Source organism: Roseateles sp. T103, assembly GCF_057219915.1.
In genome coordinates, this window is record NZ_JBXVVS010000002.1 from 282,916 (window position 1) to 339,450 (window position 56,535).

The 56,535-nt window shown below is 68.0% G+C and carries 49 protein-coding genes (2 of these 49 cut by a window edge); 25 read left to right on the forward strand and 24 right to left on the reverse strand.

Translation table 11 applies throughout. From position 1 onward, the window contains the following. The 9 genes from AC2EBS_RS07750 to AC2EBS_RS07790 form a co-directional block, all read left to right on the forward strand. Positions 1-722: the end of an MFS transporter gene (locus AC2EBS_RS07750; RefSeq protein ID WP_484727814.1), read on the forward strand. 997 nt of this gene lie to the left of the window's left edge; the window shows 722 of its 1,719 coding nt (coding positions 998-1,719); its start codon lies beyond the left edge, outside the window; the stop codon is at positions 720-722. Between the two features lie 17 nt (positions 723-739). Beyond that, the gene (locus tag AC2EBS_RS07755) at positions 740-946 is read left to right on the forward strand and encodes a hypothetical protein (protein ID WP_484727815.1); all 207 of its coding nucleotides are present in this window, start codon (positions 740-742) and stop codon (positions 944-946) included. A gap of 33 nt (positions 947-979) precedes the next feature. After that, on the forward strand, positions 980-4,774 hold the full coding sequence (locus tag AC2EBS_RS07760; protein ID WP_484727816.1) for a nitrate reductase subunit alpha: 3,795 nt from the start codon (positions 980-982) through the stop codon (positions 4,772-4,774). Further along, positions 4,771-6,294 (forward strand): nitrate reductase subunit beta, encoded by a 1,524-nt coding sequence (narH, locus tag AC2EBS_RS07765; RefSeq protein ID WP_484727817.1) that lies wholly within the window; start codon positions 4,771-4,773, stop codon positions 6,292-6,294. The genes AC2EBS_RS07760 and narH overlap by 4 nt, the downstream gene beginning before the upstream one ends. A gap of 11 nt (positions 6,295-6,305) precedes the next feature. Continuing rightward, on the forward strand, positions 6,306-7,013 hold the full coding sequence (narJ, locus tag AC2EBS_RS07770) for a nitrate reductase molybdenum cofactor assembly chaperone (RefSeq protein ID WP_484727818.1): 708 nt from the start codon (positions 6,306-6,308) through the stop codon (positions 7,011-7,013). After that, on the forward strand, positions 7,010-7,735 hold the full coding sequence (narI, locus tag AC2EBS_RS07775; RefSeq protein ID WP_484727819.1) for a respiratory nitrate reductase subunit gamma: 726 nt from the start codon (positions 7,010-7,012) through the stop codon (positions 7,733-7,735). Before narJ ends, narI begins: the two co-directional genes overlap by 4 nt. Before the next feature lie 113 nt (positions 7,736-7,848). After that, positions 7,849-8,751, forward strand: coding sequence for a peptidylprolyl isomerase (locus tag AC2EBS_RS07780; RefSeq protein WP_484727820.1), 903 nt, complete (start codon positions 7,849-7,851; stop codon positions 8,749-8,751). Positions 8,752-8,775: 24 nt separating this feature from the next. Then, the gene (locus AC2EBS_RS07785; protein WP_484727821.1) at positions 8,776-9,717 is read left to right on the forward strand and encodes a sodium-dependent bicarbonate transport family permease; all 942 of its coding nucleotides are present in this window, start codon (positions 8,776-8,778) and stop codon (positions 9,715-9,717) included. Between the two features lie 14 nt (positions 9,718-9,731). Next, positions 9,732-10,049 carry a P-II family nitrogen regulator gene (locus AC2EBS_RS07790; RefSeq protein WP_484727822.1) on the forward strand — a complete coding sequence of 106 codons (318 nt, stop codon included), beginning with the start codon at positions 9,732-9,734 and terminating at the stop codon, positions 10,047-10,049. 5 nt (positions 10,050-10,054) lie between these two features. Here the strand turns inward: AC2EBS_RS07790 and AC2EBS_RS07795 are convergent, their stop codons facing one another. The 4 genes from AC2EBS_RS07795 to AC2EBS_RS07810 form a co-directional block, all read right to left on the reverse strand. Further along, the gene (locus AC2EBS_RS07795) at positions 10,055-12,013 is read right to left on the reverse strand and encodes a TonB C-terminal domain-containing protein (RefSeq protein WP_484727823.1); all 1,959 of its coding nucleotides are present in this window, start codon (positions 12,011-12,013) and stop codon (positions 10,055-10,057) included. Between the two features lie 271 nt (positions 12,014-12,284). After that, complete coding sequence (locus AC2EBS_RS07800; RefSeq protein ID WP_484727824.1) at positions 12,285-12,737, reverse strand: hypothetical protein; 453 nt, start codon at positions 12,735-12,737, stop codon at positions 12,285-12,287. A gap of 41 nt (positions 12,738-12,778) precedes the next feature. Then, on the reverse strand, positions 12,779-13,408 hold the full coding sequence (locus tag AC2EBS_RS07805) for a class I SAM-dependent methyltransferase (RefSeq protein WP_484727825.1): 630 nt from the start codon (positions 13,406-13,408) through the stop codon (positions 12,779-12,781). Between the two features lie 15 nt (positions 13,409-13,423). After that, complete coding sequence (locus AC2EBS_RS07810; RefSeq protein WP_484727826.1) at positions 13,424-15,418, reverse strand: SDR family oxidoreductase; 1,995 nt, start codon at positions 15,416-15,418, stop codon at positions 13,424-13,426. A gap of 222 nt (positions 15,419-15,640) precedes the next feature. Between AC2EBS_RS07810 and AC2EBS_RS07815 the strand changes: the two genes are divergently transcribed. Together AC2EBS_RS07815 and AC2EBS_RS07820 are read left to right on the forward strand one after the other, a co-directional pair. Beyond that, positions 15,641-16,282 (forward strand): phasin family protein, encoded by a 642-nt coding sequence (locus tag AC2EBS_RS07815; protein ID WP_484727827.1) that lies wholly within the window; start codon positions 15,641-15,643, stop codon positions 16,280-16,282. A gap of 47 nt (positions 16,283-16,329) precedes the next feature. Next, positions 16,330-17,607: a patatin-like phospholipase family protein gene (locus AC2EBS_RS07820; protein ID WP_484727828.1), complete on the forward strand. Its 1,278-nt coding sequence runs from the start codon at positions 16,330-16,332 to the stop codon at positions 17,605-17,607. A 9-nt stretch (positions 17,608-17,616) separates the two neighbouring features. Here the strand turns inward: AC2EBS_RS07820 and AC2EBS_RS07825 are convergent, their stop codons facing one another. Further along, on the reverse strand, positions 17,617-18,549 hold the full coding sequence (locus AC2EBS_RS07825; protein ID WP_484727829.1) for a class I SAM-dependent methyltransferase: 933 nt from the start codon (positions 18,547-18,549) through the stop codon (positions 17,617-17,619). A 195-nt stretch (positions 18,550-18,744) separates the two neighbouring features. On the opposite strand from AC2EBS_RS07825, the gene AC2EBS_RS07830 reads away from it, so the two are divergent. Continuing rightward, positions 18,745-19,383 carry a DUF642 domain-containing protein gene (locus AC2EBS_RS07830; protein WP_484727830.1) on the forward strand — a complete coding sequence of 213 codons (639 nt, stop codon included), beginning with the start codon at positions 18,745-18,747 and terminating at the stop codon, positions 19,381-19,383. Positions 19,384-19,399: 16 nt separating this feature from the next. Here AC2EBS_RS07830 and AC2EBS_RS07835 read toward each other — a convergent pair whose 3' ends face one another. The 5 genes from AC2EBS_RS07835 to AC2EBS_RS07855 all read right to left on the reverse strand — a co-directional run bounded on the left by AC2EBS_RS07835 (position 19,400) and on the right by AC2EBS_RS07855 (position 24,081). Then, positions 19,400-19,759, reverse strand: a complete 360-nt coding sequence (locus tag AC2EBS_RS07835; protein WP_484727831.1) for a nuclear transport factor 2 family protein — start codon at positions 19,757-19,759, stop codon at positions 19,400-19,402. Positions 19,760-19,790: 31 nt separating this feature from the next. Next, entirely contained in the window at positions 19,791-21,284 is a 1,494-nt protein-coding gene (locus AC2EBS_RS07840; protein ID WP_484727832.1) for a carboxypeptidase M32, read from the reverse strand. Between the two features lie 49 nt (positions 21,285-21,333). Continuing rightward, a complete protein-coding gene (locus AC2EBS_RS07845) occupies positions 21,334-21,927 on the reverse strand; it encodes a PEP-CTERM sorting domain-containing protein (RefSeq protein ID WP_484727833.1) in 594 nt (197 codons plus the stop codon). A 44-nt stretch (positions 21,928-21,971) separates the two neighbouring features. Further along, the gene (locus AC2EBS_RS07850) at positions 21,972-23,501 is read right to left on the reverse strand and encodes an alkaline phosphatase PhoX (RefSeq protein ID WP_484727834.1); all 1,530 of its coding nucleotides are present in this window, start codon (positions 23,499-23,501) and stop codon (positions 21,972-21,974) included. An 88-nt stretch (positions 23,502-23,589) separates the two neighbouring features. Beyond that, on the reverse strand, positions 23,590-24,081 hold the full coding sequence (locus AC2EBS_RS07855; protein WP_484727835.1) for a YqaA family protein: 492 nt from the start codon (positions 24,079-24,081) through the stop codon (positions 23,590-23,592). A 116-nt stretch (positions 24,082-24,197) separates the two neighbouring features. Here AC2EBS_RS07855 and dusB point away from each other — a divergent pair, with 116 nt between their 5' ends. From dusB to AC2EBS_RS07875, 4 genes are all read left to right on the forward strand, one after another. After that, positions 24,198-25,289, forward strand: coding sequence for a tRNA dihydrouridine synthase DusB (gene dusB / locus AC2EBS_RS07860; protein ID WP_484727836.1), 1,092 nt, complete (start codon positions 24,198-24,200; stop codon positions 25,287-25,289). After that, on the forward strand, positions 25,286-25,519 hold the full coding sequence (locus AC2EBS_RS07865; protein WP_484727837.1) for a Fis family transcriptional regulator: 234 nt from the start codon (positions 25,286-25,288) through the stop codon (positions 25,517-25,519). The genes dusB and AC2EBS_RS07865 overlap by 4 nt, the downstream gene beginning before the upstream one ends. Positions 25,520-25,553: 34 nt before the next feature. Next, positions 25,554-27,137, forward strand: coding sequence for a bifunctional phosphoribosylaminoimidazolecarboxamide formyltransferase/IMP cyclohydrolase (gene purH, locus AC2EBS_RS07870; protein ID WP_484727838.1), 1,584 nt, complete (start codon positions 25,554-25,556; stop codon positions 27,135-27,137). Between the two features lie 283 nt (positions 27,138-27,420). Then, the gene (locus AC2EBS_RS07875; RefSeq protein WP_484727839.1) at positions 27,421-28,185 is read left to right on the forward strand and encodes a hypothetical protein; all 765 of its coding nucleotides are present in this window, start codon (positions 27,421-27,423) and stop codon (positions 28,183-28,185) included. Positions 28,186-28,214: 29 nt separating this feature from the next. Here the strand turns inward: AC2EBS_RS07875 and AC2EBS_RS07880 are convergent, their stop codons facing one another. Then, positions 28,215-28,694, reverse strand: coding sequence for a DUF1810 domain-containing protein (locus tag AC2EBS_RS07880; RefSeq protein WP_484727840.1), 480 nt, complete (start codon positions 28,692-28,694; stop codon positions 28,215-28,217). 240 nt (positions 28,695-28,934) lie between these two features. Between AC2EBS_RS07880 and AC2EBS_RS07885 the strand changes: the two genes are divergently transcribed. From AC2EBS_RS07885 to ruvC, 4 genes are read left to right on the forward strand one after another with little or no spacing between them, the layout of a single operon-like run. After that, entirely contained in the window at positions 28,935-30,347 is a 1,413-nt protein-coding gene (locus AC2EBS_RS07885) for a coniferyl aldehyde dehydrogenase (RefSeq protein ID WP_484727841.1), read from the forward strand. Then, positions 30,344-30,865 carry a hypothetical protein gene (locus AC2EBS_RS07890; protein ID WP_484727842.1) on the forward strand — a complete coding sequence of 174 codons (522 nt, stop codon included), beginning with the start codon at positions 30,344-30,346 and terminating at the stop codon, positions 30,863-30,865. The genes AC2EBS_RS07885 and AC2EBS_RS07890 overlap by 4 nt, the downstream gene beginning before the upstream one ends. After that, positions 30,865-32,481 carry a GMC family oxidoreductase N-terminal domain-containing protein gene (locus AC2EBS_RS07895; RefSeq protein ID WP_484727843.1) on the forward strand — a complete coding sequence of 539 codons (1,617 nt, stop codon included), beginning with the start codon at positions 30,865-30,867 and terminating at the stop codon, positions 32,479-32,481. Before AC2EBS_RS07890 ends, AC2EBS_RS07895 begins: the two co-directional genes overlap by 1 nt. A gap of 33 nt (positions 32,482-32,514) precedes the next feature. Beyond that, positions 32,515-33,063 carry a crossover junction endodeoxyribonuclease RuvC gene (gene ruvC, locus AC2EBS_RS07900; RefSeq protein ID WP_484727844.1) on the forward strand — a complete coding sequence of 183 codons (549 nt, stop codon included), beginning with the start codon at positions 32,515-32,517 and terminating at the stop codon, positions 33,061-33,063. Here ruvC and AC2EBS_RS07905 read toward each other — a convergent pair. Both AC2EBS_RS07905 and AC2EBS_RS07910 read right to left on the reverse strand, forming a co-directional pair. Continuing rightward, the gene (locus AC2EBS_RS07905; protein ID WP_484727845.1) at positions 33,057-33,695 is read right to left on the reverse strand and encodes a phosphatase PAP2 family protein; all 639 of its coding nucleotides are present in this window, start codon (positions 33,693-33,695) and stop codon (positions 33,057-33,059) included. The genes ruvC and AC2EBS_RS07905 overlap by 7 nt on opposite strands. A 37-nt stretch (positions 33,696-33,732) precedes the next feature. Further along, on the reverse strand, positions 33,733-36,666 hold the full coding sequence (locus tag AC2EBS_RS07910) for a bifunctional diguanylate cyclase/phosphodiesterase (protein ID WP_484727846.1): 2,934 nt from the start codon (positions 36,664-36,666) through the stop codon (positions 33,733-33,735). Here AC2EBS_RS07910 and AC2EBS_RS07915 point away from each other — a divergent pair, their 5' ends adjacent. The 5 genes from AC2EBS_RS07915 to AC2EBS_RS07935 all read left to right on the forward strand — a co-directional run bounded on the left by AC2EBS_RS07915 (position 36,667) and on the right by AC2EBS_RS07935 (position 43,206). Next, on the forward strand, positions 36,667-37,281 hold the full coding sequence (locus AC2EBS_RS07915; protein WP_484727847.1) for a LysE family transporter: 615 nt from the start codon (positions 36,667-36,669) through the stop codon (positions 37,279-37,281). A 166-nt stretch (positions 37,282-37,447) separates the two neighbouring features. Beyond that, a complete protein-coding gene (locus AC2EBS_RS07920; protein ID WP_484727848.1) occupies positions 37,448-37,900 on the forward strand; it encodes a rhodanese-like domain-containing protein in 453 nt (150 codons plus the stop codon). Between the two features lie 104 nt (positions 37,901-38,004). After that, entirely contained in the window at positions 38,005-39,552 is a 1,548-nt protein-coding gene (locus AC2EBS_RS07925) for a methyl-accepting chemotaxis protein (protein WP_484727849.1), read from the forward strand. Positions 39,553-39,668: 116 nt separating this feature from the next. Then, positions 39,669-41,435 carry an ABC transporter transmembrane domain-containing protein gene (locus tag AC2EBS_RS07930; protein ID WP_484727850.1) on the forward strand — a complete coding sequence of 589 codons (1,767 nt, stop codon included), beginning with the start codon at positions 39,669-39,671 and terminating at the stop codon, positions 41,433-41,435. Beyond that, positions 41,425-43,206 (forward strand): ABC transporter ATP-binding protein, encoded by a 1,782-nt coding sequence (locus AC2EBS_RS07935; RefSeq protein WP_484727851.1) that lies wholly within the window; start codon positions 41,425-41,427, stop codon positions 43,204-43,206. The genes AC2EBS_RS07930 and AC2EBS_RS07935 overlap by 11 nt, the downstream gene beginning before the upstream one ends. Before the next feature lie 27 nt (positions 43,207-43,233). Here AC2EBS_RS07935 and AC2EBS_RS07940 read toward each other — a convergent pair whose 3' ends face one another. The 11 genes from AC2EBS_RS07940 to AC2EBS_RS07990 form a co-directional block, all read right to left on the reverse strand. Continuing rightward, positions 43,234-43,419 carry a hypothetical protein gene (locus tag AC2EBS_RS07940; protein WP_484727852.1) on the reverse strand — a complete coding sequence of 62 codons (186 nt, stop codon included), beginning with the start codon at positions 43,417-43,419 and terminating at the stop codon, positions 43,234-43,236. Between the two features lie 22 nt (positions 43,420-43,441). Further along, positions 43,442-44,377, reverse strand: coding sequence for a UDP-3-O-acyl-N-acetylglucosamine deacetylase (lpxC, locus tag AC2EBS_RS07945; RefSeq protein ID WP_484727853.1), 936 nt, complete (start codon positions 44,375-44,377; stop codon positions 43,442-43,444). A 72-nt stretch (positions 44,378-44,449) separates the two neighbouring features. Further along, positions 44,450-46,483 carry a sensor histidine kinase gene (locus AC2EBS_RS07950; protein ID WP_484727854.1) on the reverse strand — a complete coding sequence of 678 codons (2,034 nt, stop codon included), beginning with the start codon at positions 46,481-46,483 and terminating at the stop codon, positions 44,450-44,452. A 481-nt stretch (positions 46,484-46,964) separates the two neighbouring features. Then, positions 46,965-48,179 carry a cell division protein FtsZ gene (gene ftsZ, locus AC2EBS_RS07955; RefSeq protein ID WP_484727855.1) on the reverse strand — a complete coding sequence of 405 codons (1,215 nt, stop codon included), beginning with the start codon at positions 48,177-48,179 and terminating at the stop codon, positions 46,965-46,967. Between the two features lie 103 nt (positions 48,180-48,282). Further along, entirely contained in the window at positions 48,283-49,512 is a 1,230-nt protein-coding gene (gene ftsA, locus AC2EBS_RS07960; RefSeq protein WP_484727856.1) for a cell division protein FtsA, read from the reverse strand. A 6-nt stretch (positions 49,513-49,518) separates the two neighbouring features. Continuing rightward, the gene (locus AC2EBS_RS07965; protein ID WP_484727857.1) at positions 49,519-50,358 is read right to left on the reverse strand and encodes a cell division protein FtsQ/DivIB; all 840 of its coding nucleotides are present in this window, start codon (positions 50,356-50,358) and stop codon (positions 49,519-49,521) included. 26 nt (positions 50,359-50,384) lie between these two features. Next, a complete protein-coding gene (locus tag AC2EBS_RS07970) occupies positions 50,385-51,359 on the reverse strand; it encodes a D-alanine--D-alanine ligase (RefSeq protein WP_484727858.1) in 975 nt (324 codons plus the stop codon). A gap of 2 nt (positions 51,360-51,361) precedes the next feature. Then, positions 51,362-52,759, reverse strand: coding sequence for a UDP-N-acetylmuramate--L-alanine ligase (gene murC, locus AC2EBS_RS07975; RefSeq protein ID WP_484727859.1), 1,398 nt, complete (start codon positions 52,757-52,759; stop codon positions 51,362-51,364). Then, positions 52,756-53,841, reverse strand: a complete 1,086-nt coding sequence (murG, locus tag AC2EBS_RS07980) for an undecaprenyldiphospho-muramoylpentapeptide beta-N-acetylglucosaminyltransferase (RefSeq protein WP_484727860.1) — start codon at positions 53,839-53,841, stop codon at positions 52,756-52,758. Before murG ends, murC begins: the two co-directional genes overlap by 4 nt. Positions 53,842-53,989: 148 nt before the next feature. Continuing rightward, positions 53,990-55,255, reverse strand: a complete 1,266-nt coding sequence (gene ftsW, locus AC2EBS_RS07985; protein WP_484727861.1) for a putative lipid II flippase FtsW — start codon at positions 55,253-55,255, stop codon at positions 53,990-53,992. After that, on the reverse strand, positions 55,255-56,535 hold the 3' portion of the coding sequence (locus AC2EBS_RS07990) for a Mur ligase family protein (protein WP_484727862.1). Its footprint extends 558 nt past the window's final position; only the last 1,281 of its 1,839 coding nucleotides appear in the window; the start codon falls outside the window, past its right edge — the gene reads right to left on this strand; the stop codon is at positions 55,255-55,257. Before AC2EBS_RS07990 ends, ftsW begins: the two co-directional genes overlap by 1 nt.

The window sequence follows — 56,535 nt, forward strand, 5'->3', positions numbered from 1 at the left end:
AGTTCGAGATCCTCTCCAAGCGCAACCGCGCCCGCACCCATACCTGGAACTGCACGATGACCTACATCTGCTCCTTCGGGTCCTTCTCGGGCTTCTCGGCGGCCTTCCCGATGCTGATCAAGACGCTGTACGGCGGCTTCGACGGCGCGCCCGATCCGCTGGCCTATGCCTTCATCGGCCCGCTGCTCGGCGGCCTGGTGCGCGTGGCCACCGGCGGCTTCTTCGACAAGATCGGCGGCTCCAAGGGCATGCAGTGGACCACCATCGGCCAGATCGGCGGCGTGGTCTTCCTGGTCACCGGCGGCTATCTGACGCCGACCAGCGTCGAGCAGTTCAGCGGCTTCCTCTACGGCATGCTGTGGATCTTCCTGATGTCCGGCATCAACAATGCCGCGACCTTCCGCCAGTACCCGATCGTGTTCGCCTACTCGCCGGCCAAGGGCGCGCAGATGCTGGGCTGGACCGGCGCCTGGGCGGCCTTCGGTCCCTTCGTGTGGAACTCGCTGATCGCCACCTCGATCGACAAGACCGGCGCGGTCTCCGCCTTCTTCATCGGCTGCGCGGTGTTCTACGTGTACTCGCTGGCCATCAACTGGTGGTACTACACCCGCAAGGGCGCCGAGCGTTTCGACTACGGCAATGCCGGCGGCACCTGGTGGGACAAGCTGCCTGACGCCGAGAAGGAGCGCATGAAGCGCATCGACCTGGGCCAGGCGGCCTGAAACCCAAGGAGCTGCACATGGGCACCCCCAGCTTCATCCACATCGTCGCCATCGCCTACGGCCTGGTGCTGATCGCCGCGGTGTTCGTGCGCTCGCCGCTGACCGAGGCGATGCGCATCGACAGCCTCTTCCTGCCCGGCGCGGGCGAGAGCACGCGGCCGCTGAACGGACTGCTGGGCCTGCTGATCGGCGGCTATGCCGTCTGGTCGCTGCTCGGTGCCTGAGCACGAACACATTCCCCAAGAAGGACCTAGACCATGAGTCACTTCCTCGACCGACTGAGCTACTTCGCTCAACCCAAGGAGGACTTCGCCGACGGCCACGGCCGCACCACCGGCGAAGACCGCAGCTGGGAAGACGCCTACCGCAACCGCTGGGCGCACGACAAGATCGTGCGCTCCACCCACGGCACCAACTGCACCGGTTCCTGCTCGTGGAAGATCTACGTCAAGGGCGGCATCGTCACCTGGGAAACCCAGCAGACCGACTACCCGCGCACCCGCCCCGACCTGCCCAACCACGAGCCGCGCGGCTGCGCCCGCGGTGCGTCATACAGCTGGTACCTGTACAGCGCCAACCGCGTGAAGTATCCGATGGTGCGCGGCTCGCTGCTCAAGCACTGGCGTGCGGCCCGCGCCGTCGCGAAGACGCCGGTGGACGCCTGGGCCAACGTCGTCGAGAACACCGAAGCGCGCCGCGAATGGCAGAAGGACCGCGGTCTCGGCGGCTTCGTGCGCTCCAGCTGGGACGAGGTCAACGAGATCATCGCCAGCGCCAATATCTACACCGTCAAGAAGTACGGCCCGGATCGCGTGATCGGCTTCTCGCCCATCCCGGCGATGTCGATGATCTCCTACGCCGCCGGCAGTCGCTACCTGAGCCTGATGGGCGGCGTCTGCATGAGCTTCTACGACTGGTACTGCGACCTGCCGCCGGCCAGCCCGATGATCTGGGGCGAGCAGACCGACGTGCCCGAAAGTGCCGACTGGTACAACAGCAACTACATCATCGCCTGGGGCTCCAACGTGCCGCAGACGCGCACGCCGGACGCGCACTTCTTCACCGAGGTGCGCTACAAGGGTGCCAAGACGGTGGCGATCACGCCGGACTACGCCGAGATCTCCAAGCTGGCCGACATCTGGATGCACCCCAAGCAGGGCACCGATGCGGCGATCGCGATGGCCATGGGTCATGTGATCCTCAAGGAGTTCTACTTCGACAGGCGGTCCGAGTACTTCGACAACTACGCGCGTCGCTATACCGACCTGCCGATGCTGGTCAAGCTGAAGAAGCAGACCACCGCGGACGGCCGCGAGGTGCTGGTGCCCGACCACTATCTGCGCGCCAGCGACTTCGGCGGCAAGCTGGGCCAGGAGAACAACCCCGAGTGGAAGACGCTGGGCTTCGACGCCAGCGGCAAGGTGGTCGTGCCCAACGGCTCGATCGGGTTCCGCTGGGGCCCGAACGGCCGCGCCGACGAAGGCAAGTGGAACCTCGAGAACAAGGAAGCCGGCAAGGACGGCGAGGTCAAGCTCAAGCTCTCGGTGCTCGAGGACGAGGCCGGCGCGCAGGCGCATGAGCTGGTCGAGGTGGGCTACCCCTACTTCGGCGGCATCGACACGCCGCACTTCCAGAGCAACAAGCAGCAGGACGTGCTGCTGCGCAAGGTGCCAGCGGTGCGTCTGAAGCTCGGCAAGCACGCCGACGCCGAGGAAGTGCTGGTCGCCACCGTGTTCGACCTGCAAGTCGCGCAGTACGGCATCGCCCGCGGCTTCGGCGACGACTGCCCGAAGAGCTTCGACGACAACAAGCCCTACACGCCAGCCTGGGCCGAGCACATCACTGGCGTCAAGCGCGAGCAGATCATCACCGTCGCCCGCCAGTTCGCCGACACCGCCGACAAGACGCATGGCAAGGCCATGGTGATCATCGGCGCGGCGATGAACCACTGGTACCACGCCGACATGAACTACCGCGGCATCATCAACATGCTGATGATGTGCGGCTGCATCGGCCAGAGCGGCGGCGGCTGGGCGCACTACGTGGGTCAGGAAAAGCTGCGTCCGCAGACCGGCTGGACCGCACTGGCCTTCGCGCTGGACTGGATCCGTCCGCCGCGCCAGCAGAACTCGACCAGCTTCTTCTACGCCCACACCGACCAGTGGCGCTACGAGAAGCTGGACGTGGCCGAGGTGCTCTCGCCGCTGGCCGACAAAAGCAAATTCGGCGGCAGCCTGATCGACTACAACGTGCGCGCCGAGCGCATGGGCTGGCTGCCCAGCGCACCGCAGCTGCAGACCAACCCGATCTCGCTGGTCAAGCAGGCGCAGGCCGCAGGCATCGATGCCAAGGACTTCGCGGTCAAGTCGCTGAAGGACGGCTCGCTGCGCATGAGCTGCGAAGACCCGGACCATCCGAACAACTGGCCGCGCAACCTCTTCGTCTGGCGATCCAACATCCTGGGCTCCTCGGGCAAGGGCCACGAGTACTTCCTCAAGCACCTGCTGGGCACCACCAACGGCGTGCAGGGCAAGGACCTCGGTCCCAACGACGCCAAGCCGCAGGAAGTGGAGTGGCACGCGCAGGCCCCGGAAGGCAAGCTGGACCTGCTGGTCACGCTGGACTTCCGCATGAGCACGACCTGCCTGTACTCGGACATCGTGCTGCCCACCGCGACCTGGTACGAGAAGAATGACCTCAACACCAGCGACATGCACCCCTTCATCCACCCGCTGTCCACCGCGGTGGATCCGGCTTGGCAGGCGAAGAGCGACTGGGAGATCTACAAGGGCTTCGCGAAGAAGTTCTCCGAGCTCTGCGTCGGCCACCTGGGCGTCGAGAAGGAGGTCGTGCTGACCCCGCTGATGCACGACAGCCCGGCCGAGCTGGCCCAGCCCTTCGATGTGAAGGAGTGGAAGAAGGGCGAGTGCGATCTGATCCCCGGCAAGACCGCGCCGCAGATCACCGTGGTCGAACGCGACTATCCGAACCTCTACAAGCGCTTCACAGCCTTGGGCCCCTTGATGGGCAAGGTCGGCAACGGCGGCAAGGGCATCGCCTGGAACACGCAGGACGAGGTCCAGGCACTGGCCGAGCTCAACGGCAAGGTGCGCGACGAAGGCGCAACCCAGGGCATGCCGAAGATCGAGAGCGACATCGACGCCACCGAGGTGGTGCTGATGCTGGCGCCCGAGACCAACGGCCATGTCGCGGTGAAGGCCTGGGACGCGCTGTCCAAGCAGACCGGCCGCGAGCACGCGCACCTGGCGCTGCACCGCGAGGACGAGAAGATCCGCTTCCGCGACATCCAGGCGCAGCCACGCAAGATCATCAGCTCGCCGACCTGGTCGGGTCTGGAGAGCGAGAAGGTCTCCTACAACGCCGGCTACACCAACGTCCATGAGCTGATCCCATGGCGCACCCTCACCGGCCGCCAGCAGTTCTACCAGGACCACCCGTGGATGCAGGCCTTCGGCGAAGGCTTCAGCAGCTACCGCCCGCCGGTCGACTTGAAGACGCTGGCCGAGGTGCAGAACCTCAAGCCCAACGGCAACAAGGCGATCGCGCTGAACTTCATCACGCCGCACCAGAAGTGGGGCATCCACTCGACCTACAGCGACAACCTGATGATGCTGACGCTCAACCGCGGCGGCTCGGTGGTGTGGCTGTCCGAGGAGGACGCCAAGTCGGCCGGCATCGTCGACAACGACTGGGTGGAGCTCTACAACGCCAACGGCGCCATCGCGGCCCGTGCGGTGGTGAGTCAGCGCGTCAACCCGGGCATGACGCTGATGTATCACTCGCAGGAGAAGATCATCAACACGCCGGGATCGGAGATCACCGGCACGCGCGGCGGCATCCACAACTCGGTGACGCGCATCGTCACCAAGCCCACGCACATGATCGGCGGCTACGCGCAGCTGAGCTACGGCTTCAACTACTACGGCACCATCGGCACCAACCGCGACGAGTTCGTGCTGGTGCGCAAGATGGCCAAGGTCGATTGGCTGGATGAAGAAGGCAACGCTGCCACCGAAGGAGCACACGCATGAAGATCAGAGCACAAATCGGCATGGTGCTGAACCTGGACAAGTGCATCGGCTGCCACACCTGTTCGGTCACCTGCAAGAACGTCTGGACCAACCGTCCGGGCATGGAGTACGCCTGGTTCAACAACGTCGAGTCCAAGCCGGGCATCGGCTATCCCAAGGAGTGGGAGAACCAGGACAAGTGGCACGGCGGCTGGATCCGCAAGAGCGACGGCTCCATCGAGCCGCGCCAGGGCGGCAAGTGGAAGCTGCTGATGCGCATCTTCGCCAACCCCAACCTGCCCGAGATCGACGACTACTACGAGCCCTTCGACTTCGACTACGACCATCTGCAGTCAGCGCCCAAGAGCAAGGCCGCGCCCACCGCGCGTCCGCGCAGCCTGATCACCGGCCAGCGCATGGAGAAGATCCAGTGGGGCCCGAACTGGGAAGAGATCCTCGGCGGTGAATTCAGCAAGCGCTCGAAGGACAAGAACTTCGACGATGTGCAGAAGGACATCTACGGCCAGTTCGAGAACACCTTCATGATGTACCTGCCCAGGCTGTGCGAGCACTGCCTGAACCCGGCGTGCGTGGCGTCCTGCCCCTCGGGCTCGATCTACAAGCGCGAGGAAGACGGCATCGTGCTGATCGACCAGGACAAGTGCCGCGGCTGGCGCATGTGCGTGTCGGGCTGCCCATACAAGAAGATCTACTACAACTGGCAGAGCGGCAAGGCCGAGAAGTGCATCTTCTGCTATCCGCGCATCGAGTCGGGCCAGCCCACCGTGTGCTCGGAAACCTGCGTTGGCCGCATCCGCTACCTGGGCGTGCTGCTCTATGACGCCGACCGCATCGAGCAGGCCGCTTCGGTGAAGGACGACAAGGAGCTCTACCAGGCGCAGCTGGATGTCTTCCTCGACCCCAACGATCCCAAGGTGATCGCCCAGGCCCGTGCCGACGGCATCCCCGAGGCCTGGCTGGAAGCCGCGAAGAAGAGCCCCGTCTACAAGATGGCGGTGGAGTGGAAGGTGGCCCTGCCGCTGCACCCCGAGTACCGCACGCTGCCCATGGTCTGGTATGTGCCGCCGCTGTCGCCGATCAGCTCGGCCGCCAACGCCGGCCACATCGGCGCCAACGGCCAGATCCCCGACGTCAAGCAGCTGCGCATCCCGGTGCAGTACCTGGCGAACATGCTCACCGCTGGCGACGTCAAGCCGGTGGAGCGTGCGCTGGAACGCATGCTGGCCATGCGCGCCTACCAGCGCGGCAAGCATGTGGACGGCGTCGAGAACAAGGCGGTGCTGGATCAGGTGGGCCTGCTGAAGAACGAGGTCGAGGACATGTACCAGGTGATGGCCATCGCCAACTACGAAGACCGCTTCGTCATCCCGACCACGCACCGCGAGTACGCCGAAAACGCCTACGAGCTGCGCCAGGGCTGCGGCTTCAGTTTCGGCAACGGCTGCTCCGAGGGCCAGACCGAGACCAGCCTGTTCGGCGGCGCCAAGAAGCGCACCATCCCGATCAAGGCAACGGTGTGAGGACGGCAGCCATGAGCAAGAAGCAACCCTCCTCCATCAGCCTGAGCTGCCGCGTGCTGGCCCGCCTGCTGGACTATCCCAGCGACGAGATGCTCGCCGCGCTGCCCGAGCTGCTCGGCGCGCTGCACCAGGAGCGCGCGTTGAGCCTGGCGCGCCTGGCCGAGATCGAGGCACTGGCCGCCACGCTCTCGCGCGGTGAGCGTTTCGCGGTGCAGGGCCGCTATGTCGAAACCTTCGACCGCGGCCGCGCCACCAGCCTGCATATGTTCGAGCATGTGCATGGCGACTCGCGCGAACGCGGCCCGGCCCTGGTCGACCTGGCCAAGACCTACGAGCAGGCCGGCGTCTTCTTCGACGCCAAGGAATTACCGGACTACCTGCCCGTGGTGCTGGAGTTCGCCTCCACGCAGCCGCCGGCGCTGGCACGCGAGTTCCTGGCCGAGATGGCGCACATCCTCAACGCGATCCACACGGCGTTGATCAAGCGCGAGCACAACCCCTATGCGGCCGCGATCGGCGCGGTGCTGGAGCTGGCCGGCGAAAAGCCACAGGCTGTGCAGATCACCGTCGATGAACCGCTGGACGAGGCCTGGGTCGAGCCCGCCGCCTTCGACGGCTGCTCGACCAAGGGTCAGGGCCGGCCCGAGCAGCCGCAGCCCATCCACATCGTGCGCAAGAACACCGCAGTCAATCACGCTTCTCAAGGAGTGCGGCCATGAATGCCCCTTACCTCGACTTCGCCCTCTTCGGCATCTACCCCTATGTCTGCCTGGCGGTCTTCCTGCTCGGCAGCCTGCTGCGCTTCGACCGCGACCAGTACAGCTGGAAGAGCGACTCCTCGCAGCTGCTGCGCGCCGGCAGCCTGCGCTGGGGATCCAACCTCTTCCACGTCGGCATTCTGGTGCTCTTCTTCGGCCACACCGTGGGCATGCTGACGCCGCATTTCGTCTACGAGCCCTTCATGAGCGCCGGCGCCAAGCAGCTGATGGCGATGATCGTCGGCGGCGTCGCGGGTCTGCTCGGCTTTGCCGGCGTCAGCATCCTGCTGCATCGCCGTCTGTCGGACGAGCGCATCCGCCGCAACAGCAAGACCAGCGACATCCTGCTGCTGGTGCTGCTGTGGCTGCAGCTGGTGCTGGGGCTGGCCACCATCCCGCTGTCGGCCCAGCACCTGGACGGCGGCATGATGATGAAGCTGGCCGAATGGGCGCAGCGCATCGTCACCTTCCGCGGTGGTGCGGTGGAACTGCTGGCGGAAGCCGGCTGGATCTTCAAGCTGCACATGTTCCTGGGCATGAGCATCTTCCTGGTCTTTCCCTTCACCCGCCTGGTGCATGTGTGGAGCGGCTTCGGCACGCTGGCCTACATCGTGCGCCCCTACCAGCTGGTGCGCAGCCGTCGCATCAGCCTGCCGCCCGGCCACAACGCGCCGCAGCGTTAGACCCACCCCCTACGCGCTTCGCGCGCCCCCTCAAGGGGGCGGCACCGACCGCCCAGCAAAGCCGGTTCGGCGGTGCCCGCGCGATATGGCCCCAGTACTGCGAGGAGCAGAGCATGAACAACGCAAGATCACAGTCCGGATGCGGCAGCGGCAGCTGCGGCTGCGGTGGCGAGAGTCAGAGCAGCGCAACGGCGGCAGTAACGGCTGCTGCCACCGCCACGATCACCGGCCCCGGCGACGAGGACCGCATCGCGGTGGCGACGGTCAACGGCGTGCCGCTGCATGGCGCAGGCGAGTCGCCTGACCCCGAAACGCTGCGCCAGCGCGCCTACAGCGAGCTGCTGCGCCAGGCGGCGCAACGCCAGGGCCTGCTGCCGGTGGGCGATCTGCCGGCGCTGGACGGCGTACTCAGCGAAGCGGCCTCGCAGGCGATCGAGGGGCTGCTGGAGCGCGAGCTGGCCCTGCCGACGCCCGATGACGAAGCCTGCCGGCGCTACTTCGAGGCACATGCCTCGCGCTATCGCAGCGGCGAGCGCGTGCACGCGCGCCACATCCTCTTCGCGGTGACGCCGGGGGTCGATATTGCCGAGCTGCGCCGCCGTGCCGAGGGCCTGCTGATCGGCCTGCGCTGCGGCGATGCCGCGGCCTTCGCCGAGGCCGCCGCCGAGCAGTCCAACTGCCCCAGCGGCGCCGAGGGCGGCGATCTGGGCTGGCTGACGCGCGAGGACTGCGCACCGGAGTTCGGCGCAGCGCTGTTCGGCCGCGACGAGGCCGAGGCCCATGTCGGCGTGCTGCCGCGCCTGGTCAACACGCGCTTCGGCTTCCACATCATCCGCGTGGAAGCGCGCGAACCGGGCACGCTGCAGCCCTTCGAGGCGGTGCGCGGCGCGATCGCGCAGACGCTGACGCAGCAGGCCTACATCACCGCGCTGCGCCAGTACCTGAACCTGCTCGCCGGCGAGGCCGAGATCAGCGGACTGCAGCTCGAAGCCGCGGACTCGCCGCTGCTGCAGTGAACAAGAGCAGCGAGGGCCTTCGTCTTGAGCATCGATCCCGTCGTCGGCTTCTTCGTGCTGGGCATCGTGGCCGGGCTGCTGGGCTCGGACCTGAAGATCTCCGGCGGCCTCTACGACACACTGACCCTCTATCTGCTGATTGCCATCGGCCTCAAAGGCGGCTTCGAGCTGTCGCAGACCCAGGTGCTGCACCTGGTGCTGCCCATCATCGTCGTGGTGGTGATGAGTGCGGGCACACCGCTGCTGGGCTATCAGATCCTGCTGCGCCTGGGCAAGCTGCCGCACCCGGACGCCGCATCGATTTCGGCGCACTATGGCTCGGTGTCGGTCGTCACCTTTGCGGTCGGCGCCTCCTACCTGTCGCGCCAGGGTGTCGCCTATGACGGCTATCTCTCGGTCTTCCTGGTGTTCCTCGAGTTTCCGGCCATCATCATCGGCGTGCTGCTGGCCAAGGGCATCAGCAAGGACACCGAATGGAAGCACCTCGCCCGCGAGGTGCTCACCGGCAAGGCCATCCTGCTGCTGGTCGGCGCCCTGCTGATCGGCTGGATCTGGGGCAAGGAAGGCGGCGCCGCGCTGATCCCCTTCTTCCAGGACATGTTCAAGGGCTTTCTCGCGCTCTTCCTGCTGGGGATGGGTCTGGTGACCGCGTCCAAGCTCGACGATCTGCGCCGCGTCGGCAAGTTCCTCGTCGGCTTCGGCATCCTGATGCCCATCGTCTCTGCGCTGGGCGGCGTGCTGGTCGGCCATGCCCTGGGCCTCAGCGAAGGCAGCACCACGCTGCTGGCCGTGCTCTACGCGAGCGCGTCCTACATCGCGGCGCCGGCGGCGATGCGGATCGCCATCCCCGAGGCCAACCCGGCGCTGTCCATCGGTGCCGCGCTGGGCGTGACCTTCCCCTTCAATGTAGTGCTGGGCGTGCCGCTATATTTCCAGATGACCCGCTGGTACTACGCCGCCTTCTGAACGCCGCAAAGCCCATGCAAGCACCAGACATCGAACTCGGCACCATCCACTATGTCGTCGTGATCTGCGAGGAGGCAATCGAGGCGCTGATCGGCAAGGACATCATCGCCTGCGGTGCCAAGGGCTACACCGTCTCAGAGGTGCGGGGGCGAGGCAACCGCGGTGTTCGCGACGCACAGTGGCTGCTGTCGAGCAATATCCGCATCGAAGTGCTTTGCAGCGAGGCAGCCGCACACCAGATCATCAGGACGGTCGAGCACAAGTACTCGCAGAACTACGGCCTGGTCGCCTTCACTCACCCGGTGGTCGGGCCGCGCGCCGACAAGTACTGAGGCCTTCAGTACAGCCGGATCGCCATGTCGAAGTGCCAGCTGCGCCGGATCTCGATCACGTCGTACTCGCGCGCCAGCACCGGCGGGAACGGCGGATAGTTCGCGAGGTCCTGGACGATGCGCCGTATCGCCTCGTCGATCGCCGGCACACCGCTTGAGCGCACGAAGTTCACCGACTCCACCGAGCCGTCGCTGCGCATCGCCACCGTGACGATCGGATCGGTATAGGGCTGCCTGGCCGCTTCGCGAACCTTCTCGAAGCTCGGCATGCTGAGCTGGATCTTGCGCGCCCAGGCCTCGGCATAGGCGACCATTTCCGCGTTGGGATCGACGCGTCCGAACAGCCGGCCGCGCCGCAGGCTGCTGGCCGAATGCGGCCGGTTGTCCTGCTGCGCCTGACGCGCTGCGGCATCGCGACGCGCCGCCTCCTCGTCGAGCTGGCGGCCGATCGCGCGCAGCCGCGCCTCTCGCTGCTGCTCGGCCTCGGCCCGGGCGGCAGCGGCGGCCTGGCGAGCCGCTTGTTCCTGCCGTGCCACTTCCTGACGTGCAGCCTCCTGGCGAGCGGCTTCCTGGCGAGCGGCTTCCTGGCGAGCGGCTTCCTGGCGAGCGGCTTCCTGGCGAGCGGCTTCCTGGCGAGCCGCAGCTTGCCGCGCCGCTTCCTGCTGCAGTGCCTCTTGGCGAGCTGCCTCCTGCCTGGCCAGTTCCTGCCGCTCAGCTTCCTGCCTGCGCAGGGCCTCCTGCCGCACCGCTTCCTGTCGCGCGGCCTCTGCACGCGCGGCTTCTGCACGCGCTGCTTCTGCGCGTGCGGCTTCCTGCCGCAGCGCCTCCTGGCGTGCCGCCTCCAGCCGAGCCTGTTCCAGCCGTTGCGCTTCCTGCTTGTGCAGGGCTTCCTGCCTTGCCGCTTCCTGTCGTGCAGCCTCTGCCCGAGCGGCTTCCTGCCGCAAAGCCTCCTGGCGCGCAGCCTCCTGCCGAACGGTTTCCTGGCGTGCGGCCTCCTGCCGTTCAACTTCCGCTCGCGCTGCTTCCTGGCGAGCGGCTTCCTGACGGGCCAATTCCTGACGAACCGCCTCGGCCCGGGCGACTTCCTGGCGAAGCAGTTCCAGTCGCACCGCTTCGCGTCGAGCAGCCTCCTGCCGGGCAGCCTCATCGCGCGCGGCGGCCTCCTGTTGCTGCCTCGCCGCCTCTTGCCGGGCAGCCGCAGCCGACGCTGCCGCGGCCTGGGCTGCGGCAGCCTCTTGCACCTGACGCTGCACCTGCAGCAGTTGCTCCTTCATCTGCTGCGCCGCCTGCCGAAGGGCTTGCGCCTCGTCGGGCGTCGGGCTGGGCGCACTGGCGGCCGGCGCCACGGTCGCCAGCGGCATGCTTGGCAGCGCGGGTGCGGCAGCCACGGTCCATCGCTGGGTGTCGGGCTTGTCCAGTGCGATCACCGTCGTCGCCGGTGGCACGACTGGCGCGCTGGGCACAGCAGGCAGCTCGGCACCGAGCGGCGCGCTTCGCTCTGGTTCAGGCGCTGCGCCAGGCGGCCGTGCATAGGCAGCCACAGCAGCCTCCGGCAGCTCCGCCAGCGCCATGGCTGCAGGCCCGGCAGGCGGCTGCGCTTGCTCGGCTGGCAGCGGCGGCGGCGGCTCCGCCTGCTGCGGCTGGGTGAGCACGATCTGCAGCGGCGGCTCCGGCACCTCGGCACGCCGCTCCTGCCAGGGAAAGCTCAGACCCGGCAGGCCGAAGCCCTGGCCGCCGAAGCTCAGGCTGAGCAGCAGCGCATGAAAGCCCAGCGACAGCAGCAGCGCCAGCGGCAGCCGTCGCCGCCCTGCGCGTGGGCCCGCAGCAGGCCAGCGAGACGGTGCCGGGATGGGCGGCAGCCCGCCCGGCTTCGGCAGGGCCGCGCCTTCGGACTGCATGGCCTCGCCTTCGTTGGGATGGCTGGAACTCAAGCGCGCCCCGCCCTCGCGATGCAGTCTGGACAACGCGCAGGCCTGCTGCGCCCCGGCCCGGCTAAGGAACAGTCCGCGATGGAAGACAAGGCGCTCATGATCCGAGCATTGTCATCTCCAAATCGACCGCCACGGATGCAGACTCTCCCGGCGCTCACCCTTTGCCAGTCACGAGCGGAACTTCGTGACCTGGCCCGTCTGGCGCCGGCACTGCGCGGACCGGTCGGCGCCAGACGCCGCAGCGGCTGCCGCCCACTTGATCGCCCTGCTCAGGCCTGCGAGCGCGCAGCGAGACTGTGCCGCCTCAGCGCAGCACACCACGCGAGGCCAGCCGCTGCGCGTACAGCAGCAGGGCCAGGGCGATCGCCAGGATCACGGCGCTGAACAGCGCTGCACCGACGCCGCCCATGATCTCGGTGCCGCGCGTGAGCAGATGGTTGTGGACGAAGGTCGCCAAGGCCGCAAGCAGGGACAGCGCAAACACCGGCACCGCCAGGCGTCGCCTGAGCAGCAGCAGCAAGGACCCCAGCACGCCGCCCCAGACGCCAAGTGCCCAGCTCACGACAACCCAGGCCGGCAAACCGTAGAAGTAAGCCAGCTGCTCGGCGCTGAAGGAGCTCATATACGACGCGTTGCGCGTCTGGGTCATCACGAAGTCCAGACCGCCGATGCCGTTCCACAGCAGCGCCAGCCCGCCGACGATCCACAGATGGCGCGGCGTCGATCGAGTCGGAAGCAATGAAGCCTTGTTCTGCATGGTCGTTCCTTTCAGCGCGGTACGCGGGCTGCCCTTGGCGATCAGGCCACCCTGGCCTCGCCCCAGAAGTTGTAGGCCAGGGTGCGCGGCCAGGCGATGTAGCCCTTGCGCATCGCCGGTGCCAGAAAGCCGGCATCCAGCAGCAGGCGCGGCACGTCGCGGCTCAGATGACAGCCGCCGGCCAGGCGTGACCAGGCGGGCTCGAGCCGACGCTGCCAGCGCGCCACGTCCGCATCGGGCGCCAGCCCGTGCTCGGCGAAGAGCAAGCGTCCGCCCGGACGCAGCACGCGGCGCATCTCGGCCAAGGCGGCTGCCGGGTCAGGCACAGTGCACAGCGTGTAGGTGCAGACCACGCAGTCGAAGCTGTCCGCGTCGAAGGGCAGCTGCTCGGCCGACAGCGTGCGCAGATCTACCTCAACCCCATAGCGTCGGCTGCGCCGCTGCGCCAGCGCATGCAGCTGCTCGGCCGGGTCGATGCCGGTGAGCGAGATGATGCGTTTGCGGTCGTAATGGCGCAGATTCAGCCCGGTACCGATGCCGATCTCCAGCACACGCCCAGCCGCCAGCGGCACCACGGCCTCGCGGCGCTTGGCGATCGGCGACAAGCCGCAGGCGAAGTCGAGCAGCCACGGCAATACATGGCGCTCGTACCAGCTGGATTCGGCTGACATCGCGATGGCCAGCACTCAGAAATGCATGCCGCGCATCATCTGCTGCAGCGCCAGCGCTTCGGGCGAAAGCTGAGGCTTGGCGCCCTTCTCGCCCTTGGCCGCATCGCTGTCGGGGAACATGCGGAAGCTGGTATTCATGACGATCTGCGCCACGCGCGGCATCAAGGCGTGCAGCAGCTCGCCGAAGGCGCCCAGTCGGGTCGCGATGCGCACCGGCTTGGCGATGCAGGCCTGCGCCACCATGTCGGCCGCTTCCTCGGGGCTAAGCGTCGGCACGTTGTTGTAGATCTTGGTCGGCGCAATCATCGGCGTGCGCACCAGCGGCATGTTGATGGTGGTGAAGGTGATGCCCTGGTCCGCGTACTCGCTGGCGGCGCAGCGCGTCCACGCGTCCAGCGCCGCCTTGCTGGCCACATAGGCCGAGAAGCGCGGCGCGTTGGTCAGCACGCCGATGCTGGAGATGTTCACCACATGGCCCTTGCGCTTGGCCACCATGCCGGGCAGCAGGCCCATGGTCACGCGCAGGCAGCCGAAGTAGTTCAGCTCCATCGTGCGCTGGTAGTCGTGGAAGCGGTCGTAGCTGCTCTCGATGGCGCGGCGGATCGAACGGCCGGCGTTGTTGACGAGGAAGTCCACGCCGCCGAAGTTGTCGTTGATCCAGGCAATCAGCGCGGCGCAGCTGGCCTCGTCGGCGATGTCGGCCGAGAAGGCATGCACCTGCGCGTTCTTGCCGGCAGCGGCCTTGATCTCCTTGACCGCTTCATCGAGCTTGTCCTGATCGCGCGCGCAGATCAGCGTGATCGCGCCGGCTTCGGCGAACTTCTTCGCCGAGGCCAGGCCAATGCCCGAGGATCCGCCGGTGACCAGCACCACCTTGCCGGCGCAGGCGCCCTTGAGGCTGCGATCGATGAACAGCTCTGGGTCGAGGTGGCGTTCCCAGTAATCCCACAGCCTCCAGGCGTAGTCGTGCAGATTGGGGCAGGCGATGCCGCTGCCCTTGAGCGCCGCCTCGGTCTCGCGGCTGTCGAAGCGCGTCGGGTAGTTGATGAAGGTGAGGATGTCCTCGGGCAGACCCAGGTCCTTCATCACCGCATGACGGATGCGGCGCACCGGTGCCAGTGCCATCAGTCCCTTCTTGACGCTCTTGGGAATGAAGCCCAGCAGCGCGGCATTGACGAAGAGATTCATCTTCGGCGCATGCGCGGCCTTGGTGAAGATGTCCAGCACGTCGCCGACGCGGTAGCCCACCGGATCGACGAGGTGGAAGCAGCCGCCGCTCTTGCGGTGATGGTGGCTGATGTGGTCCAGCGCGGCGACCACATAGTCCACCGGCACGATGTTGACGCGTCCGCCCTCCAGGCCGATGGCCGGCATCCACGGCGGCAGGAACTGGCGCAGGCGCTGGATGGGCTTGAAGAAGTAGTAGGGCCCGTCGACCTTGTCCATCTCGCCGGTGTGCGAGTCGCCCACCACCATCGCGGGTCGGTAGACCGTCCAGGGCTTGCGGCACTCCTTGCGCACGATCTTCTCGCTCTCGTGCTTGGTCATGAAGTACGGATGCTCGAGGTTCTCGGCCTCGTCGAACATGTCCTCGCGGAACACGCCCTCGTACAGGCCCGCTGCGGCGATCGACGAGACGTGATGCACATGGCCGGCATCGATGGCCTGCGCGAACTCGACCATCGCGCGCGTGCCGTCGATATTGCTGCGCACCTGGCTCTCTTCATCCGCGGCGAGGTCGTAGACCGCAGCGAGGTGGTAGAGATGGTCGATCTGGCCCTTCAGCGACTTGATCTGCTCCGGCGCCACGCCCAGGCGCTTGGCCGTCAGATCGCCATAGACGGGAATCGCGCGGGTCTTGGGCACGCCCCAGTAGGCGAGCAGCTCGGGCAGCTTGGCGGCACTTTCCTCGCGAAGCAGGAAGTGGACGACGCTGCCGCGGCGCGACAGCAGTTTCTTGACAAGACGCTTACCGATGAAGCCGGTCGCTCCGGTGACGAAGTAGTGCATCGCTGATGTCTCCTGCTCTATGGGCGGGCCGTTGTTTGGCGCCGATTCTCATGCGGGTGCCCGCCCCGATTCTTGAGCAGACGCCGGGCCGTGACGCTGCGCACTTTCCCTGGGCCGCGCGCATAGAGCCGTCACACTAGGAAACGCTGTGCCAGCCGTAAGCGCCTCGGCCTATAGTGTTCGCACAAGCCCTCAACTCATTGCCAGAAAAGGATCGACGCCATGGTGAAGAAGCTGCAGAAGATGGCTGCCAAGCAAAAGGCCGCCTCCAGCACCGCACTGCCTGCGGGCCTGCTCGACAGCGCACTGGCGCAGAGCGTGCGCGAGTCGGCACAGCAGATCTGGGCCGCCGGCCTGGGCGCCTTCGCCAAGGCGCAGGGCGAGGGGGGCAAGGTCTTCGAAGCCCTGGTGCAGGAAGGCATGAAGCTGCAGAAGAAGACACAGTCGGCCGCCGAGGAACGCCTGGGCGTCGTGGCGCAGAAGATGAGCGGCATGGCCGAGGATGTCGGCAGCAAGGCAGGCAAGCACTGGGACAAGCTGGAGACCATCTTCGAGGAGCGAGTGGCCCGCGCGCTGGAGCGCCTGGGCGTGCCGACCTCGCGCGAGCTCAATGCGCTGATCGAGCGCATCGATGCGCTGAGTGCGGCCGTTGCGGGCAAGCCGGTCAAATCGGCTGCCGCGGCCAAGCCGGCCGCCAAGCCGGCCGCCAAGCCTGCTGCCAAGTCCGCCGGCAAGGCCAAGCCCGCTGCGGCGCCGCGCAAGCGCGCCGTCGCAGCCAAGCCTGCCGCAGTCACCAAGCCTGTGGCCGCGGCGAAGAAGACGCCCGGTCGCAAGACCGGTGCGGCGAAGAAGGCTGCCGCCTGAGACGCGTCGACAGCTCCAGCCGCGTCACCGCTTCAGCCCGCTAGCTCATGAGCACAAGCAGCAGCAATAGCAGCAGCAACGGTGGCAGCGCCGGCCGCCCGAGTTCCGCGCGCCGGGGCCGCGGCCGCCCGCGCATCGGGCTGGCCCTGGCTGGCGGCGGACCGCTGGGTGCGATCTACGAGATCGGCGCCTTGTGCGCGATCTCCGAGTCGATAGCCGGCCTGGACCTGAGCGATTGCGACAGCTACATCGGTGTCAGCGCCGGCGGCTTCATCGCCGCCGGGCTGGTCAATGGCATGACGCCGCGGCAGATCTGCGCGGCCTTCATCGAGAACACCGCGCCGCCGCCCGACAGCTTCGAGCCCAGCGTGCTGCTGCATCCGGCCTGGGGCGAGTACCTGCAGCGCCTGGGCAAGCTGCCAGGCTTGCTGGGCGATGCGATGTGGCAGAACCTGATCGAGGGCCGCTCGCTGCTCGGCGCTTTCGAACGCCTGGCTCGCGCACTGCCCACCGGCCTGCTGTCGGGCGAGGCGCTGGAAGCGCAGGTGCGCCGCCAGTTCAGCGAAGTGGCCGGACGCAGCGACGACTTCCGCCAGCTGCGCCATCGTCTGGTGCTGGTCGCCACCGATCTGGACAGCGGCGAGTCCGTGCCCTTCGGCATGCCGGGGCTGGACCATGTGCCGATCTCCCGCGCCGTGCATGCCAGCGCTGCGCTGCCGGGCCTGTTCCCGCCGGTGGAGATCGACGGCCGGCACTATGTGGACGGTGCGCTGAAGCGGACCATCCATGCCTCGGTGCTGCTGGACGAAGGGCTGGACCTGCTGATCTGCCTGAACCCGCTGGTGCCCTACCAGTCGCATGCGACGGATGCGACGCACGAGCCCGGCCGCTTCACGCCGCCGATTCCGCGCCTGGTCGATGGCGGCCTGCCCATCGTGCTGAGCCAGACGCTGCGCTCGCTGATCCACTCGCGCCTGGAGCTGGGCATGCGCGGCTATGCGCGCAGCCATCCGGAGACCGACATCGTGCTGTTCGAGCCCGACCCGCGCGACCCGGAGATGTTCCTCGCCAACACCTTCAGCTACTCGCAGCGTCGCCACCTGGCCGAGCATGCCTACCAGGCGACGCGCGCGCTGCTGCTCAAGCGCCACGTCAGGCTGCAGCATCAGCTCGAGCGGCACGGGCTGTCGCTGCGCATGGACCTGCTGCACGAGCCCTCGCGCCGCCTGCTGGCCGACCTGCCAGTCACCGGCTGCCGCATGCACCTGGCGCTGCAGAAGCTGGATCACAGCCTGCGCACGCTGGAGGCGCGCTACGCGAGCTGAGCGCGCCCATCACGCCGGGGCGCGGTAGACCAGCACCTTGAGCGCACGATCCGCCGAGACGTCGGCGAACTCGGGCGGATTCGGCAGGCGCTGCACGAACTCCATCTGCGGCGCGATCTCGGCCATCTGTTCCTGCAAGAAGGCCATGCCCAGCTTGGGCGTGGTCATGCACAGCAGCAGCTGGCCACCGGGCGCCAGCAGGTCGGGCAGGCGGCGCATCAGCCGCGCGTAGTCCTTGCCGGCGACGAAGCTGCCCTTCTGATAGCCGGGCGGGTCGATGATCACCAGGTCATAGGGACCGCCGCGGGTGATCTTGCCCCAGCTGCTGAACACATCGTGGGCGAGAAAGCTCGCGCCTGCCGCCACGCCGTTGAGCTGATGGTTGCGGCGACCGGTGCTCAGCGCGCCCGAGCTCATGTCCACATTGACGACCGAGGCCGCGCCGCCGCGCAGCGCCGCCACCGAGAAGGCGCAGGTGTAGGCGAAGAGGTTCAGCACCTTCTGCCCCGGCCTTGACGCCATCTGCGCGGCCACCCAGCGCCGCCCCTCGGACATGTCCAGGAAGAGTCCGTGGTTCTGGCCGCGCAGCACCTGCACCATGTAGCGCGCGCCTTGCGCCTCGACCAGATGCGGCTCCGGCACAGCACCGGCCATCAGCCGGGTCTCGGCGCGGGCCTCGGCCCGGTCGGGCCGGCTCTGGTAGACCCAGTTCAGCGCTTCGCCGGCCGGCGCGATCTCGGCCCAGCGCGCAGCCAGCGCAGCGCCAATCGCCGCGAGCTCGGCCTCGCTTGCCTCGCCATAGCAGGTCAGCACCCAGACCGGCGGATAGAAGTCCAGCACCCAGCGCTCGCTGCCGGGAAACAGTCCGCCACGGCCATGGAAGATGCGCCGCGCCTCGGCGGGCAGCGTCAGGGCGGCGATGGCATCAATCAGGGCTTGCATGGTGAACTGGGTTGGGCGCGCAGGCCGGCAGTGTATGCACTCGTCGCTTGCGACATTCGTCACACCTGTCTCAGGGGTTCCCCCGCGGCGAGGGGGGACCGCAGCGCGGGCCGCGCAGCAACAATTCGGCCGCACTCAAACACCAACAATGACATGCCCTGCCCTGCAGCAGGCCGAGATACACGGGAGTTCCTGATGCGCATTTCCTCCATCGCAGCCACCGCGCTGAGCTGCACGCTGTTGGCCTGGGCCGCACCGGCCAGCGCCGGCGCGCTGAACCTGGTCACCAACGGCAGTTTCGAGCAGACCACCAGCAGCCATGCGCACCAGGCCGCGAACAGCTGGAACATCTACAACAGCCTCGTCGGCTGGAGCGGCGGACCGAACATCGAAGTGCGCAACAACGCGGCGGGGAGCACGCCCTTCGGCAGCAGCTTCATCGAGCTCGACACCGACAGGCCCGGCAATGCCAACAGCTCGATCTGGCAGATGCTGAACACCATCGCGGGCCAAACCTACGAGCTGAGCTTTTCTTATGCGCAGCGCCCGGACCACAAGGGTCTGGCCAGCAACGGCCTGTGCTGGCAGCTCGGCAACGGTGCCTGCAATGCCTTCGGCCAGGACCTGAACCTCGGCTGGACCACGCTGACGGTGCAGTTCACCGCAAACAGCGACACGACGCAGCTGCGCTTCGCCGCGATCGGCACCGCCGACACCTTTGGCACCTCGCTGGACAATGTCAGCGTGACCGCGGTACCGGAACCGGCAACGCTGGCCCTGGTAGCGCTGGCCCTGGCGGGCTGCGCGGGCGCAGCCCGGCGACGCCCCCGCTGAGCAGGCCGACAGCCCCTCAGTCGCGTTCGGCGCCGACGAACCAGACCTTGGCGATACCCTGCGGCGTGACCTCGTAGATCGCGGCCACTTCCCTGGGCTCGCTACCGCTGGCGGTGACGTACTCGTGGTCGATGACCTTGTTGCCGAACACCATGCGGTTGACCAGCCGGGCGTGAAGCTGCGGCAGGCTGAAGCGCTTGTCGCGGTAGTGGGCGGCAAAGGCCGCCTTGCCCTGAAGCACCGGCTCTGCCGAGGGCAAACGGTAGACCGTCACATCGTCGGTGTACTCGCGAACGAATCGGTCCAGGTCGCGATCGTTGTAGGCCTCCAGCTGGCGCTGGGCAAAACCGGCCGGATCGAACGGGGGCTCATGCATCGCTGCTGACTCCTGACGCAAGGCTGGCTCATCAGCCGAGGTAGCGCGACTGCAGGTGCGCCTTGAAGTGCGCCGGGTTCAGCGCCTCGCCGCTGGCGCGCCACACCAGCTCCGGCGTGTCCCAGCGGCTGCCCTGGCTCCACACGTTCTCGTCCAGCCACGCAAAGATCGGTGCCAGCTCGCCGGCGGCGATCTTGTCGTCAAGCTGCGGGACGGTCTTGCGCATGGTCGCAAACCACTGCGCCGCATACATCGCGCCCAGCGTGTAGCAGGGGAAGTAGCCGTAGAGGCCGCAGCTCCAGTGCACGTCCTGCATGCAGCCGTTGCGGTAGTTGCCGCGCGTGTCCAGGCCCAGCAGCTCCATCATCTTGGCGTCCCACAGCGCCGGAATGTCCTCGCACTCGATCTCGCCCTCGATCAGCGGACGCTCGATCTCGTAGCGCAGGATCACATGCGCCGGGTAGGTCACCTCGTCGGCGTCCACGCGGATGAAGCCGCGCTCGACGCGCGTCATCAGCTTGTTGAGATTGGCGGGTGCGAAGGCCGGCTGCTCGCCCAGGTGCTTGACGATCAGCGGGCTCAACAACCTGGCAAAGCCCGGATGGCTGCCCAACTGCATCTCGAAGGACAGGCTCTGGCTCTCGTGGATGCCCATCGAGCGTGCGCGACCGATGGGCAGGCCCAGCCAGTGGCGCGGCAGCTTCTGCTCATAGCGCGCATGGCCGGTCTCGTGGATGGTGCCGGTCAGCGCGGGCAGGAAGCTGTCCTCTCGGTAGCGCGTGGTCAGGCGCACGTCCTCGGGCACACCGCCGCAGAAGGGATGCGCGCTTTCGTCCAGACGGCCGGCTTCGAAGTCGAAGCCCATCAGCGCCATCGCGTCATGGCCCAGCGCGCGCTGCGCGGCAGTCGCAAACGGGCCCTGCGGCTGCAGCACGGCGTCACCGGCCTGCCTGGCCTGCACCTGCTGGATCAGCCCCGGCAGCCACTGGCGCAGATCGCCGAAGACGCGGTCCACCTCGGCCGCGCGCATGCCCGGCTCGTACTGGTCGAGCAGCGCGTCGTACTTGCTCAGGCCGCTGTCCTCGGCCAGCAGGCGCGCTTCCTCGCGCGCCAGGCGCACCACCTCGCGCAGGTTCTCCAGGAAGCCGGGCCAGTCGTTGGCCGGGCGCTGCGTGCGCCAGGCATGCTCGCAGCGCGCATTGGCCAGCGCCTTGGCCTCGACCAGCGATTGCGGCAGCGCATTGGCGGCGCGCCAGGCGCGCTTCATCTCGCGCAGGTCGGCACGCTGCACCTCGTCGAGCGGCTCCTGCTCGGCACGGGCAAGCAGGTCCTTCAACAGCGGCTCGGTGGCCATCTGATGCAGCAGCCCGCCGATCTCGGCCAGCGCCAGCGAACGCGCTTCGTTGCCCTTGGGCGGCATCATCGCCGACTGGTCCCAGGAGGCGATGGACTGCAGATGGGAAAGCCTGTGCATGCGCTGGTGGCGCGCGCACAGCTCGGCATAGGCGGGGGTAGGTGTGCTCATGGCGGCGATTGTGCCGCGGCGCCATGAGCCTCGCTTGCCAGTGGGCGCTTCAGCGGCCCTGCAAGCGGCGGCGCTGCCAGCCAAGCAGCCCCAGGCCGAGCGCTGCCAGGCCGTAGCTGCCGGGCTCGGGCACGTTGGCGCTGATGCTGATCGTGATGCGATCGGCAGCCTGGGCGGACTCGTCGAGCGTCCAGTCGGCGGTACCGGGCGTGCTACCAAGCGCGTTGCCAAGTTCGAGGTCCAGGTACTCAGCCGGCGAGAACTCGAGTTGCACCACGCTGCTGCCCTCGCCGTAGACGCTGGTGCTACCACCGAAGCTGCGCGTCACACTGCCTACGCTGGAGAAGCTGCCATGACTCAACGTGAAGCGCAGCGACTCCAGACCCCGGCCGGTGTTGTTGAGGATGATGGCGCTGAAGGAAAGTGGCGCCAGCCGGTCGCCGGCGCCGATGCCGTAGCTCAGCGTCACCGGCGACAGGTTGCGAAGGTCCAGGTCAAAGGACAGCAGGCCCTCGTCGCTGTAGTCGGTGACCGTGGTGCCGGCTTGTGCCGAATAGCTCAGCAGCGCGGCGGCCGATGCCTGGCTGCCGCCGAGCAGCGCAGCGGCAGCGATGAGCAGCGAGGGCAGAGTCTTGGTCTTCATGGCAATGTTCTTTCTTGTCGGTTCATATTCGGTGCGACGGCCGCTCACAGCGTGCCGTTGGCCCAGGGGCCGGTGATTGCCAGCGTCACACCCACGTAGAGGTTGACGAAGAGCACGCGGCCATCGGGGCTGAACACCGCACCGGCCCATTCGCTGTTGCGCTGATTGCCCGAAGTGGCGCCGGTCTTGCCCGCGCTGTCGAGTTGGGCGCGGGTGAAGTTGTAGTTGTGACGGGCAAACACATAGCTGCCGCCGTTGGGATGCAGGCCCATCAGACGCTGCTGCGTGACGCTGGCACCGCTGTTCGGACCACTGCTACCGCCGTCCTCGCAGAACACCACGCCGCCGCGCGGGCTGACGCAGAGGTTGTCCGGCGAGTTGCCGACCTGGATGTCGTTGCTGACGAAAACCGCCTGCAGCGTCATGCTCTGCAGGTCCAGCGCCCAGATGCGGCCGGCACGCGCCGGCGAGGTGGTCACCTGCTTGTCAGTGAAGAACACCTTGCCCTGCGCCACCCAGCAGCCCTCGGTGGCGCCGAAGATCGCCGCACCGCGGGCATAGGCCTGGATATAGGGCCCGCTGGCCGAGACATTGCCGACCACCGAGGCCAGCGTGCCGCCGTCCTGGTCCGGGTTGGCGATGTCCACCCACTCGCAGGGGTAGGTCTGGCACAGCGTGGGGTTGCGCAGGTCGGAATTGTTCAGGCCGACCACCTTCAGGCCCTGCAGGCGGCCGCCGGCATGCAGCGAACCCAGGCCGCCGCCGATATTGCTGGGCAGGAAGCGGTACAGGGTGTTGGCATTGCCCTGGTCCTCGGTGAGATACCAGTAGCCGGTCGCCGGATCGATGGCGCTGGCCTCGTGCGCCATGCGGCCCATGCCGACAATGGGCACGGTGCTGGCGGCATTGAGGCTGGTGTCGGCCGGGATCTCGAAGATGTAGCCGTGCTTCTTGCCGGTGCTGCTGACGCTGTTGCTGCGGATCTCCTCGTTGGACAGCCAGGAGCCCCACGTCGTCGCGCCGCCGGCGCAGGGACGGTTGAGGCCGCCGAAGGAGGCATAGCTGCCCACCCAGTTACCGTCGCGCCAGACCAAGTTGGTGTTGCCGCCGATCTGGTAGCTTCCGCTGGTGGTGCCGGTGTCGTACTTGGCCACGCCGGCACGGCCGGCGCCGATGATGTTGGCGGCATTGCTGCTGGTGCTCTGCTCGTGGTTGCGCACCAGGATGATCTCGGTGCTGCGGCCGACGCGGCGCTGCAGCACGACGCCCATGCCGTCGTGCGCCCCCGGGGTGACCAAGCCGTCGGACATGATGTCGCCCCTCCAGCCATAGCTCTTGTAGCTGAAGCCGGCCGGCAGCTCGATCAGCGGCAGGCCGGTGCTGAGGTCATTGACCGGCGCCGTCGGGCCATAAGGGCTGTCCAGCAGCACCGAGGCGGTGGCGGCGGCGCAGCCGCCGGTGGAAGCATTCGCCACGCGGCTGGCCAGCGCTGCGATCGGGCCGCCGAAGGCGGCGGCGACGGCGGCACCGCTGCCCAGCAACAGGCCACGGCGGGTGGAATCGGTCTGACTCATCGGTATCCCTCTCTCATTTCGTGAAGTTGTTCACGAAGGAGTGTCGGGACGCCATGTGTAAGCCAGATGACGCTTCCGTGTCAGCGCCTCAGCCCCCGTTCGGCCAGATCCAGAGCAGCGCCGCCGTCATGGTCAGGTAGCGCGCGAACTTGCCGATCGCCATATAGAGCACGCAGGGCCAGAACGGCAGGCGCAGCCAGCCGGCCACCGCGCACAGCGGATCGCCCACCACCGGCAGCCAGCTCAGCAGGCAGGCCTTGGCGCCGAAGCGCTGCAGCCACTGCAGCGCGCGCAGCTCGGCCGGCTTGCGATGCGCGGCACGCTCATAGACGCGCTCGGCGCCCCAGCCCATCCACCAGCTGATCGCGCCGCCGACGGTATTGCCCGCCGTTGCCACCAGAATCGCCGGCCAGAACAGCTCGGGCGAGAGCTTGATCAGGCCGAACACTGCGGGCTCCGAGCCCATGGGCAGCAGCGTCGCCGAGACCAGCGCGACGATGAACACCGTAGTGAGTCCGTACTGCGGCAGCGCCAGCGCGGCCAGCAGCCAGGCCATGGCTTCATGCATCCAGGCTTCCATGGCGGGCGATTATCGGTGTCGAGCAGGAAGCACTGAGCGCAGCGTCAGCATCGCACCGGGGAGGCGGCGTTATACTTCTGCCTCTTTTTTGAGCACCCGCCCCCTCCTCCCTCCCCATGCAGTCGCCCTTGCGCATCGGCACTCACGAGTTGCCGAACCGGCTCTTCGTCGCCCCGATGGCGGGCGTGACGGATCGCCCGTTCCGCCAGCTGTGCAGGCGCCTGGGTGCGGGCTATGCGGTCAGCGAGATGGTGACCTCGCGCAAGGATCTGTGGAACAGCCTGAAGACTTCGCGCCGCGCCAACCATGACGGCGAGCCAGGGCCGATCGCGGTGCAGATTGCCGGCACCGATGCGGCGATGATGGCCGAGGCCGCGCTCTACAACGTGGACCGCGGCGCGCAGATCATCGACATCAACATGGGCTGCCCGGCCAAGAAGGTCTGCAACAAATGGGCCGGCTCGGCGCTGATGCAGGACGAGCGCCTGGCGCTGCAGATCGTCGACGCGGTGGTGCAGGCCTGCGCGCCACGCGGCGTGCCGGTGACGCTGAAGATGCGCACCGGTTGGTGCCAGGCGGAGAAGAACGCGCTGTCGATCGCCCGCGCCGCCGAGAGCGCCGGCATCGCGATGCTCACCGTGCACGGCCGCACGCGCGAGCAGGGCTACGGCGGCCAGGCCGAGTACGACACCATCGCCGCGGTGAAGGCGGCGCTGCAGATCCCGGTGGTCGCCAACGGCGACATCGACTCGCCCGAGAAGGCCCGCCAGGTGCTGGCCTACACGAAGGCGGACGCACTGATGATCGGCCGGGCGGCGCAAGGCAGGCCCTGGATCTTTGCCGAGATCGCCCACTACCTCGCCACCGGCGAGACGCTGCCGGCGCCGCGCGTGATCGACGCGCGCGACTGGCTGATCGAGCACCTGCACGACCATCACAGCCTCTACGGTGAGCTCACCGGCATGCGCAGCGCGCGCAAGCACATCGGCTGGGCCGTGCGAGCGCTGCCTGGAGGCGAAGCCTTTCGGCAGCAGATGAATCGTCTGGAGAGCTGCGAGGCCCAGGTGGAGGCGCTGAGCCAATGGCTCGGCGGCCTGGCCAAGCAGCACGAGCGCCTGCCCTACCTGCCTGACTTCGGGCTGCAGGCGGCCAACGACGACGACAACAACAACGAGCAAGAAGAAACCAGAAAGCGATGCCTGGCATGACGCCCAAACCCATTGACGTGTGCGTGCGCGAGAACCTCGAGGTCTATTTCCGCGATCTCGACGGCGAGGAGCCGCACTCCATGCACGAGATGCTGATCAAGCTGGTCGAGAAGCCGCTGCTCGAGATGGTCATGCAGCAGACCGGCGGCAACCAGAGCAAGGCCGCCGAGTGGCTGGGCATCAACCGCAACACGCTGCGCCGCAAGCTGACCGAGCACCAGCTGCTGTAAGCGCGACCACCGAATTCAAACTCCCGAGACTGCCATGTCCCAACTCACCGCCCTGATCTCCGTGTCCGACAAGACCGGCATCGTCGAGTTCGCCAAGGAATTGCATGCGCTGAACGTGCGCATCCTCTCCACTGGCGGCACCGCCAAGCTGCTGGCCGATGCCGGGATTCCCGTCACCGAGGTGGCCGAGCACACCGGCTTCCCCGAGATGCTGGACGGCCGCGTCAAGACCCTGCACCCGATGATCCACGGCGGCCTGCTGGCGCGCCGCGATGTCCCTGAGCACATGGCCGCAGCCGGCCAGCACGGCATCACGATGATCGACATCCTGGCGGTCAACCTCTATCCCTTCGAGGCCACGGTGGCCAAGCCCGGCTGCACGCTGGAGGACGCGATCGAGAACATCGACATCGGCGGCCCGGCGATGGTGCGCAGCGCGGCGAAGAACTGGAAGGACGTCACCGTGCTGACCGACGCCGGTCAATACGCCCAAGTGCTCGCCGAGCTGAAGAGTGCGGGCAAGACCAGCGACAAGACCCGCTTCGCCTGCAGCGTGGCTGCCTTCAACCGCATCGCGCAGTACGACGCGGCGATCAGCAACTACCTGAGCGCCCGCCAGGACGACGGCACGCAGGCCGAGTACCCGGGCCAGCTCAACAGCAGCTTCGTCAAGGTGCAGGACCTGCGCTACGGCGAGAACAGCCACCAGACGGCTGCGCTGTATCGCGACCTCTACCCCGCGCCCGGCTCGCTAGTCACGGGCAAGCAGCTGCAGGGCAAGGAGCTCAGCTACAACAACATCGCCGACGCCGACGCGGCGTGGGAGTGCGTGAAGAGCTTCGAGGCACCGGCCTGCGTCATCATCAAGCACGCCAACCCCTGCGGCGTGGCCATCGGCCTGAGCGCTGCCGAGGCCTACAGCAAGGCCTTCAAGACCGACCCGACCAGTGCCTTCGGCGGCATCATCGCCTTCAACCGCGAGGTGGACGGCATGGCGGCCCAGCTGGTGTCCAAGCAGTTCGTCGAGGTGCTGATGGCACCGAGCTTCAGCGCCGAGGCGCTGGAGATCTTCAAGAGCAAGGTCAATGTGCGCCTGCTGCAGATCGAGTTGCCCAAGGCCGGCGGCAAGACCCCCTGGGAGCAAGGCCGCAATGCGCAGGACATCAAGCGCGTCGGCTCCGGCATCCTGGTGCAGACCGCTGACAACCACTTCCTCAAGAAGAGCGACCTGAAGATGGTCACCACGCTGCACCCGACCGCGCTGCAGCTGGAGGACATGATGTTCGCCTGGACCGTGGCCCAGTACGTGAAGAGCAATGCCATCGTCTTCTGCGGCGGCGGCATGACGCTGGGCGTCGGTGCCGGCCAGATGAGCCGCATCGACAGTGCGCGCATCGCGTCGATCAAGGCCGAGAACGCCGGCCTGAGCCTGAAGGGCGCGGTGGTCGCTAGCGACGCCTTCTTCCCCTTCCGTGACGGCCTGGACGTGCTGGCCGATGCCGGCGCCAGCTGCGTGATCCAGCCGGGCGGCTCGATGCGCGACGACGAGGTGATCGCCGCCGCCAACGAGCGTGGCATCGCGATGGTCTTCACCGGCATTCGCCACTTCCGCCACTGAGGCAGGACCGAGGACAGTGCCTGCGCACTGTCCGACGCCTGCCGAAGGCCCTGACCCCTCTCGCGGGCCAAGGCTGAGCTGGGTCCTGGCCCTCGCTATGCAGGTACCTTCCTCAGCACGCGGGCTGTCCTGCCGGCGGCGTCTGAGGCGGGGTCGATGTCGCCCGCGCTCGCTGCCATCGGGGCCGACCGAACTGCACGCCCGGCAAGGCATCTGACGCTAGACTCAGGCCACAGCCCGGCACCCGACAGCAGCCGCCCACACCCGACGCGAGAGCCATTCGATGCAACGCCGCCGTTTCGTCAAGGCGACCTGCCTGGGTTTCGGCGCCGTCGTGCCCGCGTGGTCTTCAGCTGACCGGCCGGCCATCGAAGTGCTGAGCCATTACGACTTCCCCCCGTTCGTGATCGGCCCTGGCACAGGTCTGAGCCACGATCTGATCCGATGCCTGGACAGCGAGTTCCGGCTCCGCTGCGAGTTCAGCCCGCTGCCCCGCCTCAGGCTCGACCGCCGCTTGGCAGAGCATTCTTGGCAGGGCCTGGTTCCCTGGGTGAACCCAGTCTGGTTCGGCGACGCAGCGCGCACGCGCTACATCTGGTCAGCCGCCTTGTTCACCGACGAGGACCTGGTGATCCTGCGGCCCGGCCTCCGGCTGGATTACCAGAACATCAGCAGCCTGCGCGGCCTGACGCTGGGTGGCGTCATTGGCCATGTCTATGCCGATGCCGACCCTGAAGTCGCCGCCGGCCGCATGCGCCGGGAGGACGCCATCTCCATGGAACACACGCTGCGCAAGCTGTTGCTGGGCCGGGTGGATGTGGCGTTCCTGTCACGCAGCGGGCTGCGCTGGTGGGCCGGCCAGCTGCCGGATCTGCGCACATCTGCCAGCATCGCCAGCCAGCCACGCCAACGCTTCCAGCGCCACCTGCTGCTGAGCCCACGCATGCCGGCCCAAACGCGCGAGGCCCTGCTCCAAGCCGTGCTGGACATGCCTCGCAATTCGCTGTGGCGCGCCATGCTCGAGCAGCATGGCCTGCGAGCGGACTGATCGATCTGCAGCGCCCCGGTTCGCAGCGCTCAGCCGTCGCCCCGCAGGGTCTGGTCGGCCAGGCGATTGAGCGTCGCACCATCCCGCCGCCCGTCGCAGTACTTGTCCAGCGCGGCAGCGAACAGCGACTCGGGGCCTGCGACCTGCTCGAACAGCGTCATCGATGAACAGAACTTCAGATCGTCGGGCGGGCCGAAGATTTCGCGCAGGCTGCGGCCCTGCACCGCATTGAGCAGGCGGGTGCATTCGCGCAGCCGCTCGCCCAATACCGGGTGGCCCAGATAGCGCTTGGCCGCATCGAAGTCCGGCAATGCGTAGTACCGCGCCGTCTCGCTGACACCCAGCCCGGCCAGTTGCGGAAAGATGAACCACATCCAGTGGCTGCGCTTGCGGCCCTGGCGCAGCTCCTGCAATACCTGGGCAAACACCGGCTCCTGCGCCTGAAGGAAGCGCTGCGGGTCCAGCCCGTTCGTCCCGGATGCTCCGTCTGAAAGACTGCCCTGCTCCATCTCGCCTCCCGTGAACCACCCGGCGGAGCGCGGTCGGCCGCCAGCCCCTAGGCCGGCTGCGGCGACGGCAGCGACTCGCTAATGCGCCATCTGTACAGCCGTCCGCGGCGCGCTCAGGCTGTCACCCTAGCGACATCGGGCCGCCTGCGCAATATAGAGCCCCGCCTCTAGCACAGGGCCTGCACGCTTGGCGCGGCTGCGCCCAGGGGTTAGCCTCGGGCTCACCTCACAGGAGCCCTTGTGGACCATAACCTCAGCGAGACCCTGCGCCTGGCGCTGGAGACGCAGCGCGCCGCCTTCCGCACCGAGCCCATGCCCAGCCTGGCAGTGCGCCGCGACCGCCTGCAGCGCGTGCTGGAAATGACGCGCAAGCATGCCGACGAGCTGGCTGCGACCATCTCGACCGACTTCGGCCACCGCTCGCGCCACGAGACGCTGCTGGCCGACATCGCCACGGTGGAGATCGCCGCGCGCCATGCGCTGCGCCATCTGCCGCGCTGGATGCGCCAGCGCCGCATGCCCACCGCGCTGCACTACCTGCCCAGCCGCAACCGCCTGATCGCCCAGCCGCTGGGCGTGGTCGGCGTGATCTCGCCCTGGAACTATCCCTACCAGCTGGCGATGAGCCCGGCGCTGGCTGCGCTGGCCGCCGGCAACCGCGTGCTGATCAAGCCTTCGGAGCTGACGCCCGCGACCTCGGCGCTGATGGCGCGCCTGGTCGGCGAGTACTTCGCACCCGAGGAGATGCGCGTCGTCACTGGCGACGTTGCCGTGGGCCGCGCCTTCGCGGCGCTGCCCTTCGACCATCTGTTCTTCACCGGCTCCACGACGGTGGGCAAGGCGGTGGCGCAGGCCGCCGCGCAAAACCTGACCCCGGTGACGCTGGAGCTGGGCGGCAAGTCGCCGGCGCTGGTTCACCCCTCGGCCGACATCGAGCTGGCCGCTGAGCGCATTGCCTTCGGCAAGCTGATCAATGCCGGCCAGACCTGCATCGCACCCGACTACCTGCTGGTGCCGCGCGAGATGCAGGCCGCGATGGTCGATGCGATCGTCGCCGCGGTGCGGCGCCTGTACCCGAGCATCGCCAGCAATCCGGACTACAGCAGCATCGCCGGCGATCGCTTCCATGCCCGGCTGCGCGAGCTGATCAATGATGCCCAGGCCAAGGGCGCCAAGCCCATCCCCACGCACGACGAATCCACCGCCGGCGGCCGCAAGCTGGTGCCGCACCTGCTGCTCGATGTGAACGACAGCATGACGGTGATGCAGCAGGAGATCTTCGGCCCGCTGCTGCCAGTGGTGCCCTACGACAGCGAGCACCAGGCGCTGGACTACATCACGCAGCGCGAGCGCCCGCTGGCGCTGTACTGGTTCGGCCGCGACAGCGCCGCCCGCGACCGCGCCCTCACGCAGACCCATGCCGGCGGCGTCACCGTCAACGGCAGCATCTGGCACATCGGCCAGGAGGACCAGCCCTTCGGCGGTGTCGGGGCCAGCGGCCAGGGCGCCTACCATGGCGTCTGGGGTTTCCACACCTTCACCAAGCTCAAGCCCGTGTTCGTCGAATCGCGCCTGTCCGGCACCCGCCTGTTCCATCCGCCCTACGGCGCCGTGTTCGAGCGCCTGCTGGGCCTCTTGAGGCGCATCGCATGATGATGATGAAGCGTCGCACCCTGCTCAAGGTCGGCATCGGCGCCGGCGTGCTGCTGGCGGTGGCCGGCGGCGGCGTCGCGCTGCTCAAGCCCGGCCTGGTCGACGGCAACAAGCGCCTCGGCCCCGAGGCACGTGCGCTGATGAGCGCCGTCGCGCTGGCGGTGCTGGACGGCTTCTGGCCCGCGGCCGGACCGGCGCGCGATGCCGACATGGCGCGCCATCTCGACCAGCTCGACGCCAGCATCGCCGCGCTGCCCGCCGGCACGCGTGGCGAGCTGGCACAGCTGCTCTCGCTGCTGGCCAGCAGCGGCGGACGCCTGGCGCTCGCCGGTCTTTCCAGCGACTGGGCCAAGGCCAGCGTGGCCGAAGTCGGCGCCGCGCTGGAAGGACTGCGCTACTCCAAGCTGGCGCTGCGCCAGCAGATTTATTTCGCCCTGCGTGACCTCAACGCCGCGGTGTTCTTCACCGAACCCGCGCACTGGGCCCTGGTCGGCTACCCCGGCCCGCGAGACATCTGATGAGCACGACAACGATCAAAGACCCGATCCAGGACGGCCTGGCGCGCGGCTGGAAGGTGCTGGGCGGCGGCCATGGCGCGCTGCCCGAGAAACTGGACTGCGATGTGCTCATCGTCGGCAGCGGTGCCGGCGCCGGCATCACCGCCGAGCTGCTGGCCAAGGCCGGGCTGCGCCTGGTCATCGTCGAGGAAGGGCCACTGCGCTCGTCCAGCCAGTTCCGCCAGCGCGAGGCCGAGGCCTATCCGGCGCTCTACCAGGAAAGCGCCGCGCGCAAGACCGCCGACAAGGCGATCAACATCCTGCAGGGCCGCTGCGTCGGCGGCTCCACCACGGTGAACTGGACCAGCAGCTTCCGCACCCCGCCGGAGACGTTGGGCTGGTGGCAGCGCGAGTTCGGACTCAAGGAACTGGGTGTCGAGCAGATGGCGCCCTGGTTCGAGCAGGTCGAGCGCCGGCTGGGCATCGCCGAATGGACCGGCGAGCCGAACACCAACAACAGCGTGCTGCGCCGCGGCGGGCTGAAGCTCAGCATCGAGGTGCCAACGATGCGCCGCAATGTGCGCGGCTGCTGGAACCTCGGCTCCTGCGGCATGGGCTGCCCGACCAATGCCAAGCAGTCGATGCTGATCACCACCATCCCGGCCGCGCTGGACCAGGGCGCGACGCTGCTGGTGCAGACCCGTGCGGTGGCGCTCGAATGGGATGGCAGCAGCGTCAAGCATCTGCGCTGCCAGCCGGTGGCGCTCAACGGCGATGCCGACGGTGCGCCGTTCACGATCAGCGCCAAGCACTTCGTCATCGCCGGTGGCGCGATCAACTCGCCTGCATTGCTGATGCGCTCGGCGCTGCCCGACCCGCACGGTCGCCTGGGCCAGCGCACCTTCCTGCACCCCACGGTGGTCTCGGCAGCGATGTTCGACGAACGCATCGAGGGCTGGGCCGGCGCGCCGCAGAGCGTCTATTCCGACCACTATCTGTACGCCGCGCCGATCGACGGCCCGATGGGCTACAAGCTCGAGGTCGCGCCGATGCACCCGGCGCTGCTTGCTTCGACCACCGCCGGTCATGGCCAGCCGCTGACCGAGGTGCTCAAAGGCTTCCCGCACTCGCAGGCCATGCTGGCGCTGCTGCGCGACGGCTTCCACCAGGACTCCGCCGGTGGCACGGTGCGGCTGAACAGCGACGGCAGCCCGGTGCTGGACTACCCAATGAACGGCTATCTGATGGACGGCGTGCGCCGCGCGCTGCTGTCGATGGCCGAGCTGCAGTTTGCCGCCGGCGCCAAGAGCGTGACGCCGGTGCACGAGAACGCCAAGGCCTATGGCAGCTGGGCGGAGGCCAAGGCCGCGATAGCGGCCCTGCCCTATGTGCCGTATCAGTCGCGTGTGGTCAGCGCGCATGTGATGGGCGGCTGCGCGATGTCTGCCGACCCCTCGCGCGGCGTCGTGCGGCCGGACGGCCGGCACTGGCAGATCGAGAACCTTTCGGTGCACGACGGCTCGCTGTTCCCCACCAGCATCGGCGCCAACCCGCAGGTCTCGGTCTACGGCCAGGCCGCGCGCCTGTCGATCGCGCTGGCCAAGCAGCTCGCGGGCAAGGATGTGCAGCTGGCCTGAGTTTGCATGGAGCGCGGGGATAATCCGCGCACCATGAGGATCCTCGGCATTGACCCAGGTCTGCAGACCACGGGCTTTGGCATCATCGACGCGGATGGACCCCGCCACGCCTACGTGGCCAGCGGCACCATCAAGACCAGCGGCGTGCCCTCAGGCGATCTGCCTGCGCGGCTGAAGATCCTCTACGACGGCATCCGCGAAGTCGTCGCGCGCTACCAGCCACAGTGCGCGGCCGTGGAGATCGTGTTCGTCAACGTCAACCCGCAGTCCACGCTGCTGCTGGGCCAGGCCCGAGGCGCGGCGCTGACCGCGCTGGTGAGCTGCGATCTGCCGGTGTCCGAATACACCGCGCTGCAGATGAAGAAAGCCATCGTCGGCCACGGCCATGCCAAGAAGGAACAGGTGCAGCTGATGGTGCAGCGCCTGCTCGAGCTGCCCGGCCTGCCAGGCAAGGACGCGTCCGACGCGCTGGGCATCGCCATCATGCATGCCCACGCCAGCGTCTCCTTTGCAGCGATGAGCAAACACACCGAACTGCAGCGCAAGCAGCATGCGCAGTTCAGGGGTGGGCGCACCTACTGAGGCTTCCCTACCCCCGGCGCCGCCGAAGGCAACAGCCCACGCAGCGGCGGCAGCCAGCGCAGCAGCACGGTACCGACGCCCCAGGCCAGCAAGGCACCCGCCAGCACGTCCAGCGGGTAATGCACGCCCAGTCGCACGCGGCTCAGCGCCGCTACCAGCACCAGCAGCGCGATGCCCCAGCGAGCCTGTGGCCAGCGCCACGCGAACAACAGACCCAGCAGGGCTGCATTGGCCGCATGGCCTGAGGGAAAGGACGGATCGCGCGGCTTCACCACCGCGCCCGGCGGGGTGCCGCCTCGCAGCACCACCACGGCCTCTTGCTGCAGCGGCCGCTGGCGCAGCACCGAGTACTTGACCGCTTGATAGGACGCCGCCGTGAGCGCATAGACCAGCGCCATCAGCAGATACAGGCGCGCGAACTCGCGCAGCCCCCGCCGCCAAGTCTGGGCACGCCACTGCGGCAGCGTCAACACCAGCAGGCCCAGCCAAAGCCAGACAGCCCTGGGGCTGCTGGCATCGCTGAGCCCGCGGGCGGCGGCATCCAGCCAGGCTGCGAGCTCCGCCTGGTTGAGGGCGGCGAACAGGGAACGATCGAGGTCGATCAGCGGGGTCAGAAGGGATCCGTCCAGCATGGCGGCTGCACTCTAGCAGCCCCAGCACAGTCGCCGCTCATATCCCCAGGCTGGGGCCCCAATCCTCGATAGCCAAAGGCCTGCCGAACAGATAGCCCTGGAAAAGCTGGCAGCCATGCTCGCGCAGGAAGTCGCGCTGCGACGGCGTTTCCACCCCCTCGGCCACGACCTCCAAGCCCAGCGATCGGCTCATCGCCAGTATGGCGCGCACGATGTCCGCGCTACCGCCATCGTCACCGATGTGCATCACGAAGGATCGGTCGATCTTGAGCTGCGCGAAGGGCAGCTGCCGCAGGTAGGACAGCGAGGAGTACCCAGTGCCGAAATCGTCAAGTGAGAAGCGGATGCCCAGTTCGAGCAGCTGCTTCATGCGCTGCACTGCCTCGCCGACATCGCCGACGATGACGCTCTCGGTGAGCTCAAGTTCGAGCCCCCCCGGCTGCGCTCCCGAGCGGCGCAAGGCCTCGCGCACCATCTCGACGAAATCAGCCTGGTGGAATTGCCTCGTGCTCACGTTGACGGCCATGCGCAGATGGCGCGTGGCCGCCTGCTGTTGCCAGGCGGCCAATTGCATCAGCGCCGTCTCCAGCGCCCAGCGGCCGATAGGCACGATCAGGCCCGACTCTTCGGCCACCGGGATGAATTCGGCTGGCGAGATCATGCGCCCGCTGGCATCACGCCAGCGCAACAAGGCCTCAGCGCCGACGGGCTGCCCCTGCGCGTCCACCTGCACCTGGTAGTGGAGGCGGAAATCACTCCGCTCCAGTCCTTCGCGCAGACCAAACTCGAGCTCAGCACGCGCATTGACCAGGGCCTGCATCTCGGGGCTAAAGAAGCAGATGCGGTTGCGCCCTTGCGCTTTCGCGCGGTGCAGAGCGACCTCCGCCTCCTTGAGCACGGCCTGCGTCTGCACGGCGCTGCCCTGGCACAGCGTGACGCCGGCGCACAGCGAGGGGTAGTAGGCCGCAGCGCCTTCATCGAAGGTGCAAGGCGCCAGCAGATGCGCATGCAGCTTGCGGGCGATGTGTTCGGCCTGGCCGAGCGCTTCCTCGCGGTCGCGGCTGAGCTCGGTGACCACGACGGCAAAGTCGTCGTCCCCGTGCCGTGCCACGGTGTCGGCCTCGCGCAGATGGCTGCTCATGCGCTGGGCCAGATCCTTGAGCAGACGGTCGCCGCTCTCGTGGCCTTGGGTATCGTTGAGCAGGCGGAACCCGTCGACGTCGAACAGCATCAGCGCCACATGATGGCCGCTGCGATCAGTGGGACGAATCGCCTGCGACAGCCGGTCCCACAACAGGGCCCGGTTGGGCAAGCCAGTCAGCGGATCGAAGTAGGCCAGCCTGTGCAACAGCAGCTCGGACTGCTTGCGCTGGGTGATGTCTTCCTTCACGGCGACATAGTGCGTCACCTGCCCGTCGCCGCCGCGGATGGGGGCGATGGTCGCCAGCTCGACAAAGCTGCTGCCGTCCTTGCGGGTGTTGTTGAACTCACCCCGCCAAACCTCGCCGCGCAGCAGCGTCCCCCAGAGGTCCTGGTAGGTCTCAGGAGTCGTGCCGCCCCGATTGAGCAGCCGCGGGTTCCGTCCGATGACCTCGTCATGGCCGTAACCGGTGCTGCGGCTGAAGGCCTCGTTGACGTAAACGATGTCGCCGCGCGTGTCGGTGATCACGATGGCCTCCGGGCTTTGCTCGACCGCCATAGACAGTCGCCGAAGTTCGGCCTCCCGCTTTTCAAGGTCCTCCGCCATGCGGTTGATGCCCTGATCCACCTCACCGAGCTCGGCCACCGCTGAGTGGCGCTGCAGGCGCGTGTCCAGACGTCCAGCGGCGATGCGGCGGATAGCCTCCGCGGTTCGCGCTGCCCAGGATTCGACCAAGCGGTACACCACATAGCGCGAGGCCAGCGCCGACAGCAGCGCAATACCCACCAGCAGCCCGACGCGCAACCAGAACCGCTGGTCGATGCGCGACAGCGAGCGCTCCTGGGGAGCGCCGATGGCCAGCATCAGGCGCGCGTCGCCCAACTGCAAGGTCATGCCCCGGAACACCCGCTGTTGGCCGTCCGGGCCGGCAAACTCCTGCAACAGATCCGGTGTCCCGACCAGCTGCTGCAAGTGCCGCAGCACTCCCGGGTCGAGACGGCCGAGGGGCTCAGCAGCCGGGCCGTCGGGCGCATGGGCAGCCAGCAGGGTTGCATCCTCCGAGACAAGCAGCGCCTGCCAGTCTCGCGGCAGGTTCAGGCTGGCAAGCAGCTGATCAAACCACTCGAGCTTCAATGCCGCAAACAGCACGGCCCGCGTTTCCCCCTGCCCCGTGGCATCCCGAAACGGAAAGCCGAACACCATGCCCGGCCGCCCCGACACCCGTCCGGTGACGAACTCGCCCGCCACCAGGCGATCGACCGCCAAGGCTGTGGCGAACCAACGGCGATCGGCCACGCTGACCGCCTCACGCATGGGCTGACCACTGCAGAACACCTTGCCGTCAGGCAAGGCGGCACCCAGGTTGTTGAAGTCGCTGAAGCTCGCAAGCAGCCGCTGCGCGATGCCGCCGCACTCCTGCGCATCCAGACGTCGAAGATTGTCCGAGCGCGCCATGATCTCGAAGACCAGCTGCACCCGCTGCATCGCTTCGCGCTCGACCTGGCGGGCCACGACGGCCATGCGCTGATGGTCCCCCTCCAGGGCTGCGATCGCATCGCGGCGCTGCTGCCGGTAGTCCTGCACGAGCAGGAACAGCAACGGCAGCACCGCCAGCGCAATGATCAGCCACAGGCTGAGGTGCAGGGATCGGATCGCAGCTTTCATCAAGTGGGCCTGCCATGGTGGCGGCAGCGAGTGGCTCAAGCGTAGCCGACACCCGAGCGCGCGCACAGCCTTGCGCCGTCCAGGATGTGGTCTTGCGGGACATGCAAGCGAAGCGTCAGCTGTGGCAGCGCTTACGATGGGGCCTGTTCTTGCCTGCTGCCGCACATGTTCGGAATCGCCGACTACCCCGCCTTCGTCGCTGCCGTCATCGTCTTTCTGGCCATTCCCGGGCCAGGCAATCTGGCGCTGATCTCGTCCACCGGCCAGGGCGGCATCCGCGGCGGGCTGGCGGCGACGCTGGGCGTGATCCTCGGCGACCAGCTGCTGATGTGGGCTGCGGTCGCGGGCGTGGCCGCCATGCTGGCCACCGCGCCGACGGCATTTGCCGCGATGCAGTGGCTGGGCGCGGCCTATTTGGCCTGGCTGGGGTGGAAGATGCTCGTCGCCAAGCCCGGCGACGGCCCGGTGCTGCAGATCCGCCCGCGCCAGTATCTGCAACAGGCGCTGTTCATCACCCTGCTCAACCCCAAGGCCATCGTCTTCTACATGGCCTTCTTCCCGCTCTTCGTCGACCCGGCCCGCCATCGCGGGCTGATCACCTTCGGCGCCATGGCCCTGACGATCGCGCTGCTCACCTTCGCCTACGGCTTGGCCGTCACGCTGCTGACCCACTACCTGGCCGAGCGCATCCGCCAGGCGCCGCGCATCTCGGGCGCGCTGCAAAAGCTCGGCGGCGTGGTGCTGATCGGCTTCGGGCTGAAGCTGGCGCTGTCGCGCTGACGCCGACTGAATCCCCCTAGTTTTCCGCTTCAGCGCCCAGCGGACGTGGCCGATATCACGGATTCGCAGCCAGCATGGCGCCAGGCTTTGCCTTTGTTAGGGCGATGCCATAGCCTGCGTCCTGCAGCGAGCTGTTTTGCTGTCGTCCACCAAGGAGGTCATTTCCATGCGCAAACGCAATTTCCTCAGCTGGATTCCTGCCCTGGCGCTGAGCCTGGGCGTGCTGGCCCCGGCCCAGGCGGCCGAGACGCCGACCAGCCTGGCCGGAGTCAAGGTCGTCAAGGCAGACGAGGCCAAGAAGATGCTCGATGCCGGCGTGCCGCTGATCGACACGCGCGTCGCGGCTGAGTACGCCGAGAAGACCATCAAGGGCGCAAAGAGCGTGCCTTACCGGGAGAAGAGCGCCAAGGCGGTGGACTTCGACGCCACGCAGGACCAGTTCGACCTCTCCAAGCTGCCGACGGACAAGAATGCTCCGGTGGTGTTCTTCTGCAATGCCGGCGAATGCTGGAAGAGCTACAAGGCCTCGGTGCTGGCGCTGAAGGCCGGCCACAAGCAGGTGCACTGGTTCCGCGGCGGCATGCCGGAGTGGACCTCCAAGGGCCTGCCCACGCAGTGAGCCCCAGGGGCTGACAGGAGCTCGGCGCCCGCCCGCGTGCTGCCGGCGGGCGCTCTTGCATTTGGCGGCAGCCACAGCGTGCCGCCCAGGGAGTCAACAACACCATGCGAGCCCTCAATCTGACCATCAAGGGCCGGCTGTGGCTGCTGGCCGGCCTGGCCGTGCTGGGCATGACGCTGATCGCGGTGCTGGCGCTGGCCACCAACCGCATCAACGCACGTGCGCTGGACCAGCTCTACGAGCGCGACACGCTCAGCCTGCTGCGCATGCAGCGCATCGAGAACAGCCTGCTGGAGGTGCGCTTTCGCGTCGCCGGCGTGCTGCTGGATCAGCTGCCCGTCCCCGGTTCGCTGAACCATCTGAAGGAGGTGCGCCAGGAGCTGAGCACGCTGTGGCGCGACCTGGAACCCGTGGCGCGCACGATCTTCGTCGACGAGCAGTCGGCCCCTCAACTCGAACAGCTGGTCAAGGGCTGGCCGCAAGTCGATGCGACGCTGGCCAAGTTCGAGGCTGCCTACGGCGCCAAGGACAAGAACCAGCTCGGCAGTCTGCTCGAGGAAGAGTGGCCACTGATGCACAAGAGCGCGGTGAAACCGCTGCAGGCGCTGATCCCCGCGGCGCAGCAGCAGGCGCAGACGCTCTACACCGATGTGCAGGCCACCAGCACGCGCTTGCTCGCGGTGGCGGTGGTCGGCGGCGGCATCGCCGTGGGCGTCCTGGTGGTGTTCGCCTGGCTGACGCTGCGCTCGGTACTGCGGCCGCTGAGCGAAGTGCGCCTGTCCATGCAGCGCATCGCCGAAGGCGACTTGGCCGCGCCGCTGCCGCAGCGGCGCACCGACGAGCTGGGCCAGATGATCGCGGCACTGACCGAGATGCAGAGCCATCTGGCGGGCATCGTCGGCCAGGTGCGCCATGCCACCGACAGCATCGCCACCGCCAGCCGCGAGATCGCCAGCGGCGCGCAGGACCTCAGCCAGCGCACCGAGAACACCGCCTCCAGCCTGCAGCAGGCCGCCTCGTCCATGCACGAGCTCACCGGCACCGTGCGCCAGTCGGCCGAGGCCGCGCAGCAGGCCAACCAGCTGGCCGGCTCGGCCGCGGACGTGGCGGCACGCGGCGGCAGCGTCGTCGCGCAGGTGGTGAGCACCATGGAGAGCATCAGCCACAGCTCGAAGAAGATCGCCGACATCATCAGCGTCATCGACGGCATCGCCTTCCAGACCAATATCCTGGCGCTCAATGCCGCGGTGGAGGCGGCGCGCGCCGGCGAGCAGGGTCGGGGCTTCGCGGTGGTGGCGGGTGAGGTGCGCAGCCTGGCAGGCCGCTCGGCCGAGGCCGCACGCGAGATCAAGAGCCTGATCGGCGCCTCGGTCGACAACGTCGATTCCGGCAGCCGCCTGGTTGCCGAGGCGGGCGCCACGATGCAGGAGATTGTCGGCTCGGTGCAGCGCGTCACCGACATCATTGCCGAGATCAGCGCGGCCAGCGTCGAGCAGTCGGACGGCATCGTGCGCATCAACGGCTCGGTCGGCGAGCTGGATCAGATGACGCAGCAGAATGCGGCCCTGGTCGAGCAGAGCGCCGCCTCGGCAGAAAGCCTGCAGGAGCAGGCCGCGCGCCTGGCCGAGGTGATGGCGGTGTTCAAGCTCTGAGGCCGCCGCGTCCCTGCCCGCATGGCTGCTGACAGGCACTGTCAGCAGCCACGGGCGGCCGGTCGTGCCGGCTTGGCAGAATGCATCGCTTCGAATTGCCTGCTGCCCTTTCCTGCATGACCCTCACCCAGCTGATCGCCGGCCATGTGCGCCGGCACGGCTTCGCCTATGCCTCGGCAGCCGCGATGCTCGCCGTCATCGCGCTGCTGACGGTGTGGATTCCACGCCAGGTCGGCCACATCGTCGATGCGCTGGCCGCCGGACAGCTGCAGGGGCGCGCGCTGCTCGTCGAGCTGGGCTGGCTGTTCGCCGCCGGCGCCACCATCTACCTGCTGCGCGCCGGCTGGCGGCTGATGCTCTTCGGTGCCGCCTACAAGCTGGGCCGCGATCTGCGCCTGCGTCTGTACCGCGTGCTGACGCTGCAGGGCCCGGCCTTCTTCCAGGCCCAACGCACCGGCGACCTGATGGCGCTGGCCACCAACGATGTGGATGCGGTGGAGATGGCCGCCGGCGAAGCGCTGCTGGCTGCTTTCGACGGCAGCCTGACGCTGATCCTCGTTGTCGCGATGATGACCGCCGGCATCGACTGGCGGCTGGGCCTGGCCGCGCTGCTGCCCTTCCCGCTGATGGCGCTGGCCTTCAAGCACATCTCCGAGCATGTGCATCAGGCCTGGGCGGCGTCGCTGGAGCGCTTCTCCAAGCTCAACCAGCATGCGCAGGAGGGGCTGGCCAGCGTGCGCACGCTGCGCGCTTTAGGCCTGACCGGCCGCAATGCGCAGCAGTTCTCCGCGCTGGCCGACCATGCCGGCGAGGCCAGCTACCGCGCGCAGCGCTGGGAAGCGGCCTACGAGCCGGCCGTAGGCATGACGCTGACCGCAGCCACCGCGATCGCGCTGGGCCTGGGCGGCTGGCTGGTGGCGCAGGGTGAACTGAGCATCGGCAAGCTCACCGCGTTCACGATGTACCTGGGCCAGCTGATCTGGCCGATGTTCGCCGCCGGCTGGGTGCTCTCGCTGCTGGAGCGTGGCCGTGCCGCCTGGCAGCGCCTGGGGCCCATGCTCGATGCGCCGCCGACGCTGGTCGATGGCGGCGGCGCGCAGCCGGCGCCGCAGGCCGAGCTGCGCATCGAACACCTGGACTTCGCCTATCCGGCGGCGGCAGGCCAGGCCGCGCCGGCGCCCGCTCTGCAGGACATTGCGCTGACGCTGCCGCCGGGCCGCACGCTGGGCATCGTCGGCCCCACCGGCTCCGGCAAGAGCACGCTGATCAAGCTGCTGCTGCGCCAGCACGAGCCCGATGGCGGCAGCATCACGCTGGGTGGCCAGCCGCTGCCGGCTTTGCGCCTGCAGGCGCTGCGCGCGCACATCGCCTGGGTGCCTCAGGAGCCCTTCCTCTTCTCCGCTTCGATCGCCGAGAACATCGCGCTGGCACGACCTGACTCCAGCGCCGCCGAGATCGAGGCCGCTGCCAGGCTGGCCGCGGTGCACGAGGACATCGCGCGGCTGCCGCAGGGCTATGCCACCGTGGTCGGCGAGCGCGGCATCACGCTGTCCGGCGGCCAGCGCCAGCGCGTGGCGATCGCGCGCGCGCTGCTCGGCGCGGCGCCGCTGCTGCTGCTCGACGATGCGCTGTCGGCGGTGGACACCGGCACCGAGACCGAGATCCTGGACCATCTGCGCACGCTGCGCGAGCAGCATCCGGAGCGCAGCGCCCTCATCGTCAGCCACCGCTTGAGCGCAGTGATGGAGGCCGACGAGATCGTCGTGCTGAAGGCCGGCCGCATCGTCGAGCGCGGTAGCCACGAGTCGCTGCTGGCGCGGGGCGGCTGGTATGCGGCGCAGTGGCGTTACCAGCAGCTGGAGGCTTCACTGAATGAGCACTGAGATCGAAGCCCGGCCTGCCACGCGCCGCTCGGCCTGGGCAGCCTTGCGCCTGCTGATCGAGGCGGCGTCCGGCGAGCGCGGCAATCTGCTGCGCGGTGTGTTCTGGCTGATGCTGGCCACCGGCCTGGAGGCGCTGGGGCCGCTGATCGGCAAGCACTTCATCGACAACTATCTGCTGCCCGGGCAGTTCGATGCGCAGGCCATGGGCCTGCTGCTCGCGGTGCTGGTGCTCAGCGGCTGGGCCGCCGCCTGGCTGCGCTATGGGCAGCTGGCGCGCATGGCCGGCATCGCGCGGCGCGCGGTGCTGCGCCTGCGCGAGCGCGTCTACAGCCATGTGCTGGCGCTGCCCATGGCCTTCTTCGACAAGGCCATCACCGGCCAGCTGCTCAGCCGTGTCACCAACGACAGCGAGGCGGTCAACCAGCTCTACCGCCAGGTGCTGTTCGTGATGCTGGACTCCAGCATCATGGTCGCTGGCACGCTGATCGCGATGGCCTGGCTGGACTGGCGGCTGATGCTCGTCGTCGCGCTGCTGCTGCCAGCGATGGTGCTGATCGTCACGCTGTACCAGCGCCTCTCGAGCGCCGCGGTGACGCGCTCGCGCGAGCTGCGCAGCGACATCAACGCGCAAATGGCCGAGAGCATGTCGGGCATGGCGGTGCTGCAGGCCGCCGGTGCGGCGCCGCGCTTCGCGGCGCGCTTCACCGCGACCAATCAAGCGCAGCTGAAGGCCCGCAAGGACGAACTGCGCGCCAATGCCTGGCTGCTGCGCCCGGCGCTGGACCTGCTCAACGTGCTGCTGGTGATCGCGGTGATCTACGGCTTCGGCCAGCGCGAGCTGGGCGTGGCCGGCCAGGCGCTGCAGGTGGGCCTGCTCTATGCCTTCCTCAGCTATATCGCCCGCGTCGTGGAGCCGCTGATCCAGATCACCATGCAGTTCAGCCTGCTGCAGCAGTCGCTGGTGGCGGCCAACCGGCTGCGCGAGTTGCTCGGCGAGACGCGGCCGGCATCGCAAGCCGAGGCCGGGCGTGGCATCAGCCGCGGCCATGTGCAGATCGAGCAGCTGCAGTTCGGCTACGACGCCACGCAGCCGGTGCTGCAGGGCTTGAACCTGGACATCGCGCCGGGCAGCTTCGTCGGCATCGTCGGACACACCGGCAGCGGCAAGTCCACGCTGCTGTCGCTGCTGCTGCGCTTCTACTCACCGCAGCAGGGGCGCATCCTGATCGACGGGCAGGCACTGGCGAGCATCCCCGATGCCGAGTTCCGTGCGCGCATCGGCCTGGTGCCGCAGGAGCCCTATCTGGTCGCCGGCACCGCCCGCGAGAACATCGCGATGGGCCGCGAGATCAGCGAGGCGGACATCGTCGCCGCCGCGCGCGCCGCGCGGGTGCACGAGTTCATCGAGTCATTGCCGCAGGGCTACGACACGTTGCTGGGCGAAGGCGGCGCGCGTGTCTCCACTGGGCAGAAGCAGCTGATCGCGATGGCGCGCGCGCTGGTCGGGGCGCCGACGCTGCTCTTCCTCGACGAGGCCACCTCCAATATCGACAGCGCGACCGAGGCGCTGATCAGCGAAGCCTTGCTGGCCTTGCGAGGCCGCGTGACAGTGGTAGCGATCGCGCACCGGCTGTCCACCATCCGCGAGGCCGACCAAATCGTCGTGCTCAGCCACGGCCACCTGGCCGAGCGCGGCAGGCATGCTGAGCTGATGGCGATCGAGAGCGGCATCTACCAGCGTCTGGTGCAACTGCAGGCGCTGGAGGAGTGAGGCGCGGAGGACCGCGCCCGGCCGCGCTCAGAGCAGGCGGGCCAGTCGCTCGAGGATCAGCACCGCAAAGAAGCCCAGTCCGGCCAGCACCGTCCACTTGACGATGACGATGCCGCGCCGGCGCCAGACGACCTGCCGGGTGCCGATGTAGAGGGCGAAACACAGCACCGCTGCGAAGAGCAGCAGGCCGATGACCAGGCGCACGATCATCATGACCGCATCAAGCGCTCTGCGCTCACCAGGCCGGCGCCAGCTGCGCGAAGCCGCGCGGCGCCTGACGCTCGTCCTCGAAGCTGACGATCTCGTAGGCCGTCTCGTCGGCCAGCAGCGCGCGCAGCAGCTTGTTGTTCAGCGCGTGGCCGCCCTTGAACGAGGTGTAGGCTGCCAGCAGCGGATGGCCGGCGACCTGCATGTCGCCGATCGCGTCGAGGATCTTGTGCTTGACGAACTCGTCGTCGTAGCGCAGCCCGTCGGCATTGAGCACGCGGTAGTCGTCCACCACGATGGCGTTGTCCATCGAGCCGCCCAGCGTCAGGCCGCGCGATCGCATCAGCTCGATGTCGCTGGCCATGCCGAAGGTGCGCGCGCGGGCGATCTCCTTCTTGTACTGGCCCGAACCCATGTCGAACACGAAGTGCTGGCCGGTGGCGGCCACGGCTGGGTTGTCGAATTCGATCTGGAAGGACAGCGTGTAGCCGTGGTGCGGCTCCAGCCGGGCCCACATCAGCCGCTTGCCCTCGCCCTGTCGCACCTCGACCGTCTTCTTCACACGCAGGAACTTCTTGGCCGCGTTCTGCAGCGCGATGCCGGCGCTCTGCAGCAGGTAGACAAAGCTGGCCGCCGAGCCGTCGAGGATGGGCACCTCGTCAGCATTGATGTCCACGTACAGGTTGTCGATGCCCAGACCGGCGCAGGCTGACAGCAGATGCTCGATGGTCTGCACCTTGGGCGCACCGGGCTGGCCGTCGACGCTGATGGTGGTGGCCATGCGGGTGTCGCTGACACTGTCAGGACGCACCGGGATGTCCACCGGCGTGTTCAGGTCGACCCGACGGAACACGATGCCGGTGTCCGGTGCCGCCGGACGCAGCACCAGCTCGACCTTCTGGCCGCTGTGGATGCCGACACCGACCGCGCGGGTCAGCGACTTGAGGGTTCGTTGCTGCAGCATGTCAGGGATTGTCCTAGATTGCGCCGCATTCTGCTGCTTCGGGGACTTGTCGCCCCGCGTCGGCACACCGGCTCAGGCTGCCCCCGGCACAGGCGCATCGCCCGGCGGCGGTGCCGTGGGCCTGTGCACGGGCAGCATCAGGCTCAGCCGGGTACCCTGGCCTGGACGGGTGTCCAGCTGCAGCGTGCCGCCCAGCCGCCTGGCCCTCTTGATCTGACTGCGCAGGCCGCGCCCCTGAGGCGCCGTGGCCGGGTCGAAGCCCTGGCCGTCGTCCTCGACGCGGATTTCCACCTTGTGTCCCAGGTCGCGGGTGACGATGCGGACACGGCTGGCCTGGGCGTGCTTGAGCGCATTGTTCAACGCCTCCTGCAGCAGCCGCAGCACATGCAGCGCATCGGGCGGTTCCAGCCAGGGCAGCTGGGGCAGGTCCTGCACATCCCACTCCAGCGTCAGCCCTCCGGTCTGCAGGCGCTTGCCCAGGCGGTAGCGCATCGTCGCCAGCAGCGAGACGAGGTCATGGCCGACCGGCTCCAGCGAGTCGATCACCAGGCGCAGATCGTCCACGCATTCGCGCAGCACTTCCACCACCTGCTCCTGCGACATGCGGCCCTGCTCCACCGCCACCATCGCGGAAAGCAGCGATGAACCCAGGCCGTCGTGCATGTCCTGCATCAGGCGCTGGCGCTCCAGCAGCAGCGCCTGCTGACGCTCGGCTTCGCTGAGCTGCTCATGCTTGACCTGCAGCTGCGCGCCCTGCGCGGCCAACCGCTCGCCCAGCTGCCGGTTGGCCGCTTCGGCTTCGGCCTGCGCATCGTCGAAGCGGTACTTCACCGCCACCAGGAAGGCAGCGACGATGATCAGCGTCGTGAAGGGCATCAAGGAAACATGCTCGGCACCCCACCAGCCGGCCAGCAGGCCGAGATCGTGCAGGCCGGGCAGCAGGCCGAGCCAGAGCCCCGCGGCAATCAGACGCATATCGCGATCGCGACTGCGATGCGCAACCTGCGTGATGTAGGCATTGCCGCCGATCGCCACCAGCGCGTTCACCAGATGCTGCGCCAGCACCGGATCCACCGGCAGACGCCACAGCGGCATGGTCGCCACCGTGGTGGCCATCACGAAGAGCAGCACGAGGCGCTCGAAGCGCAGGTGCCGCTGATGCAGGAAGCGCAGCGCGAGCAGGTAGCTCAGCAGCATGCCCCAGGCCAGCGAGGCATGGGTGGCCCACCAGAACCAGTTGTAGGCCAGCGGGCCGTCCGGCAGGTCGATGTAGTAGTGGGCCGTGCGCACCATCCACAGCACGCTGGCCACCGCGGCCAGCAGATAGACAGTCTCGTGGCGCTGCCGGAGCCACAGCGCGAAGGCGAAGGCGCCCAGCACGGCCAGCGTCAGGCCCAGGCTCTGCGGCAGGCTGATCTGCGTGGCCCAGCGCAGGCGCTGGATGGGGGCCAGCTCGGCATGGGTTCCCAGCCGGATCCGCGGCACCATGTAGGCGGCCGAGCGGAGCACCGGCACGGCCACGACGATCTCCAGCCGGCCCTCGCGGCGCAGCTGCTCACTGACATAGGCCGGGAACATCGTCATCAGCGGCCTCACCCATTGCTCGCGCGCACCCTGCTGGTTGTCGAACACCGGCACCCAACCAGCGTCGGTGCGCACCAGCACCGCAGCCGCGAGCGCGCGCAGGCGCGGCAGGTACAGGCCCAGTTCGTCCGCCTGGGCGGCAAGCTGAGGTTCGTAGTGGATGCGATACCAGCGCATCTCGAGCGGCGCCTCGGCGGGCGCCAGTCTGTGCGGACGCGCCTGATCCGGCAGACTCACGGTGCTCCAGGCCCCGCTTTGCTGCGGCGGCAGCAGCTCGGCGGGCAAGGGCTGAGCACGCCCCTGCAGCTCGGACAGGCTCTGCCACCAGCCCTCGAGCTGACTGCGCTGCAGCGGCGTGACCGCCAGCTCCACGGTCCCGATGCGATCGCCGCCACCGAAGAGTGGCGTCGTGCCAAGCGACTGGCGCTGGGCCTGCGCCTGCTGCACCGGCAGGGCCAGGCACAGGACGATGCACAGCATCAGCACGCCGTGCAGCACGCGCCCCCACTCCCTCGCTCGCATAGACCTCCGATATGCCTTCCACAGAGTGCGCTGGCATGAGTCCGGCGTTCAGGCCTGGCCTAGGCCGGATGGCACGCGACAGCGGCAATCGACAGTCTGCCCCCTCGCGGCCGCGCTGGCTATCGCCGTGATCCCCAGCATCTCGACGCTGTCGCGCCGCCGCTGCAAGCCGTGAGCACGCAATGACAAACGCCGGCAGGAGCGTGGCGTACGCTGCTGCCGGCGGGCTTGGCGATGCGAAATGGAGCGACTTGCGTGGGGCTCAGCCACGCCGCTGGCAGGCGGCGTGTCCTTCGATGGGCGTCGGACATGCCGCAGGGCATGTCCTCGGTCCCATATCAGCCTGGCCATGCAGGACATGGCCGGTCCTTCGGCAGGGGTCGACGAGTCCGCAGGGACTGAGCCCGGACTCGGACAGTCCTGAGGACTGTCTGAGCCTGGCGAAGGCCATGGCCCTCCGGGCTATGGCTTGGCTCTGCCCTCAGTCAGCCTGCTTGCGCAGGAAGGCGGGGATCTCGATCTCGTCCATGCCGTTGGACGACAGGGCCTCGACCTTGGCCGCGGCGGTGCGGCCATGGCGCCAGACGCTGGGCACAGCCATGCCGGCGAAGTCGTTGCCGCCGACGGCAGGCGCGGCGCCCGGCAGGTTCACCGCCTGGCTCAGCACCGGGATGTTGTCGGTGCCGGTGCGCATCACCGCCTGGGTCTGCACCACCTGCAGCGGAGCCGCGGCACGGGCACGATTCGACGCCAGGCCAGTGGCGATCACGGTGACGCGCAGCGCGTCGCCCAGGCTCTCGTCGTAGGCGGTGCCGTAGATGATGTGCGCGTCATCGGCGGCATAGCGCTTGATCGCGTTCATCGCGTTGCGGCTCTCGGCCAGCTTGAAGGTGTTGCGGTTGGCGGCGATCAGCACCAGCACGCCACGCGCGCCGGACAGATCGATGCCTTCCAGCAGCGGGCAGGCCACGGCCGCCTCGGCCGCCTTGGTGGCGCGGTCCGGGCCGCTGGCCACCGCCGTGCCCATCATCGCCTTGCCGGGCTCGCTCATCACGGTCTTGACGTCTTCGAAGTCGACGTTGACCAGACCAGGCATGTGGATGATGTCGGAGATGCCACCGACGGCATTCCTCAGCACATCGTTGGCGTGGCCGAAGGCCTGGTCCTGGGTGACGTCGTCGCCCAGCACCTCGAGCAGCTTCTCGTTGAGCACGACGATCAGCGAATCGACGTTGGCTTCCAGTTCGACCAGACCGGCATCCGCGGCCTTGCCGCGCCGGCTGCCTTCGAAGTCGAAGGGCTTGGTCACCACGCCAACGGTCAGGATGCCCATTTCCTTGGCGATGCGCGCGATCACCGGTGCAGCGCCGGTGCCGGTACCGCCGCCCATCCCGGCGGTGATGAACAGCATGTTCGCGCCCTGGATGGCTTCGCGGATGCGCGCCTCGGCTTCTTCGGCGGCGGCCTTGCCCATCTCGGGCTTGGCACCAGCGCCGAGGCCGGTACTGCCCAGCTGGAGGAGCTGGTCGGCCTTGGATCGATTGAGGGCTTGGGCGTCGGTATTGGCGCAGATGAACTCCACACCCTGCACACCCTGGGCAATCATGTGGTCGACCGCATTGCCGCCGCCGCCACCAACCCCGATCACCTTGATCTGGGTGCCCTGATCAAACTCTTCGATCATCTCGATCGCCATAAGAAACCTCCTTCGCCGATTATGCAGTTGCCAAGCGTGAAAAACTACGGGGGAATCCCCGTTTTTTTAGCCTTAGTCGCTGTTTCGCGACTTCACTTCCCATTCAGAAATTACCCAGGAACCAATCTTTGGCGCGACCCATCAAGGTTTTCATCGAACCCGCCTGCTGGCTGGCCTTCAAACCCCGGGTACGCGACAGCCGCGCTTCTTCCAACAAACCCATCACGGTCGCCGATCGGGGGTTTGCAACCATGTCGAACAGAGCTCCGCTGTAAGTCGGCACGCCACGGCGCACCGGCTTCAGGAATATGTCCTCGGCCAGCTCCACCATGCCCGGCATCACCGCCGATCCGCCCGTCAAAACGATGCCGGAAGACAGCAACTCCTCGTAACCGCTTTCGCGTATGACCTGGTGGACCAGAGAAAAGATTTCCTCGACTCTGGGTTCAATTACCCCTGCAAGTGCTTGTTTTGAAAGCATGCGAGGTGCCCGATCGCCCAAACCCGGCACTTCCACCTGGTCGGCCGGATCGGCCAGCAATTGCTTGGCCACGCCAAACTCGACCTTGATTTCCTCGGCATCCTTGGTCGGGGTGCGCAGCGCCATCGCGATATCGCTGGTGATCAAATCCCCCGCGATGGGGATTACCGCGGTATGTCGGATCGAGCCGCCGGTGAATATCGCCACGTCGGTGGTACCCGCGCCGATATCCACCATGGCCACACCCAGATCACGTTCGTCCGAGGTCAGCGCGGCGGCGCTGGAGGCGCTGGGGTTGAGTACCAACTGCTCGACTTCCAGCCCGCAGCGGCGCACGCACTTGACGATGTTCTCGGCCGCACTCTGGGCGCCGGTGACGATGTGCACCTTGACCTCCAGGCGCCCGCCGCTCATGCCGACCGGCTCCTTGACCTCGTGGCCGTCAATGATGAATTCCTGCGGCTCGACCAGCAGCAGGCGCTGGTCGTTGGGGATGTTGATCGCCTTGGCGGTCTCGACGACACGGGCCACGTCCACCGGCGTGACCTCCTTGTCGCGCACGATCACCATGCCGGTGGAGTTCTGGCCGCGGATGTGGCTGCCAGTGATGCCGGTGTAGACGCGGCCGATCTTGCAGTCGGCCATCATCTCGGCCTCTTTCAGCGCCTGCTGGATGGACTGCACGGTGGCATCGATGTTCACGACCACGCCGCGCTTCAGACCATGCGAGGGCGCCACGCCCAGGCCGGCGATGCGCAGCTCACCGTTGCCCAGCACCTCGGCGACCACCGCCATGATCTTCGCGGTGCCGATGTCCAAACCAACGACCAGATCCTTGTATTCCTTGGCCATATGCCCTCACGTCTTCCTGCCCCGTCCCCGGGTCGGGGCGGGCGCTGTCGTTGTCACGCCGCGCAGCCGCACGGCAAAGCCCTCGGCATGGCGCAGATCGGCCGATGCCAGCGTCGATTGGTAATGCGTGGTGATGCGCTGGATGTTCTGCGCGAACTGCGCGTAGCGCGCCTGCACCTCGGCGTCGTCGCCGCGGCCCAGTTCGACCACCGCGCCGCGCTCCAGCGTCGCGCGCCAGGAACCGCGGCTGGACAGGTCCAGGCGCTCGACCGCGTCGTCGATCGCGCGCGTGCGCCTGTCGATCTCGCTCCACATGCGCAGCATCTGGTGCGAGCGCCCTTCCGGCCCGGCCAGCACCGGCAGGCTTTCGTCTTCCACATCGCCCAGATTGGCATGGAAGACCTCGCCGAAGCTGTTGACCAGTGCGCGGTCCATCGCTGCATCACTGCCGGCTTCGGCACCGTCGGGCTTGGGCTCCCAGTAGGCCGCCACCTGATGCTCTTCGAGGCGCACACGCAGTCGGTTAGGCCAGACGCGCTGCACGGTGGCGCGACGCACCCAGGGCACGGACTCGAAGGCAGCGCGCGCCTGCGCCAGATCCAGCGTGAGGAAATTGCCCGACAGCCGCGGCAGCGCGTTGGCGCGCAGCGAGGCGACGCCGTTGCGATTGACCTCGCCCACCACCTCGATCTTCTGCAGGGCGAACACCGGCAGCCGCACCAGCTTGTGCACGATCAGACCCAGTGCCGCCAGCACGAGGCCGGTCAGCAGCAGCGCCGTGATGCCGTTCATCAGACGGATGTCTGGCGGCATCGGCGTGGCTTGGGTGTCCTGGCTGCGGCTCACGATGGTCTCGCTCGGTCGTCCTGCGTTCAGCCTTGTTGATCCAGCCGGGCCTGCGACAGCAGCCACAGGCACAGCGCCTCGTAGGAGATGCCCGCCGCCTTGGCCGAGATCGGCACCAGCGAATGCGAGGTCATGCCCGGCGAGGTGTTCATCTCGAGCAGGAAGGGCTTCATGTCCTTCTTGCGCAGCATCAGGTCGGCGCGGCCCCAGCCACGGCAGCCCAGCGAGCGGTAAGCCGAGACCACCAGCGCCTGGATCTCGCGCTCCAACTCAGGCGCCAGGCCGCAGGGGCAGTCGTACTTCACGACGTCGGTGAAGTATTTGTTCTGATAGTCGTAGTCGCCCTCCGGCGCGCGGATGCGCACCACCGGCAGCGCGAAAGCGCCCTCGCCTTCACCGAGCACCGGGCAGGTCAGCTCCTCGCCATCGATGAACTCCTCGACCAGCACCTCGCTGTCGTACCGGGCGGCCAGTTCCACCGCGTCCTGCATCTGCGAGTAGCCCATCACCTTGCTCGCACCGATGCTGGAGCCCTCGTGCGGCGGCTTGACGAACAGCGGCAGGCCCAGCTCGTCGGGCAGCGCTCGCACACGCTCGCGGCTCAGCTCGGCCTTCTTCAGGCTGGCCCAGCGCGGCGTGGGCAGATCGTCGCCGCGCCACAGCCGCTTGGTCATGATCTTGTCCATCGCGATCGCCGAGGCCATCACGCCGGAGCCGGTATAGGGGATGCGCATCAGCTCCAGCGCGCCCTGCACCGTGCCGTCCTCGCCGCCACGGCCATGCAGCGCGATGAAGCAGCGCGCAAAGCCTTCGCTCTTCAGCTCGCCCAGGGGCCGCTCGGCCGGGTCGAAGGCATGCGCGTCGACCCCCTGCGCACGCAGCGCCGCCAGCACACCGGGGCCGGACATGGTCAGCGACACCTCGCGCTCGGCCGAGCTGCCGCCCATCAGCACGGCCACCTTGCCCAGCGCCTTCACATCGATCTTGCTTGTATCCAGCATGCTCACTGCCGCACCTCCCCATCACCCTTGCCGGCCAGCGCCACGCAGCGCGCCGGCACGCCGCCGATCGAACCGGCGCCCATCACGATCACCACATCGCCATCACGGGCCTGGGCGGCGATCGCCTGCGGCAGCGCGTCGACGCCACCGACCAGGCCGGCGCCGCTGGCAGCAGCCAGCGCTGCCGCGTCCGCGCCGGCGATCGGCGCCTCACCTGCGGCATACACATCGCTCAGCAGCACCACATCAGCCTGCTTGAACACCGCGACGAAATCGGCGAAGCAGTCGCGGGTGCGCGTGTAGCGGTGCGGCTGGAAGGCCAGCACCAGGCGGCGGCCCGGGAAGGCGCCGCGCGCGGCCGACAGCACAGCGGCCATCTCCACCGGGTGGTGGCCGTAGTCGTCGATCAGCGTGTAGCGGCCGCCGTGCAGCGCAGGCAGCTCGCCCCAGCGCTGGAAACGCCGGCCCACGCCGCCGAACTTGGCCAGCGCCGCCGCGATCGGCGCGTCGGGCAGCTCGATCTCGCGCGCCACCGCGATCGCGGCCAGCGCATTCAGCACGTTGTGCCTGCCGGCCAGGTTCAGCGTCACCGGCAGATCGGGCTGACCTTCGCCGCGTGCGACGAAGCGCATGCGCCCGCCTTCGAGCGCCTCGACCTGTTCGGCCCGCAGCTCGTTGCCAGCTGCGAAGCCGTAGGTGATCACCGGCCGTTGCAGACGCGGCAGGATGTCGCGCACGCCGGGGTCGTCGCCACAGACCACCGCGGCGCCGTAGAAAGGCATCTTGTGCAGGAAGTCGACGAAAGCGCTCTTGAGCTTGCCGAAATCGTGCTCATAGGTGTCCATGTGGTCGGCGTCGATGTTCGTCACGACCGCCAGCATCGGCAGCAGGTTCAGGAAGGAGGCATCGCTCTCGTCGGCCTCGACGACGATGTACTCGCCCGAGCCCAGGCGCGAATTGGCGCCTGCCGCATTGAGCTTGCCGCCGATCACGAAGGTCGGGTCGACGCCGGCCTCGGCCAGCACCGAGGTCACCAGCGAGGTGGTCGTGGTCTTGCCATGCGTGCCGGCGATCGCGATGCCCTTCTTCAGCCTCATCAGCTCGGCCAGCATCACCGCGCGCTGCACCACCGGCACGCCAGCGGCACGCGCAGCCAGCAGCTCGGGGTTGTCGGCCTTGATCGCGGTGGAGACGACAACGGCCTGCGCGCCGGCGATGTGCGCCGCCTCATGGCCCACCCGCACCTGCAGCCCCAGCTCGGCCAGGCGGCGCAGCGTGGCGCTGTCGCTCTGGTCCGAGCCGCTGACCGTGTAGCCCAGGTTGTGCAGGATCTCGGCGATGCCGCTCATGCCGGCGCCGCCCACGCCGATGAAATGGATGTGCTTGACGGCGTGCTTCATGATGACTTCTTGCCCACCAGGGATTCGATTTCGTCGGCCACGCGACCGGCGGCACGCGGACGCGCCAGGCCATGGGCACGGATCGCCATCGCCAGCAGCTGCTCTCGGTCCAGGCCCGACAGCAGCGCATGCAGCTTCTCGGCGCTCAGGTCGTCCTGCGGCAGATGGATCGCCGCCTCGTGCTGGGCCATGAAGCGCGCGTTGTCGCGCTGGTGCGCCGTGGTGCTGACCACCAGCGGCACCAGGATGGCCGGCACGCCGGCAGCGCAGAGCTCGCTGACCGTCACCGCGCCGGCACGGCAGATCACCAGGTCGGCCTCGGCCAGGCGGCGCGCCATGTCGTCGATGAAGGGCAGGATCTCCGCCTGCACCCCGGCGGCGTGATAGGCCGCCTGCACGGTGGTGAAGTTGGCCTGCCCGCTCTGGTGCGTGACGATGGGGCGCGATTCAGCGGGCCACAGCGCCAGCGCGCGCGGCACCGCGGCATTGATCGCCTGCGCGCCCAGCGAGCCGCCCACCACCAGCACGCGCAGCGGTCCCGTGCGGCCGGCATAGCGCTCGGCCGGCGCAACGATCGCCTCGATCTCGGCGCGCACCGGATTGCCGGTGACCACTGCCTTGGCCGTGGACGCCGCCGCCGCGCCGTCGAAGCCGAAGGCGATGCGCCGCGCCAGCCGCGCCAGCGCACGGTTGGAGAGCAGCAGCGCCGCGTCCGCATTGACCAGCAGCAGCGGCTTCTTCATCAGCCAGGCCATCAGGCCACCGGGCAGGCAGACATAGCCACCCATGCCCAGCACCGCATCGGCGCCGCGCGTGACCAGCACCTGGCGGCTCTGGATGAAGGCTTTCACCAGCCCGACCAGGCCCTTGAAGGCATGGACCAGACCCTTGCCGCGCAGGCCGGAGAAGGCCAGGCGGTCCAGTGGCAGGCCGGCCGCCGGCACCAGCTTGTTCTCCATACCTTGCTCGGTGCCGATCCAGCTGACGCTCCAGCCGCGGCGCTTCATCTCCTCGGCCACCGCCAGGCCCGGGATGATGTGGCCGCCGGTGCCGGCCGCCATGATGACGAGGTGTTTTGTCATGCGCGGCCTCCGCGCATGAGTTGGCGATTCTGGCTACGGCACGCGCACTGCGTGCGCTTCACGTCGCTGCGCGACATGAGCCTGCGCCCAAACAGCCCCGCGGCGCGCTCGCCGCGCGCCCCCGCCTGGCTGCGATGCATCCAGGCGCTCATGCTCGGCCTCCTCGCATGAGTTGCCTGTTTTCAATATCGATCCGCAGCGCAATCGCCAGCGCGATGCAGTTCAGCATGATCGCCGAGCCGCCGTAGCTCATCAGCGGCAGCGTCAGGCCCTTAGTGGGCAGCGCTCCCAGGTTCACGCCGATGTTGATGAAGGCCTGGCCCGCCATCCAGATGCCAACGCCTTGCGCATAGAGACCGGCGAAGACGCGATCCAGCGCCACCGCCTGACGGCCGATATGGAAGAGCCGGCGCGACAGCCAGAAGAAGGCGCAGATCACCAGCGCCACGCCGACGAAGCCCAGCTCTTCGCCGATCACCGCGAGCAGGAAGTCGGTATGCGCCTCGGGCAGGTAGTGCAGCTTCTCCACGCTGCTGCCCAGCCCCTGGCCGAAGAATTCGCCGCGACCGAAGGCGATCAGCGAGTGCGTCAGCTGGTAGGCCTTGCCCTGGGCGTACTTCTCGTCCCAGGGGTTCAGGTAGGCGAAGATACGCTCGCGGCGGAACTCGCTGAAGGTGATCATCAGCACGAAGGCGCCGATCAGCACCGCGATCACCAGGAAGAACATGCGGCCGTTGACGCCGCCCAGGAAGAGGATGCCCATCGCGATCGCGGCGATCACCATGAAGGCGCCCATATCCGGCTCGGCCAGCAGCAGCAGGCCCACCACCGCCAGCGCCACCACCATGGGCCAGACCGCCTTGACGAAGTTCTCCTTCACCTCCATCTTGCGCACCATGTAGTTGGCCGCATACATGGCCATGGCCAGCTTGGCCAGTTCTGAGGGTTGGAAGTTGATCACCCCCAGCGGCAGCCAGCGACGCGCGCCGTTGACGCCTTTGCCGACGCCGGGGATCAGCACGATCACCAACAGCAGCAGTGCCAACACGAAGAGATGGGGCGCGATGCGCTCCCAGGTCGAGACCGGGATCTGCACCACCACCAGAGCAGCCAGCAGACCCAAGCCGATGGCCATCGCCTGACGCAGCAGGAAATGGGTGGACTGGTAGCGCGCGAACTTCGGGTTGTCCGGTATCGCGATCGAGGCCGAATAGACCATCAGCAGGCCCAGCGCCAGCAGCGACAGCACCACCCACACCAGGGTCACATCGAAGCCGACGATGTGCGTGGGCTGGCCGGCCGAGGTGCTGACCCAGTCGCGCACCGGCACGGTCTCGGCGCGCTCGCCGCGGCGGAACAGGCCGCGCAGGCGATCCAGCAGCGGTTGGGCGAAGGATTGGCTGCTGTTGCTCATCAGGCCAGCCCCTCATCGTCGGCAATGGATTGGGCCGCGGCCACGAACACCTCGGCGCGGTGCGCATAGTTGCGGAACATGTCCAAACTGGCGCAGGCCGGACTGAGCAGCACGCTGTCGCCGCTCTGCGCCTGCCCATAGGCCCAGCGCGTCGCTTCTTCCAGCGTCGCGCAGTCCTGCATCGGCACGCCGGTCTCAGCGAGCGCCGCGCGCAGCGCCGGCGCATCGCGACCGATCAGCGCGATCGCGCGCGCATGGCGCTTCAGCGGCTCGCGCAGCGGGCTGAAGTCCTGGCCCTTGCCGTCGCCGCCCAGGATCAGCAGCAGCTTGGCCGGCGCTCGATCCGCGCCCAGGCCACCGATGGCTGCCACGGTCGCGCCGACATTGGTGCCTTTGGAATCGTCGTAGAAATCGATGCCGCGCACGGTCAGCACATGCTCGACGCGGTGCGGCTCGCCGCGGTACTCGCGCAGCGCATGCAGCATCGGCGCCAGCGGGCAGCCCGCGGCGGAAGCCAGTGCCAGAGCCGCCAGCGCATTGGCGGCGTTGTGGCGGCCGCGCACGCGCAGCGCGTCAGCAGGCATCAGGCGCTGGATCAGCAGTTCCTCGGCCTCGTCGCCCTTGCGCTGCAAGCCTGCCCCCAGGCCGCCATCCGGCGTCCGCCCCCCGCGGGGGTCAAGCAGGCTTGGGGCGGCCCGGCGCTTGCTTGTCACGGTCTCATCGGCCTCGTGCGCGCGCACCAGCCAGGCCATGCCGTTCTCTTCGATCAGGCCGTAGTCGCCGGGATGGCGCGGCGCATTCAGGCCGAAGCGGATCACCTTGCGCGCCACGATCTTCGCCGGCCGGCCGCGGCCCTGCTGCACCTTGAGCGGCGCCGGCACCATCGCCTCGACCAGCGGGTCGTCGCGGTTGATCACCATCAGCGCCTGGCTGCCGAAGATGCGCGCCTTGGCGCGGCCGTAGGCGGCCATGTCGCCATGCCAGTCCAGATGGTCCTGCGTCAGATTCAGCACCGCAGCGGCGGTGGGCTCGAAGCCGACGACCGTGTCGAGTTGGAAGCTGGACAGCTCCAGCACCCAGACCTCGGGCAGGTGCTCGAACACCGCGGGCTTCGGCGCCGGCGGCTTGATCGGCAGCGGCTGCTCGTCGAGCAGCTCGGCCACTTCTTCCAGCGTGCTGCGCTCCTGCGCCTCGGGCTGCGCCGTCGACTCGTCGGCCGCTGCGTCGACGAGTTCGCTGCCGTCGATCTCTTCGACGGTGTCCTGCGGCGCAGCCTCGTC

Bases quoted from the DNA above. Each gene is read 5' to 3' on its own strand.
- AC2EBS_RS07755 (WP_484727815.1), top strand. From the start codon at position 740: ATGGGCACCCCCAGCTTCATCCACATCGTCGCCATCGCCTACGGCCTG.
- AC2EBS_RS07760 (WP_484727816.1), top strand. From the start codon at position 980: ATGAGTCACTTCCTCGACCGACTGAGCTACTTCGCTCAACCCAAGGAG.
- narH (WP_484727817.1), top strand. From the start codon at position 4,771: ATGAAGATCAGAGCACAAATCGGCATGGTGCTGAACCTGGACAAGTGC.
- narJ (WP_484727818.1), top strand. From the start codon at position 6,306: ATGAGCAAGAAGCAACCCTCCTCCATCAGCCTGAGCTGCCGCGTGCTG.
- narI (WP_484727819.1), top strand. From the start codon at position 7,010: ATGAATGCCCCTTACCTCGACTTCGCCCTCTTCGGCATCTACCCCTAT.
- AC2EBS_RS07780 (WP_484727820.1), top strand. From the start codon at position 7,849: ATGAACAACGCAAGATCACAGTCCGGATGCGGCAGCGGCAGCTGCGGC.
- AC2EBS_RS07790 (WP_484727822.1), top strand. From the start codon at position 9,732: ATGCAAGCACCAGACATCGAACTCGGCACCATCCACTATGTCGTCGTG.
- AC2EBS_RS07800 (WP_484727824.1), bottom strand. From the start codon at position 12,737: ATGCAGAACAAGGCTTCATTGCTTCCGACTCGATCGACGCCGCGCCAT.
- AC2EBS_RS07805 (WP_484727825.1), bottom strand. From the start codon at position 13,408: ATGTCAGCCGAATCCAGCTGGTACGAGCGCCATGTATTGCCGTGGCTG.
- AC2EBS_RS07810 (WP_484727826.1), bottom strand. From the start codon at position 15,418: ATGCACTACTTCGTCACCGGAGCGACCGGCTTCATCGGTAAGCGTCTT.
- AC2EBS_RS07815 (WP_484727827.1), top strand. From the start codon at position 15,641: ATGGTGAAGAAGCTGCAGAAGATGGCTGCCAAGCAAAAGGCCGCCTCC.
- AC2EBS_RS07820 (WP_484727828.1), top strand. From the start codon at position 16,330: ATGAGCACAAGCAGCAGCAATAGCAGCAGCAACGGTGGCAGCGCCGGC.
- AC2EBS_RS07825 (WP_484727829.1), bottom strand. From the start codon at position 18,549: ATGCAAGCCCTGATTGATGCCATCGCCGCCCTGACGCTGCCCGCCGAG.
- AC2EBS_RS07830 (WP_484727830.1), top strand. From the start codon at position 18,745: ATGCGCATTTCCTCCATCGCAGCCACCGCGCTGAGCTGCACGCTGTTG.
- AC2EBS_RS07835 (WP_484727831.1), bottom strand. From the start codon at position 19,759: ATGCATGAGCCCCCGTTCGATCCGGCCGGTTTTGCCCAGCGCCAGCTG.
- AC2EBS_RS07840 (WP_484727832.1), bottom strand. From the start codon at position 21,284: ATGAGCACACCTACCCCCGCCTATGCCGAGCTGTGCGCGCGCCACCAG.
- AC2EBS_RS07845 (WP_484727833.1), bottom strand. From the start codon at position 21,927: ATGAAGACCAAGACTCTGCCCTCGCTGCTCATCGCTGCCGCTGCGCTG.
- AC2EBS_RS07850 (WP_484727834.1), bottom strand. From the start codon at position 23,501: ATGAGTCAGACCGATTCCACCCGCCGTGGCCTGTTGCTGGGCAGCGGT.
- AC2EBS_RS07855 (WP_484727835.1), bottom strand. From the start codon at position 24,081: ATGGAAGCCTGGATGCATGAAGCCATGGCCTGGCTGCTGGCCGCGCTG.
- dusB (WP_484727836.1), top strand. From the start codon at position 24,198: ATGCAGTCGCCCTTGCGCATCGGCACTCACGAGTTGCCGAACCGGCTC.
- AC2EBS_RS07865 (WP_484727837.1), top strand. From the start codon at position 25,286: ATGACGCCCAAACCCATTGACGTGTGCGTGCGCGAGAACCTCGAGGTC.
- purH (WP_484727838.1), top strand. From the start codon at position 25,554: ATGTCCCAACTCACCGCCCTGATCTCCGTGTCCGACAAGACCGGCATC.
- AC2EBS_RS07875 (WP_484727839.1), top strand. From the start codon at position 27,421: ATGCAACGCCGCCGTTTCGTCAAGGCGACCTGCCTGGGTTTCGGCGCC.
- AC2EBS_RS07880 (WP_484727840.1), bottom strand. From the start codon at position 28,694: ATGGAGCAGGGCAGTCTTTCAGACGGAGCATCCGGGACGAACGGGCTG.
- AC2EBS_RS07890 (WP_484727842.1), top strand. From the start codon at position 30,344: ATGATGATGATGAAGCGTCGCACCCTGCTCAAGGTCGGCATCGGCGCC.
- AC2EBS_RS07895 (WP_484727843.1), top strand. From the start codon at position 30,865: ATGAGCACGACAACGATCAAAGACCCGATCCAGGACGGCCTGGCGCGC.
- ruvC (WP_484727844.1), top strand. From the start codon at position 32,515: ATGAGGATCCTCGGCATTGACCCAGGTCTGCAGACCACGGGCTTTGGC.
- AC2EBS_RS07905 (WP_484727845.1), bottom strand. From the start codon at position 33,695: ATGCTGGACGGATCCCTTCTGACCCCGCTGATCGACCTCGATCGTTCC.
- AC2EBS_RS07915 (WP_484727847.1), top strand. From the start codon at position 36,667: ATGTTCGGAATCGCCGACTACCCCGCCTTCGTCGCTGCCGTCATCGTC.
- AC2EBS_RS07920 (WP_484727848.1), top strand. From the start codon at position 37,448: ATGCGCAAACGCAATTTCCTCAGCTGGATTCCTGCCCTGGCGCTGAGC.
- AC2EBS_RS07925 (WP_484727849.1), top strand. From the start codon at position 38,005: ATGCGAGCCCTCAATCTGACCATCAAGGGCCGGCTGTGGCTGCTGGCC.
- AC2EBS_RS07930 (WP_484727850.1), top strand. From the start codon at position 39,669: ATGACCCTCACCCAGCTGATCGCCGGCCATGTGCGCCGGCACGGCTTC.
- AC2EBS_RS07935 (WP_484727851.1), top strand. From the start codon at position 41,425: ATGAGCACTGAGATCGAAGCCCGGCCTGCCACGCGCCGCTCGGCCTGG.
- AC2EBS_RS07940 (WP_484727852.1), bottom strand. From the start codon at position 43,419: ATGATGATCGTGCGCCTGGTCATCGGCCTGCTGCTCTTCGCAGCGGTG.
- lpxC (WP_484727853.1), bottom strand. From the start codon at position 44,377: ATGCTGCAGCAACGAACCCTCAAGTCGCTGACCCGCGCGGTCGGTGTC.
- AC2EBS_RS07950 (WP_484727854.1), bottom strand. From the start codon at position 46,483: ATGCGAGCGAGGGAGTGGGGGCGCGTGCTGCACGGCGTGCTGATGCTG.
- ftsZ (WP_484727855.1), bottom strand. From the start codon at position 48,179: ATGGCGATCGAGATGATCGAAGAGTTTGATCAGGGCACCCAGATCAAG.
- ftsA (WP_484727856.1), bottom strand. From the start codon at position 49,512: ATGGCCAAGGAATACAAGGATCTGGTCGTTGGTTTGGACATCGGCACC.
- AC2EBS_RS07970 (WP_484727858.1), bottom strand. From the start codon at position 51,359: ATGCTGGATACAAGCAAGATCGATGTGAAGGCGCTGGGCAAGGTGGCC.
- murC (WP_484727859.1), bottom strand. From the start codon at position 52,759: ATGAAGCACGCCGTCAAGCACATCCATTTCATCGGCGTGGGCGGCGCC.
- murG (WP_484727860.1), bottom strand. From the start codon at position 53,841: ATGACAAAACACCTCGTCATCATGGCGGCCGGCACCGGCGGCCACATC.
- ftsW (WP_484727861.1), bottom strand. From the start codon at position 55,255: ATGAGCAACAGCAGCCAATCCTTCGCCCAACCGCTGCTGGATCGCCTG.